This is a genomic window from Bradyrhizobium sp. MI1.7, from assembly GCF_055811795.1.
On the sequence record NZ_JBVVPO010000019.1, the window covers coordinates 1 to 57,457 of the forward strand.

Below are 57,457 nucleotides of genomic sequence, written 5' to 3' on the forward strand. Positions count from 1 at the left end.
GCGCGCGCTGCGGTCCGTCATAACGCCGGTGGCAATGCAAATGGCGGCGTCAATCGCGTTGGGGCGGGGCGGTAAAGACTTGTTTCGCGGTCACGAGCGAGAAAGAAGCCGTCACCGCTTCGTCCCGGTGGCGGCTTTTTTATCGCCCCCGGCGCGGGCGCAGGCGACCGATACCGGGGGCGGCATCACGGCATGAAACACACTTGGTACGTCACTTTTGAAGTGCCGCCGGATGGCACGCTGTTAAGACGGCGACATCCGCGCTTAACCAAGACGTTTGAAACCGAAGCAGAAGCGAAGGATTTTGCGCGAACCAAATTCAACGAGGGATTGGTCGTCACCGCGGGGACCATGATCCCCCACCTGCCGAGAACGTCAATCCCGTCGCCGGAAATTCCAGCGTGGCTTGAAGCTGACGAAGTAAATGAGAGCAGCGGGCCGACCAAAAAGTAATCTTTGACGACGTTGGCACGCTGCCGGGTGCAACTGCGCCTATTTGATCTAGATCAAGCGCCGGCTCTCGACCTCAGGTGCCATGCTCTGGGGCAACAGCAACCGGGAGCCTGACGATGAGTGAACGTTCGGAGCCGAAACAGGTCTGTCGTCGCAACGCACTCACTTTCCTTGGATACGCGGCCGTGTTTGGGCTTATGGCCTCGCCCGCAATTTTGGCGGTGTCAGAGGCGGAAGCTCAGACCACCACGGCGCCCGCCACGCCCACGACGCCGCCCGCAGACGCGCCGATGTCTGGGACAGAGCGCCGTCAGGAGCGGCGAAGCGGGCGAACAGAAAGGCGCCAGGAACGCCGGACCGGACGCACAGAACGGCGTCAAGACCGGCGCACAGGACGCGACGAGCGACGGGACGCGCGCGACGGCACCCCGACCACTACAACCACCACCGAGCAGAAAAAGTAGTCCGTTCATTCGGGCCAACCACGGCAACCGGGCCGCAGCGCAGGCCCGGGAAGGCCGTACAGCGCGCGCGGATCGCAGGGCCACCGCATGGGGCGCGCCGCGATCCTCAGGCCGTTCGAGCGGCTTAAGCTTCCCGAACTCCAACTCGCGCCCAACGGCAGGATGTGAAACTAGGGCCTGATAGGGCCCGGCAGGTTCGGGCGGGCCTTTCGTTAGTGCGACTAAAACCGAAATATACCTTTAGTTTCAGGTACTTTCACCGCTTTTAACCGGCCGAAAACAGCGCTTGCGGAAAGGACCACACGGTTTTGCCGTACGCACGGCCCGCCATTTCGCCGCAGTTTTTCCAGCCCTGTCGACGGAGCCGGAAACTTACAGACGAGACGAACCTGACAGCGCCGCTCATCCGGCACGAAGTTCTGGGCTCACGGAGAGCAATCCGCCCTGCCCTTAACCTCTCGCGCCCGACGCTGTCGCGTCCACCGCAAGCCCGGCTCGCGACACATGACACGTGACGACACAAGATCGCCCCTCTTGGTGAGCCGGGATGGGCGACACATACGCCATTTCCGAATTTCGGTAAAGTGGAATATTCTTGCAAGCGCGGCTTGACACCGGCGCAGCTCGGAATGACCCGGTGTTTTGCCCGACGGCCGGGCCCGGCGGCGCGCTCGCGAATCCGGCGGCGCGCTTACGAATATCGTCCCGAACGCAACACGCTTCGGAACCTAGGTTGACGTCGCGCCGTTGTTGAGCACAGTCTGCGACAATTCGAGCATGCCTCGGACATAAAGGCGCGGCAATCTCAGGGCTTGTCGATCGCCCCGCCACTGCTTCCCCGGAGTTCCCATGCATTCTGCCGACCGGCCGGCAACGCGCCTCGCGACGCGGCTCGCCTTTCTCGTCGCGGGCTTCGGCATCGCGTGCTGGGCGCCGCTGGTGCCGTTCGCAAAGACGCGGCTCGGCGTCGATGACGGCGTTCTTGGATTGCTCCTGCTCAGCCTCGGCATCGGCTCGGTCGTCGCGATGCTTCTGACCGGAGTCATGAGCGCGCGCTACGGCAGCAAGCCGATCATCATTGCGGGCGGGCTCGGTCTGGCGCTGGTGCTGCCCCTGCTGGCGATCGCGAGCTCGCCGGCAACGCTGGCGCTGGCCCTGTTCGCCTTCGGCGCCGCGCTCGGCTCCATCGACGTCGCCATGAACATCCACGCGGTCGAGGTGGAGCGCGACGCGGGCCGCCCGCTGATGTCCGGCTTCCACGCGCTGTTCAGCATCGGCGGCTTCGCGGGATCAGCCTTGATGACTGCGCTGCTTTCGCTGCAACTCGGCGCGCTCGCCTGCACGCTGATCTGCTCCGTGCTGATGCTGGTCGCGATGCTGGCGGCCTGGCCGCGCCTGCTTCGTTCGGTGCAGGTGCTGGACGGACCGCTCTTCGTGCTGCCGCATGGCTCCGTGCTCCTGCTAGCGCTGCTCGGCGCCATCACTTTCCTCGTCGAGGGCGCGATGCTCGATTGGGGGGCGCTGCTCGTCATCGGCGCGGGCCTCGTCTCGGAGACGCAAGGCGGGATCGGCTACATCGTGTTCTCGATCGCGATGACCGCGGGGCGGCTCGGCGGCGACGCTGTCGTTGCACGCATCGGGGATCGCACGACATTGTTCTGGGGCAGCATCATTGCAATCGCGGGCTTCGTAGTCCTACTCATGGCGCCCGTAGCGGCGGTCGCCATCGGCGGCTTCCTGCTGATCGGCCTCGGTGCATCGAATCTCGTGCCGGTGCTGTTCCGCCGGGCGGCGCGGCAAACGGTGATGCCGACGGGGCTCGCCGTCGCCGCAATCACGACAGCCGGCTATGCCGGCATCCTGATCGGCCCCGCCGGCGTCGGCTTCGTCGCACGCCTTGGCGGATTGCCGACTGCATTCTGGCTTCTGGCCGCGCTGATGGGTCTCGTCACGCTGTCGGCCCGCATCGTCACGGCGGAGGGCCGGCAGACGTCGCGCGTGGAGGCCTGAGCGGCCTCACAAATTGCTCAGCCCGATCGACTTGATCACGGGCGCCAGGCTTGCCGTCGTCGCATCGACAATACGCTGGAATTTGTCCGGGCTCGAATCGCCGTCCGGCTCCATGCCCTGCGCGCGGTAGCTTGCCTGAAGCGCCGGATCGGCCATGGCGAGACGTGTCGCTTGCGCGATCTTGTCGATGACCGCATCGTCCGTGTCCTTGGGCGCGAACAGGCCGAACCATCCCCCGTAGCGGATGTCGGGCATGCCGGATTCAACGGCGGTCGGAATCTCCGGCGCCCCGCTCAGCCGCGTTTCGGTGGTGACCGCCAGCAGCCTCACTTTCCCGGTTTGAGCCAGTTGCTGCAATTGAACGGACATGACGGCAATGATCAGCGAGATCTGACCGCTGACGAGGTCGTTGGTTGCCTGCGAGATGCCCCGATACGGAACGTGGACGATATCCAGCCCGCCGGCCTGCTGCTTGAAGGATTCGCCAACCAGATGATTGCCGGTGCCGATGCCGGGTGTCCCGTAGGACAGCTTTCCCGGATTGGCCTTCGCGTAGGCGATCAGCTCACGCAGATCCGTGGCAGGCACCGACGGATGGACCGCGAAAACCAGTGCACTGCTGATCAAGCGATAGATGGCGCGAAAATCGTCGACGGAATAGCCGGGATTTTTCGAGGTCAGGGGAATGATGACCTGGGTGCTACCATTGCCGAGCAGCAGCGAATAGCCGTCGGGCTCCTCGCGCGCGACCGTCGCAGCCCCGATCGCGCCGCCCGCACCGCCGATATACTCCACGAAGGTCGGCCCAAGCAGCGACGACATCTTGTCCACCCAGGGACGCCCGATCTGGTCCCCCGCTCCGCCGGCTCCGTACGGAAGCACCAGGCGAATGGGACGAGACGGATAATCAGCGGCTTGTCCGCTGCGCGGGATCGCCGCCAGCGCCGCTGCGCCCGATAGCGCATGGACGAATCGTCGCCGCGAGAAGGAAGCCATGTTCGAATTCCGGAAGTCGATGTCGAGGCGGGACCGGCTCCCGAACCATCCAGTCTCAGCAATCTGCTACCGCCGTCAATGCGCCATCCGGGTGAGGGCACCGGTGTCATCGCCCTGTCATGTCACCATAACCCTTTACTTCTTAAGGGTTATTTCGGCGGACCGACCGATCGAAGCCATGCGCGCAGGGCTACCAGCTCTGCCCACTGCTTTCGGCCAGTTTACTGTACGCCTCGTTCTGATAGACCAAAAAGTAATACATTTTGACTCCCGTTGCGGGGGCAATGGCGCGTGCCAGATCGTACCGAAGACTCGGCCATTTCCTTTGGGCCATTTCGACTATTTCCGAAGTCGCGGCTCTTGGAGAAGGAGGGCTCGCCGCTTCACGTCGGCGGCCGCGCGCTCGATATTCTGATCTTCCTCGCCGAGCGCCCCGGCGAAGTCATCGACAAGAGAGAGCTGGTCAAGCGCATCTGGGCCGACGTCAATGTCGACGAGGGCAGCCTGCGCTTCCACGTCGCGGCACTGCGCAAGGCGCTGGGCGATACCGGCAAGTCGGCCCGTTATGTCGTCAATGTGCCCGGCCGCGGCTACTGCTTTGTCGCCTCGCTCGCTCACGCGGCCCCGCCGGCCGCTCAGCCCGCCGTGAACATCGCACCTCCCCGTTCCCTTCCCTCGCCGCTCTCGAAAATGGTCGGACGGGAGGAGATCGTCGAGAAGATATCGAACGGGCTTTCGCTGCATCGCTTCATGACGGTGGTCGGCCCCGGCGGCATCGGCAAGACCGCCGTCGCCGTCACCGTCGGGCATCGCAGATCGGCGGATTTCGGCGGGCGCGTATTCTTCGTCGACTTCGGTCCGCTGAGGGACGCCAGCCATATCGCGACCACCATCGCCTCCGCACTGGGACTGACCATCAGCGCGGAGGATCCGACGCCGGCCCTGCTGACATTTCTGAAGACCGGCCCAGCCTTGCTGATCTTCGACAGCTGCGAGCATGTGCTGGATGCGTTGGCGCCGCTCGTCGAGCGCATCGTTCGCGACACACCGCAGCTTCGCGTTCTCGCAACCAGCCGCGAGTCGTTCCGGAGCGACGGCGAACGGATTTTCCGCCTGTTCCCGCTGGATTGCCCGCCGGAGCGCGAGGACCTGGGTGTCGCCGAGGTCCTCGCTTACCCCGCGGCCCAGCTCTTCGTCGAGCGCATTGCGCAGAGCTCGGGTCCGTTCCAGCTCAGTGCGGAAGAAGCGCCGCTCGTCGCGAGCATTTGCCGGCGCCTCGACGGCATTGCGCTCGCGATCGAGCTCGCGGCCGGCCGTGTCAATGCGTACGGTATTGCCGGCACGGCGTCGCTGCTCGACAGCCGCTTCTCGTTGCAGTGGCGGGGTCGGCGCACCGCCGTACCACGACATCAGACGCTCGCCGCGGCGCTCGACTGGAGCTACGATCTGCTACCTCCCGCCGAGAGTGCCACGCTGCGACGCCTGTCGGTCTTTGCCGGGCCCTTCGCGCCGGAGGCGGCTGCCGCGGTAGCCGCCGGCGACGGCCTCGGCGCGTCCGAAACGCTGGAGGCGATCGACAGCCTCGTCACCAAATCGCTGATCTCGCCATCCGGCTCGCGAACGTTGCGCTATCGCCTGCTCGACACCACACGCACCTATGCGCATGGAAAGCTGAACGAGCTCGGCGAGACCGGTCAGTTCGCGCGCCGTCATGCAGAGCATTTTCGCGACTTCTTCGAGCGCGCGGAGGCCGATACATCGACGCCGCTGCCGGAATGGCTGAGCATCTATGGCGCGGAGCTAGACAATGTGCGCGCCGCATTGAACTGGGCCTTCGGGCCCGACGGTGACGCCGCACTCGGGATCGCGCTGACGGCGGCTGCCGTCACGCTGTGGGTCCGCCTGTCCCTGTTCGCCGAATGCCGCGAGCGCGCCAAGACGGCGCTCACCGCGCTCGGCGACAGCGGCGGCGACGATCGCATTCGCATGCAACTCCTGTCGGCGCTCGGCTGGTCGCTGATGTATGGCGAGGGCCGCGCCCGCGAGGCGCGTCCGATCCTCGAGACGACCCTGGAGCTGGCTGACAGGCTCGACGACAAGGACTTCCGGCTGCGCGCGCTCTGGGGCTTGTGCATCGACCAGTTCAACAACGGACAGTTCGGCAAGGCCCGTGCGCTCGCCGACCGGTTTGCGAATGCAGCGGCGAACTCGCCGGACAGGACCGATCTCATGCTGGGCGACCGGCTGATGGCGGTGGCGCTGCATTATCTCGGCGATCAGAACGACGCACGGCTGCGCATCGACCGCGTGAACGCGTCGCTGCATGTGCTGGCGGAGAAGCCGAAGATCTTCCCGCTCGACCTCAGGATATCGACGCAATATTTCCGGGCCCGCATCCTGTGGCTTCAGGGCCTCGCCGATCAGGCTCAGGCGCTCGCCACCCGAAACATCGAGGAAGGTCGTGCCAACGGCCACGCGCTGACTTTCTGTAGCGTGCTGGGGCAAGCCGCCTGCCCGATCGCCTTCTGGTCCGGCGATTTCGAGGCCGCGGAGCGCCACGGCAGCGAGCTGCTCGAACACACCGAGCGCCACGCCATCCGGCTGTGGGGCCTGTGGGCACGGGCCTTCAACGCGGCGGTCATCGTAAGGCGTGGCGACGTCGCAACCGGCCTGCCGCTGCTGCGCGAAGAGCTCAATCGCGCCGGCGATGCGCGTTTCCTGCCGCGCTTTCTTCCGCTGCTCGGCGAACTCGCCGCGTGCTCCGGCGAGGCCCACCAGGTCGACCGTGGCCTCGACGTGATCGAGGACGTCCTGACCCGCTGCAACGACCGGCAGGAGCTGTGGTATCTGCCGGAACTGATCCGCATCAAGGGCGAATTGTTGCTCAACAGCCCGCGGCATGCGGGGGGCGCCGAGGCGCGCTTTCGCGAGGCCATGGACATTGCCAACCAGCAGGGCGCGCGATTCTGGGAGCTGCGCGGGGCGATCAGCCTCGCGCGGTTCATGATCGGAGCCGGCCAGAATGCAGAAGCCCTGGTAATTCTCGAACGTGCATGCGGGCCGTTCAGCGAGGGCGCCGGCATCGCCGATATCCGCAGCGCGCGCGATTTGATCGCGCAACTCCGGACTTGACGAGGCCGGCCGAAGGCCTTCGGCCTTCGTACCACACCGCTCGCTCATCCTGCCCGCGGAATGAATCCGGGCACGCCGGTCTCGACCACTGTGTTGAAGCGGACATTCGTCGTGATGTGGTCCCGCATCTCCCGCATGGCGTCTTCAGGCAGCGTCGAAATATCGAAGTTTTCCTCGATCCGCCGAGGATTGGTTGAGGTCGTCAGGAAAGCCGTGCCGCGCTGGACGGCCCAGGCCAGGGCGACTTGAGCCGACGTCTTGTGCAGGCGTTCCGCGATGGCGGTGATCACGGGGTCAGCGAGGAGGTTCGGCTTCATGGCGTGTCCCAGCGCGGCAAACGCCTGCAGCACAATTCCATGCTCCCGACAGAAGTCGAGCAGGTCCCATTCGGGCAGGTACGGATGCGATTCGACCTGCACCATGGCAGGCCTGATCCGCGCGACCTCGACGATCTCGCGCAGCTTCGCCAAGGTGATGTCCGACAGCCCGATCGACTTGCAGTGCCCCTCGTCGACGAGGCGCTCTAGCGCCCCCCATGTCTCCGCCAACGTCACGCCTGAATCATAGATCACATGGCCACTCGCGTCCCTCGGGTCCTGCTCGTCACCGGGTTGAAAGGCGAAGGGGGTATGGATGATGTAGCAATCGATCTCGTCGAGTTGCAGCCGTCTGCGACTGGCGTCGAAGGCAGGCCTGACCCGCTCCGGCCGATGATTGGTGTTCCATAGCTTCGTCGTAACGAACAGGTCCTGGCGCCGAAGCGTGCCCGCCTTGAACGCATCCTGCATCGCCTCGCCGACGGCCGCTTCGTTGCGATAGCGCTCGGCACAATCGAGATGTCGAAATCCGGCCTCCAATGCAGCCCTGGTGGCCTGCCGGGTCACGTGCGGATCGGGAATGAGCGTGCCAAATCCGACTGCGGGAATCGTCACGGCCTCATGCGTGGGAATTCTCGTGTAACGAAGTGAATCGGAGGTCGTCATGGTGATACTCCTTGTTGACTGCTGGCCGCGCGATGCGGACCAAGCGATCGAGGTTGCGGACACTTTTTCACGACTCTCCGGCGTTAGCCGACGGGACGCGGCCTACGAAGAAAGAACACCAGCGGGATCACGACGAGCATGGCGAACATCAGGATCTCGAACTGATCGATGACCGCGACCGTGGCCGCCTGGCGCGTGACCATGCCGTTGAGGGCGGCAAGGCCTGGCTTCCCGATCGGGCCCGTGACATTCGCCGCGACACGATAAGGCGTGAGATGCTTGGCGAGCGCGATATGCACGGCCTGAGTGTTGGCATAGAAGAACAGCTGGACCACCGCGATGCCGATGGTGCTGCCGTAAAGGCGCGACAGGTTGATCAGCGCACTGCCTTCAGGGCGAAGCTTCGGATCGAGCGTTCCGAACGCGGCCCTCACCAGCGCCGGCAACAACATGCCGAGACCTGCGCCCTGGAGGAAACCTGCTTCGACGACCGGCCGCCAATCCATCGCCGGCGAATAGCCGAGCATCAGCCAGTTGGCATAGACCACCAGCGCCATTCCACCCATGAGGAACGGCCGGTAGTCGACCTGTCCCGGAACCAGGCTCGTCAGCACGAGCGCTCCCACCAGCGCCACGCCGCGTGGCATACTCATGTAGCCGGTGGTATCGACAGGGTAGTTGAGCAACTCCTCCAGCATCGGGGACGTCAATGCCAATGTCGGCAGCAGGACGAAGCCGAGCGCAAAGGAGATCACCGTCGAGAGGACGAGATTGCGATCCCTGAACAGCGCCGTGCGGAGAAAATGTTCCTTCTTCGTCAGAACGTGCACGATGAAGAGATAGAATCCCAGGACCGAGGCGATCGCTTCAACCCAGATCTCCGTCGAGGCGAACCATTCGAGGCGCTCGCCGCGATCCAGCAGCATCTGCAGCCCGATCATGCCGGCGGAGAAGGTCGTCAGGCCGAAGACGTCGAAGGGCTGGCTCCGCTCTGCCCGCTTCTCGCCCAGCAACAGCGCCATCGTCAAGGCGATGAAGGCCGTCATGGGCAGGCTGACATAGAAGATCGACGGCCAGCCGTAATATTCGCTGAGCCAGCCACCAAGAGCGGGGCCGGTGCTGATGCCGAGCAGCGAGCAGACCGTCAATGCCAGGCCCATGCGCGCTTGTCGCGCCGCCGGCGTCGCCTCTAGCAGAATCGCCAATGAGAGCGGCGCAAGTGGTCCGCTGGCCGCGCCCTGAAGAATCCGCGCCAGCACGAACTGGATCGACGTCGTCGCCAGCGTGTCGAGGACAAGACCAAGCGTGAAGACGGCAAGGGCTGCTTGATAGACCGCCTTGCGGCCATAGCGTCCCGCGAGCCATTGGGTGATCGACATGGTCACGGCGCTTGCAGCGATATACGAGGAGAACACCCAGCCGACCTCGTCATTGGCCATCGAGAGCGTGGCCTGGATGTGCGGCAGCGCGGCGTTCGGGATCGAAATGTTGACGGCCTGCATGTAGGTCGCCATCAGGGCGGCCGCCGAGATTGCATGATGACCGCCGGTCGCGGTCGATGGGAGGGTCGTACTCATTTGACCTCCGTCGCAAGCGCAGGCTGGAGCAGATGCAGCCAGTTGCGACGATGGCCGGTGTCGACCCGCGCCGTCACGCTGATGCCGGAGAACAGCGGCCGGGTCGGATCGGAATCGTCGAGCTCGAGGCGCACCGGCAGCCGCTGCACGACCTTGACCCAATTCCCGGTCGCATTCTCCGGCGGCAGGATCGAGAAGTCCGACCCGGTGCCGGGACTCATGCTGACGATATGCGCCTTGAATTTTCCATCCGGATAGGCGTCGACGTCGATCCTCGCCTCCTGGCCCGGCCGCATGTGGGTCAGGCCCGTCTCACGAAAATTCGCCTCGATCCAGACGTCCCGGCTCGACATCAGTGAGAACGTGGGCGCGCCCGCGTTGACGAAACCGCCGATCTGCAGATCGTCGACCTTGGTCACGATACCGTCGTCGGGCGCCTTCACCGTGGCGTAGGAGAGGTCGAGCCGCGCGCGATCGAGCTGCGCCCTGGCCGCGCGGACCGTCGGGTGGCGGTCGACATCGATGTCGGGGTCACCGTTGAGCGCGACGACCGTATTGGCGATCTGCTGTTCGATCGATGCCACCCGATGGCGCGCGACCTTGAGATCGGTCTCGGCCCGCTCGTAGACCGCGCGCGGCGTGAAGTCGGAGGCGACCAGCATCCTCTTGCGGTCGAACTCGCGCTCGTCGAAAGAGGCCGAGTCCTTCGCCGATTGCAGCTCCGCCTGCTGTTGGCGGTAGGTCGCCTTGAGGGAGTCGATCTGGAGCCGCGCGCTGCCGAGCCGGGCTTCGGCTTGATCGACGGCGATCTGGTAGGGCTCCGGGTCAATTCGAAACAGCACCTGGCCCTGCCGGACGCGCTCGTTGTCGCGCACGGCGATCTCGACCGCCTGGCCGGACACCCGCGCGTTGATGGTGACTTTCGCGGCGCGCACGAACGCATCGTCGGTCGAGACAAATTGTTCCTGCGCCAGATACATGAAGGCGCCGAACACGGCAGCCGCGGCGGGCACCACGAGCATCAGGGGCCGGCGCAGCCGCCTGGCAAGATCCGCTCCGAACCACAGCGCGGCGGCCTCGCTCCCGCGGAAGCTGCGATCGCCCAGCCAGCCGGCGATTGGCGCAAAGTTCAAACCCATCGTCCTCGTCCCTATCTCATTTACTAACGTTCGTTACAAATATTGTACCCCGATGCAGCGATCAAGCCGCGCGGCCATTGATTTTTATAACGATCCATACAAATATACGTGTGGAACATGGCAACCAGGTTCGAACGACATGGCACGGAAAAAGAGCGAGACGGGCCCGGCGCGCCGGGGACGGCCACCCGCCTACGACACTGAGACGGCCCTCAAGCGGGCGACAGAAACGTTCTGGAGGACGGGCTATTCCGGCACGTCCCTGGACAAGGTCGCGGCCGCGACCGGCATGAGCCCACCGAGCCTCTACGCGGTGTTCGGCAACAAGCACGCGCTCTATCTCGAGGCGTTGGCGCGCTATTGGGAGATCAGCCTCGCCGCAACGCGCGAGGCTCTCGCAGGGGACCATCCCTTGGACGAAGCGCTGATGCTGGCCTATGACGCGGCGCTGTCGATCTACTTTTCCGGCAAGGGATCAGCGCGTGGCTGCTTCGTGGTCGGTACCGCGGTGACCGAAGTCGCCGAGGATGCGGCGATCCGGAGCAGCGTTGCGACGGGACTACGCGCGATCGATGCCGATTTCGAGGCCCGCTTCCGCCTGGCGCAGGACAAGGGCGAGCTGGATCGCGAGGCCGATCCGGCTGCACTCGCGATCCTTGCCGCCGCCACGATGCAGACGATCGCCATCCGCGCCCGCGCCGGCGCACGCCGCGCCGATCTGAGGGAGGTCGCCCGCAAGGCGGTGACAGTGATCTGCCGACGCCGGTCGGAGGCGCATTGAGCCCCGAGGAATTCTCGTGATCGTACGATGAGGGGAGTTCGCACATTTGCACTCCTCGTCAAAGGCCCTCGGCGCCCTTACGCGACAATCCGCTTAGCCTCCCACGGCGGCCGCGCGCCTTGGCAGCTTCCAGTCGGGCCGGATGAAGTGGCAGGTGTAGCCATCGGGATAGCGCTCGAGATAATCCTGATGCTCGGGCTCGGCTTCCCAGAACTCCGCTGCGGGCGCGACCTCGGTCACCACTTTGCCGGGCCAGAGGCCTGACGCCTCGACATCGGCGATGGTGTCTTCGGCGACTCTCTTCTGCTCGTCACTCGTATAGAGGATTGCCGAGCGGTAGCTCGTGCCCAGATCATTGCCCTGGCGGTTGAGCGTGGTGGGATCGTGGATCTGGAAGAAAAACTCCAGCATGGTCCGGAAGCTCGTCTTCGCGGGATTGAAGATGATCTCGATCCCCTCGGCGTGGCCCTCGTGATTGCGATAGGTGGCGTTCTTCACATGCCCGCCAGTGTAACCGACACGGGTGGAGATCACCCCCGGTTGCCTGCGGATCAGATCCTGCATGCCCCAGAAGCAGCCTCCGGCCAAAACTGCACGCTCTGTCGTCATCTGATGCTCCATTGGTTTCGTCGAGATAGTCAGCGCTTGTCCGCTGCCGGATGCAAGCGCGGGTCATCATGGTCATCGTGATATTCGAGGCCCAGCGGCCCGATGGCGGAGACCTGTGTGACGTATTCGCCGGACTTCGCCCAGTGAAAATGCCAGGTCTCGCCGGGCAGCACGATGACGCTGCCCGGCGGATAGGCTTTCACCTGGTCGCCATCAAAACGCTCGCCGAGGCCGATGTAGAACACACCCGACATGACCGTGTAGATGCGATCTTCCGGATGCTTGTGCGGCATCAGCTTCGTGCCCCCGGGCACCTTCACCCGGACCACGTAAGGTCCGGGTTCATTGGGATGGCCGACCATCACCGCCAGCCGCGCGCCCGGCGGGAACGCAGGGAACGGTTGCCAAGCGATGTCCTCGGGCAAAATCGCCCGGAACCTGTCTTCATCCGGCTGATGCTGGCGAGGCAGATCTTGACGAGGCGGATCTTGGCGAGAGAGATCTTGGCGAGGCATGGCACCGCTCCCTGTGTTGGATCAGGTCAATTTGGCGTCGAGCGTGATCGCGGCGTTGAGCACCTTCGACACCGGACAGTTCTTCTCGGCCTCGCCGGCGATCTTGGCGAAACCTGCGTCGTCAAGGTTCGGCACCTTGGCGCGAAGCGTCAGTGCCGACTTGCTGATCTTGAAGCCTTTGCCTTCCGGCTCGAGCGTGATGGCGGCTTCCGTCGACAGCTCGTCCGGCGTGAAGCCGGCGAGCTGAAGGCCGAAGGCCAGTGCCATGGTAAAGCAACCGGCATGGGCCGCGGCGATCAACTCCTCGGGATTGGTGCCCTTCTCGTTCTCGAAGCGGGTCTTGAACGAATAGGGTGTCCCGGCGAGCACGCCGGATTCGCTCGACAGATGGCCGGTGCCGTCGCGACCGGTGCCCTTCCAGACTGCTGTTGCCTTGCGGATCATCTCAATTCTCCTTGTTGGTTTTTAAGTTGGTCTTTGGCACCGGCGCTCGGTAGCGGAGGAAAGCGACATTGGCACGACCGCCTGTCACTCCTCCAACCGGCCGAACGCCACAGCGGTTCCGTTAGCCGCTGATTTGACCCACATGGAAGCCCAGCCGGTTCTCGACGTCGCCGGCGCGGTGGAAGCCGCGCGCCATCAGCGCCTTCATGCGGGTCTGGCTGGCAGGACGGCCGAGCGCGGCCAGGAACGCGTCCCACTCCGGCTTGATCTCGTCATCCGGCGGCAGGCTCGCAACATCGACGAGACGCTTGGTCTCGGCGATAGCCTCCTTGTCGAACGACGCAATGCGCATGGCGAGCGCCTCGACGAAGCCGTCGAGCTCCGCATCCGGCAGCGAACGGTTCACGTAGCCGTAACGCTCGGCGAGATCGCCGTGGATGTCATCGGCACCGAGCAACACTTCGAGCGCGCGGCCTCGGCCCATCAGCCGCGGCAACCGGGCCATCGGTCCGCCGCCGGGCACGAGTCCCGCGCCGACCTCCCATTGCGACAGGATCGCCTTCTCGCGGCTGGCAAAGCGCATGTCGCTCGCCAGCGCGAGCTCGCTGCCGACCCCGGTCGCACGGCCCCGGATCGAGGCAATGGAGACGACCGGCGCGCGGCTGAGGCGCACCAGCATGTCGGGCAGCGCCTGCAGGCCGGTCGGCCCGGGTGGAACGCGAAGCGAGTCCTCAAGCGGCGCCAGGAAGTCGTAATGCGTGATGAAGAAGCCTTCGACGGCGCTGTCGAATACGACCACCTTCACGTCCGGATCGGTCTCAATCGCGGTGATGATGTCGTTGAGCAGCGGAAGGTGCTTTGGACCGAAGATGTTCACCGGCGGCATGTCGAAGGTGACACGCCAGTATGTCGGCAGGCGGCGCTCCAGGCGAATGTCCTCGGTGGTGAAGATCTGTACGGGGCGGTTCATTGTTGGCACTCCTGACATGTATGTTCGAAAATGGAACGCACGGCAGCGCGCGTCCCCTGCTCGGTTCAGATCGACTGGCGCAGCGGGCGGAACGCGGTGCGCATTTCCACAGAGAACAGCGCGGGCTGCTCCCAGGCCGCGAAGTGGCCGCCCTTGTCGAGGCGGTTGTAGTGCATCAGCTTCGGATAGGCCTTCTCGGCCCAGCTGCGCGGCGCGGCATAGATCTCGTCAGGGAACACGCTGACGGCGACCGGGATATTGATGTGCTTGGGCGCGAAGAACACCAGCTTGTTCTCCCAGTAGAGCCGCGCCGACGACACCGCGGTGTTGGTGAGCCAGTAGAGCGTGATGTTGTCGATCACGTCGTCCCGCGACAGGCCTTCGGTCTTGCCGTCGAACACCCGCGCGATCATCGCAGCACTGCGTGCGTCGTGATCGAGCATCCAGGATGCAAGACCGGCCGGCGAGTCGACGAGGCCATAGAGCGTCTGCGGCCGGTTCGACATCTCGAAGGCGTAGCCGAGGCCGTGCTTGTAGAAATCGTCGAGCTGGTCGTAGGCAATGCGCTCGTCGGCCGAGAGGTTTGACGGCCGCGTCCCGCCGGGCTGAAGCGCCTTGGCGATGTCGTCGGGAACGGTGGCGGGCATGTTGGTGTGAATGCCGAGCAGCTCCGGCGGTGCGATCACCGCCATCTGCTCCGTGACGGCATTGCCCCAATCGCCGCCCTGCGCCACGTAGCGGTTGTAGCCGAGGCGCTTCATCAGCACGATCCAGGCGCGCGCGATGCGCTGGGGATCCCAGCCGAGCTCCGTCGGCTTGCCGGAGAAGCCGTGGCCGGGAAGCGAGGGGATCACCAGGTCGAATGCATCCGCAGCCTTCGCGCCATGCGCGGTGGGATCGGTGAGCGGGCCGACAATCTTCATCTGTTCGATGATCGAGCCCGGCCACCCATGCGTGACGACCATCGGCAGCGCGTTCTCGTGGCGGGAGCGGATGTGAATGAAGTGGATGTCGACGCCGTCGATCTCGGTGACGAATTGCGGCAAGGCGTTCAGCCGCGCCTCCATCTTGCGCCAGTCGTATTCGTTCTGCCAGTACCGCACGAGCTGCTGAAGCGTCGTGAGCTGCACGCCCTGCGATTCGTCGGCGACGATCTCGCGATCCGGCCAGCGTGTCGCTGTGAGGCGGCGGCGGAGGTCAAGCAGATCTTCCTCGGGTACGCTGACGCGGAACGGCCGGATGGCGCCGCTTGGAGCGGCCTTTGCCGGACGCAGCGGCAGCAGGCTCGCCACGCTGGCGGCAACCGCGGTCATTGCGGCCTGGCTCAGCAATTGACGGCGGTCGGGATTGAGTATGTCGGCTCGTGCTTGCGTTGTCATGTCGGATCTCCCTGGCTTTGGTCGGTGACGCCAACCGAATTCGAAATCGACGCGTCGGTTCGTCGTGAGGAGAGATTGGCGCAGGTCCTGGCAATTAGCTCGTTATCGGTTGTTAGGCCGCGTTAGCCGTTGCGAGTCCGGGGGATGCAGGAAAGCGAGCGACGATGACGATACGCGCGATGCAGAAGCAACTCGGCGCGCGACGAGTTCAATCGGCGCGCGCCCTGTCTGTGAATTCAGGCGATGTGTTCATTACAACTCAGGAGGGCAGCGGTTGACCGGCCTGCTCGCGGACGATGTAGTCGGCGTACCAATCCGCCCAGTTCTCGTCGTGTCCGCCGATGCGCTTCTCGTGCTCACCATGCGCGACAGCGGCACGTCGCAGGGTTGCGGCCAGATCGGCCGTTGAGGCAAACGTCGTGCCGTCACCAGCGATGCGTCCAGGCAGTCGCGTCGTGACCTCCTGGAACAGCCAGCCATTACCGTCGGGATCGCTGAACGAGGCAAACGAGCTGTAGCTGCCGCGCTTCGGGTCAGCACCGCTGACCCGGACGCTGCCGAACAGATACGGCTCGTCCGGACCGGCGTGAACGTCGCCCGCACCATGGAATGGTGCGCTCACCGCGATGCCACGGTCGAGCAGATCCTGTCGCGCCGCCGCCAGATCGGAGACGATCAGGTACAGCCCGCGCGCCGAACCGGGCGCTGCCGGTGTGACGTTCTTGCCGAAGATCACCGAACAGGCCGAACCCGGCGGCGTGAACTGGATCACGCGCCATTCGTCACCTGAGGCAAAATCGGCGTCCAATCGCCAGCCGAGGCGCGTGTAGAACGCCTTGGCGCGGTCGACATCCGACACGGGGATGACGACGATCTCGAGCTTCAGATCAACGCCACGCGATGTCGAAGACGTGTTCGGAGACCTCGCCGCGGCGTCGCGGTCGATTTCGGTGCCGGCCATGTCGAACTCCCTGAGTTGAAATTGAAGCGAGCTTCAAGCGGCAGTGGGCATCACGATCGTCACGCGTGTGCCGCCCTGGTTCGCCTCGCCCTGCAACCGCGCGTCGATACTGCGTGCGAGCCCTTCAAGGATGCGGCTGCCGGTGCCCTGAAGCGGACCGGTCGCGCCGATGCCGTTGTCAGCCACCGTGCAGAGCCAGGCGCCGTCGCGGTTGGCCATTTCGATCCGGATCAGCGCATCGTTCCTGTTCGGGAAGGCATGTTTGGCGGCATTCGTGACCAGCTCCGTCAGCATCAACGCCAGCCGATGACACTGCGATGCCGGCAGCGCCCCGCTCTCGATCGCTGCCTCGCAGCGGATGCCGGCCGGTTCCAGCACTGCCTCGGAGAGCGCCTCGCACAGGTTTTCGAAGAAGGCCTCGACGGAGACGGCGGTCAGACTGTCGCTGTCGGACAAAAGCTGATAGAGCCTGCCGAACGCGACGATGCGCTGCTCGAACCGGTCCACCGCGCCCGACATATCCCTGGTACCCGGCCGCGAGAAGTCGCGGCGGACTGACGCACCCAGCAGCGTCAGCGTGTTCTTCATCCGATGGTGGGATTCCCGCAGCACCAGTTCCCAGTCACGCGACTGATCATCAAGGCTGGCAATGTGCTGAGAACGAACGAAATGGTCGCTCGTCTCCAAGCCGATAGCGGACATGATAGCCTCCCCGTTGGATCTAGGACCTAATTCGAAGCGTATACTGGATGCACCGCGCGCGTTTTGCTCGTTAGACGTTGCAAGATTTTGTTATGATCGGCGGCACAAGTTGGCGGCCAGACCGTCCTCTCGACGGTCAAGCACGCTGACGGGTCGTCCCGATCGCTTCCCAAGCCGCTCGCGTTTAAGCGAAATTTGTCACGCATCATCCCGGTGCGGCCGAATGACTTGCCGCGCGATTTCGCCACTTTCGACCAGTTTACTCATAACCTCGTTCTGCTAGATCAGGATGCGGACAACAGCCCCTTCACTGGATTCATTGGCGCGTGGTGGACACTAACGACCAGGATGCGGCGATTTCCTTCGGGCCATTCCGGCTGTACGCAAGGTCGCGCCTGCTCGAGAAGGACGGCGCTCCGCTTCACCTCGGCGGCCGCGCACTCGACATCCTCATTTTTCTCGTCGAGCGCGCCGGCGAGGTCATCGACAAGCGTGAGTTGATCAAGCGCGTCTGGGCCGACGTGACGGTCGATGAAGGCAGCCTGCGCTTCCACATCACGACGCTACGCAAGGCCTTGGGGGATGCCGGTGAAGGCTCCCGCTATGTCGTCAATGTGCCCGGCCGTGGCTATTGCTTCGCGGGCCCGCTGGTCCGGTCCGAATCGCCGGAGATGCGGACAAGCCCGGCCGTCCCGTCGCCTCACATACTCCCGCCGCCGCTTGCCAGGATGATCGGACGAGACGACGCGGTCGAGCGGATTTCCACCGAGCTTGCGCAGCATCGCTTCGTGACAATTGTCGGCCCCGGCGGGATTGGCAAGACTTCCGTCGCGCTCGCCGTCGCGCATCGCGAACTCCAGGCCTTCGACGGTCAGGTCAACTTCGTTGATTTCGGCGCGCTGACGGATGCCAGGCTCGTTCCAAGCACCATCGCCGCCACGCTCGGCCTGACCGTCAATTCCGAGGACCCGATGCCGGGCCTGCTGACGGTGCTGCGCAACCGTCGGATGCTGCTGATCTTCGACAGCTGTGAGCACATCATCGACGAGCTCGCGCCCTTGGCCGAGCACATCGTCCAGGAGGCGCCCGAGCTGCACATTCTCGCCACCAGCCGCGAATCCTTTCGCACCGAAGGCGAACGCGTCCACCGGTTGTTTCCGCTGGACTGCCCGCCCCAGCGCGACGGGCTCGGCATCGCCGAGATCCTTGCCTATCCCGCAAGCCAGCTCTTCGTGGAACGCATTGCCGAGAGCCTGGGCGAATTCGAACTGAGCGAGGAGGATGCACCGCTTGTCGCCGAGATCTGCCGGCGACTGGACGGCATCGCGCTCGCGATCGAGCTCGCCGCCGGACGCGTGAACGCCTATGGCATTGCCGGAACCGCCTCGCTGCTCGACAGCCGCTTCGCGCTGCTGTGGCGGGGACGCCGTACCGCGATCCCGCGGCACCAGACCCTGAGCGCGGCGCTCGCCTGGAGCTATGATCTGTTGCCGGCGGCCGAAAGCGCGACGCTGCGCGGTTTGTCGGTGTTCGTCGGGCCATTCACGATGGAGGCCGCGCTCGCCGTTGCGTCCAGCCAGGGCATCAGCGAGCCCGAGGCGGTCGAGGCGATCTCGAACCTGCTCTCCAAATCGCTGATCGCAACCTCACCTGCGGAGCGGCGGCTGCGCTATCGTCTGCTCGACACCACCCGCGCCTTCGCCGGCGCGAAGCTCGTCGAGAACGGCGAAGCGCCCCGTGTCGCGCGCGCTCACGCCGAATATTTCCGCGACTTCCTGCGCGACATCGCGCTCAAATCCACGGGCATGCAGACCGCGGGCGGCTTCCTTCCCTATGCCGACCATTTGCCCAATGTCAGGGCCGCGCTGGCCTGGAGCTTTTCGGATAACGCCGACCGGACGATCGGCGTGGATCTGGCGGCTTCGGCGGCCCAGTTTTTCCTCGAACTGACATTGCTGACGGAGTGCTATCGCTGGACGAAGCAGGCGCTTGTCTCTCTCGATACGAATTCGATCGACCGCCGCCAGGAGATGACGTTGCAGGCCGCGCTCGGCGTCTCCGTGATGTTCACGCAGGGCAATACCGAAGCGGTCCGGTCGGCGTTCACACGAAGTCTTCAGCTTGCGCGGGATCTCGAGGATCTGCACTGGCAGCTCTGGCTGCTGCGCGGATTGCACATCTACCTGACCAGGGTCGGGGATTTTCACGGCGCGCTCGGCACCGGCGAGCAGGGCGAGAGCGTTGCGCGCAAGCTGAATGATCCGGCCGCCGCGCTGAACGTGGAATGGATGCTGGGCGTCGCGCACCATCTGATCGGCAATCAGGACAAGGCCGTGCAGTTCTGCGAGAGCGCGATGGTGCACAATCCCGGCTCGCAGCGGCTGAACATCGGGCACCTCGGTTATGACGACCGCATCGTCGCGCTGGTCGCGCTGGCGCGCGGGCTCTGGCTCACCGGCCGGCCCGATCGCGCGATCGAGGCGGCGAGATACACCGTTCGCGAGGCGGAACTGCTCGAACAACCCCTCACCCTCGGCATCTCCCTGATCTGGACGATCTACGTGTTCCTCTGGGTCGGCGACTGGGCCAATGCCGAAATCCTGATCGAGCGGCTGATCGACCATTCGGCGCGGCACTTCCTTGGTCCCTATCACGCCGTCGGCATCGGCCAGAAGGGCGAGCTCATGCTTCGCCGCGGCGACATCGCCGGCGGGATCGAGCATCTTCGCCGCAGCCAGGCCACGCTGTACGCGACGCGGCACCGGATCATGACGACGGTGTTTGCGACGGCGCTGGCGGAGGGCCTCGTCGCGGAGAACCAGCCGGACGAGGCCTTGCGCACGATCAATGAGGCCATTGCGCAGATTCCAGATCATGGCGAATCCTTCGACATGCCGGAGATGCTCCGGGTCAAGGGCGACATCCTCGTCCGGTCGGGAAACACCGCCGAGGCCGAGAGTTGCCTCCGGAAATCGCTCGATCTGTCGCGCCGGCAGTGCGCGCTCGGCTGGGAGCTGCGGGGGGCGATCAGCCTCGGCCGGGTCTGGCGCCAGGCCGGACAGGCGGGCGAAGCACGCGCTCTGCTCGCCCCGCTCGTCGCGCGATACCAGGAAGGCCTCCAGACCCGCGATCTCGTGGCCGCCAGGGAGCTCCTGAGCGCGCTGAATTGACAGTATCTTCAACAGGATACCGTCCAAGCACCTGCTCGCAAGTCCTAACAACTTCTAACACGCCAAGCCGCATCCGCCCCGCCATGGTGGTGGCACTTCACGGTGGATATGGCGGGATATGGCGCTTCTTGACGATGTAATTGATGCCAGCGGCGGTATGGCCCGCTGGAATAGCTTGACCCGATTCACGCTCCACCTTTCCGTCGGCGGCTCGTTGTTCTCCAGCGCCGGACATGCCAGCGAATTCAAGGACGTGACGGCGGAGGGCTCGACCCGCGCCCAGTCGGTCCGCTTCACCGGCATCACCGGGGGTGAACACTCCGGCTGCTTTCAGCCCGACGCAATCACGATCGAGAGCCTCGAGGGTGAGGTCCTGCGCACGTGGGATAACCCGAGCCCTGCATTTCCCGAGACCGGCTCTCCTGGGCTCGCGGACGAACTGCACCTCGTCTTCTTCTGCGGCGTAGCGATCTGGAATTATCTGACCAACCCATTTCTGCTCGCCCATCCCGACGTCGTCACGGAGGAGCTTCCGCCGTGGCGCGAAAACGCTGACACGTGGCGGCGGCTGCGCGCGCAGTTCCCGCCGAACCTGATCACGCTCGCGCCCGAGCAGATCTTCTACTTCGACGAGAACGCCCTGCAACGGCGGACGGATCACGATCTGTTCGGAAACAAGGTCGCACATTATTCCTGGGCCCATGACAGCTTCGGCGGCATCGTCGTGCCGACATTGCGGCGTGTGCAGACGCTGCGGCCTGATGGAAGCGTGATCGCCAGGCCCGTGCTGATGGACGTCGAGATCTTCGACGCCGTGTTCGAATAGCGGTGGCGACGCGCGAGAGCGGGAACCGTTCACTGCTCTCAACGCCTAACAATACATAACGAGCTAACACGCGGCCTTGGGTGCAACATTGGGCTCACGAGCAACGAACAAGTGTTGTGCTCGAACGAGACCGAGGCCGGCGCACCTCCACCACGAGGGAATGCGTCATTGCAGCGAACGCACTCAAGGAGATCGTCATGAAGATTCTTATGGTTATCACCTCCCACGACCAGCTCGGCAACACCGGACGCAAGACCGGGTTCTGGCTCGAGGAGCTCGCCGCCCCCTACTACGTTTTCAAGGATTCCGGCGCGGAGATCACGCTGGCTTCGCCCAAGGGCGGTCGGCCGCCACTCGATCCCAAGAGCAACGAGCCCGAGTTCCGCACTGACCTGACGCTGCGCTTCGAGGCGGACGCTGCCGCTGAAGCCCAGCTCGACAAGACGGTGCGCCTCGACAGCGTCAAGCAGGAAGACTTCGACACGCTGTTCTATCCCGGCGGTCACGGCCCGATGTGGGACCTCGCCGAAGACAAGGACTCGGTCAAGCTGATCGAATCCTTCCTCGCCGCCGGCAAGACCATCGCGGTGGTGTGTCACTCGACCGGTGCGCTGCGCCACGTCAAGACCCCCGATGGCAAGCCTTTGGTCGAGGGCAAGGAAGTGACCGGCTTCACCAACGGCGAGGAAGATGACGTGGGCCTGACCAATGTCGTGCCGTTCCTCGTGGAGGACGAGATGTTGAAGCTCGGCGCGGTCTTCTCGAAAACGGCGAACTGGGGCGTACACGTCGTCAGCGCGGGCCAGCTCATCACGGGACAGAATCCGCACTCCTCCGGCCCGGCCGCGCAGACGCTGCTCGCCGCCCTGGCCAAGAAGGCGAAGTCGGCCGCGTAAGTCAGGCTCGCATCGGAGCGGTGCTCATCAATGAGCACCGCCCCGGCACTGACCGGACACATCGAGGACGATGACGAAAGCTTTACGCCGGAGCTTACGAATGTGATCCGGCGATCGGAAGCTGCTGCGCACAACAGCGATCAAGGTGGGAGCGTGCCGCTCAATCCCGTCAGAGCGGTTGCCGGCGCATGACGCGCCGGCACGTCTCGACGTGACACGCCCACATCGGAGCGATGACATGAATATTCCAGCCACCCTCGCCCTCGCAGCCGCCCTCGCCTGCACCACCGTGCAGGCCTCGGCACAGGATCTGCGGTCGAGCCGACGCTCGATCAGCTATCACACGATCGATATCGGGGGTCTCAATATCTTCTACCGCGAGGCCGGGTCCGCCGACGCGCCGACCGTGCTGCTGCTCCATGGTTTCCCATCCTCGTCGCGGATGTGGGAGCCTCTGCTGCCGCTGCTCGCCGACAAATATCACCTGATCGCGCCTGATTATCCCGGCTTCGGCAACAGCAGCGCGCCGCCACCGTCCGACTTCACCTACACTTTTGACAACATCGCCGGCGTGATGGGCGAGCTGACGAACAAGCTCGGCCTGACCAACTACGTGCTGTTCATGCAGGACTATGGCGGTCCGGTCGGCTTCCGCATGGCGCTGGCGCATCCCGAGCGCGTTCGCGCCATCATGATCCAGAATGCCGTTTCGCATGAACAAGGACTGAGCCCGCTCTGGGAAGCGCGTCGCAAATACTGGGCTGATCCGGCGCATGAGCTCGAGGCGCTCAAGGCCAACTTCACATCCTTGGCCGCGACGCGCCAGCGGCACCTCGGCTCCAGCCCGCACCCCGAGCGCTACGACCCCGATAGCTGGACCGACGAATACGCGTTCCTGACGCGTCCCGGCGCGGCCGAGATCCAGACTACGCTGTTCCTGGATTACCGGACCAACGTCGCCTCCTATCCGAAATGGCAGGCGTGGCTGCGCAAGACGCGGCCGCCGACGCTGGTGGTCTGGGGCAAATACGATCCCTCCTTCACCGTCGCCGGCGCGTCGGCCTATCGCGACGATGTGCCGGATGCGGCGGTCCACATTCTCGAAGCCGGCCATTTCGCGCTCGACGAGGCGACCGACGAGATCGCCACGCTGATCCGCGACTTCCTTGCGCGTCTGGACGGGCACAAGGGCTGACGGCGACTTGCACAATGCACCGACCACAGGAGGCACACATGCCCGACAACATCAACCACGAACGACGTCGTTTCGTCGGCAGGGCTGCGATGGCGCTCGCCGCGACCCAGCTTGCGCTGAGCACGACGGCTACGGCGAAGCCGGCGAAGTCCGCCACCATCGTCAAGCCCGGCGCCAACACCGCGTTCGCGTCCCTGAAACAGATCGACGCCGGCCTCCTCAATGTCGGCTATGCCGAGGCGGGTCTCGCGGATGGCCCGCCCGTGATCCTGCTGCATGGCTGGCCCTATGACATCTACGCCTTCGTCGATGTCGCACCGCTGCTCGCCGCGGCCGGCCGCCGCGTGATCGTGCCTTACCTGCGCGGCTACGGCAGCACGCGTTTCCTCTCCGACTCGACGATGCGGAACGGGCAGCCGGCGGCGATCGCGGCCGACATCGTCGCCCTGATGGACGCGCTCGGAATCGACAAGGCGACGATTGCCGGCTTCGACTGGGGTGCGCGCACCGCCAACATCATCGCTGCGCTCTGGCCAGAGCGGGTCAAGGCGATGGTCTCGGTGAGCGGCTACCTGATCGGGAGCCAGCAGGCCGGCAAGATGCCGCTGCCGCCGAAGGCCGAGCTGCAATGGTGGTACCAGTTCTATTTCGCGACCGAGCGCGGCCGCGAGGGCTACGACAAGTACCGCCACGACTTCTCGAAGCTGATCTGGCAGCTCGCTTCGCCCCAATGGCATTTCGACGATTCCACTTTCGACCGTAGCGCGAAGGCGTTCGACAATCCGGACCATGTGGCGATCGTAATCCACAATTATCGCTGGCGACTGGGCCTCGCCGAAGGCGAAGCGAAATACGCCGACGACGAGGCGAAATTGGCGCAGGCGCCCGTGATCGCAGTGCCTACGATCACCTTGGAGGGTGACGCCAACGGCGCGCCGCATCCGGAGCCGTCCGCATACGCGAAGAAATTCTCCGGGCGCTATTCGCACCGGACCATCAAGGGCGGTATCGGCCATAATCTGCCGCAAGAAGCGCCGAAGGCCTTTGCCGACGCGGTGCTGGACGTCATGGCCGAAGCCTAGGCGCCGGACCTGCCAACGGCACTTAACAACGCTTAACGGGCGATCGTCTGCGCACGGAGGTATCTCTATTGGGGCGACACCACCGATGCGAGAGGAAACGGCCGGATGATTCCGCTGCTGGCGAATGCGATCGAGGCCCATGGCGGGCTCGATCGATGGAATGCCCACGAGCGACTCACCGCCACGATCGTGACGGGCGGCGACCTCTGGATATTGAAGGGCGTCGATCAGGACCAGGCGCCGCGCACGATGCGGATCGAGCTGCGTCGTGAGCGGGCTTCCATGGAGCCGTTCGGCAAGCCCGGCCAGCGCACCGACTTCAGCCCGGAGCGGATCGCCATCGTGGCTGCGGACGGCCGCATCGTCGCGGAGCGCAACAATCCGCGCGCCGCCTTCGCGCGGCACGATATGCGCACGCATTGGGATCCGCTGCATCGCGCCTATTTCAACGGCTATGCGCTCTGGACTTACATGACTGCGCCGTTCCTGCTGGCGGCGGACGGGTTCGAGGTCCGGGAGATCGCGCCGTGGCGCGAGGGCGCGGAGGTCTGGCGCGGATTGCGGGCGACCTTCCCGGCCGTGATCGCAAGCCACAGCGCCGAGCAGGATTTCTATTTTGGCCCCGACATGCTCATCCGCCGGCATGATTACCGGGTCGAGATCGCCGGCAATTTTCCGGCAGCTCAGTACGTGTCCGATCCCGTCACCGTCGACGGATTCAAGCTCCCGACCCGCCGGCGCATCTATCTGCGCGGCGACGATCTGATGCCGCTGCGTGATGAGCTGATGGTGTCGATCGATCTCGCGAATTTCCGGTTCGACTGAGCCTTGTCAGGCAGATGCCTCGTCCAGCACGAGCCGCGCTGCCTTCAAATCCGCCGTCTCGAATCCTTCCGAGAACCGCGCATAGGTCGCGGCGAGATCGTCGAGCGGATTCTTGACGCCCTGCCGAAGCCGAAGCGCCGCAAGCGACATCTCCGTCCGCAATCGCCAGGACAGCGCGCCCTGCTGCTCCGCCAGCGCGAGCGATGCGGCGAAGCCCGCTTCGGCGGCACCGAGATCACCGGTCCGCGCCTCGAGGTCGCCGCGCCGGCGCAGGAGCTCGGGCATGTCAAAACCTCCGCCGCCCTGCTCGACGCGAGCGATCGTCTCCTGCAGGACCTGCAGCCCTTCCGTCAACCGTCCCAGCGCCGCCAGTCCTTGCGACAGATCCGCGGCGAACGCGGATGCGTAGAGCTCGTAGCGATCCGCATGCAGGCGCAGCAGCGCGCTCCGCAGCAGATCGACACCGCCGGCCAGCTCGCCGCGGGCGATCATGGTCTGCGCGCGAAAGCCGGTCGCGACGGCTTCGTACGGCGCGAGCCCGTGCAAATTCGCATGGGTCGCGAGGCGTCCCGTCATCGTCTCGACGGCGGCCCAGTCACCGACCCAGCCGAACACCGAGGATGACCAGCACAGCGCGATGCAATGCATCAGCACATCGCGCGGCGCGGCGGCGCCGACGAGCGGGCGGACGCAATCGAGTGCGCGGTCGGGAAAGCCGCGCAGCCACAGCACCCGCGCGAGCGGAATCTGCGGCGTGCGCGAATAGGCGAAATGCCCGGGCTCCGTCCCGCGCAGCGCGGCGTCGTCGCGCACGCCTTCGTCGAGATGGGCCTGCGCCTCGGCCTGGTCGCCGGCGAGATGATACGACACGCCGAGAAGCGCCTTGCTGCCTGCGATCCCCGCGGTATCGCCGATCTGGCGGGCGATGCGCTCGGCCTGGAGTGCGGTCGGCACGAGGTGCCTGTAGTCGCCCGTGCGGCGATAGAACATGTTCAGCCGCGACAGCAGCCTGAACGCATTGGCGTGATCGTCGAGCGCTTCCGCGATCTCCAGCCCGCGCACGAGTGCGGCCTCGGCCTGCTCGCTGTTGCGCTCCGTGAACATGAAGGCGTGGCCAAGCGTCGACTGCAGCTCGAGCTCCCATTTGCCGCCCTGGTTGGCATCGTCGAGCATCGCGAGCGCGCGGCCCGACCAGATGCGCGCCTCGTTCAGCAGGTTGAGCTCGACGAACAGCCTTGCGGCGCTGCCGGCGAGCGGCACGCGCAAGGCGGCACCGTCGTGGTTGGCAAAACTCCATTCCAACGCCGCACGGGCATCTGCGAGCAGGCTCGCGCGCGCCTGCAGGCGCGAAGCCGGGTCGCCGCCCTGCTCCGCCATGCCGGCTTCGAGCGTGCGCTGAACATAGGCCGTGTGACGGCGCGCGATCGCCGCCGCTTCGCCCGCGTCGACCAGCTTCTGCATGGCATAGGCGCGCGTGGCATCCAGCAGGCGATAGCGCCGCGATGCGCCATCGGGCTGCGCCGACACCAGCGACTTGGCCACGAGCTGCTCCAGCGCATCGACGACGCGATCGGCCGCGGCACCCTCATCCGCGGCGACTGCGATCGCCCCCTTGAGCGTGAAGGGGCCGGCGAAGATGGCGAGTCGCTGAAGCACTGTGCGTTCGCTCTCGCCGATCAGGCCAAAGCTCCAGTCGAGCGTCGCGCCGAGCGTCTGCTGCCGTGGCGGCGCCGTTCGCCGTCCGCGCCATTCGAGCTTGAGCCTGGAGTCGAGCAGCGCGGCCATCTCCCGCAATCCGTAGACGCCGACGCGCACGGCGGCGAGTTCGATCGCGAGCGCGATGCCGTCGAGCTTGCCGCAGATCTCGGCCAGGACCTCGGCATCCTCGTCCGTGATATCGCCGCGATGGCCTGCGGCCGCGGCACGATCGATGAACAGCTGCGCGGCCGGATAATCCAGCACTTCGCCGGCGCTGAGGCGCGCCCCTTGCGGCGGGCCGGCCAGCGGAACGAGCTCGAAGATCTGCTCGCCTTCCACCAGCAGCGACTCGCGGCTGGTGGCGAGAATGGCGATGCCCGGCGCCTCGCGATAGATGTTTTCGGCCAGACACGCGACCTCGTCGATGACGTGCTCGCAACTGTCGAGGATGAGAAGCTGCCGCCGTCCGCGCAGAAAATTGACGATGCTGCCTGAGGGATCATCATGATGAACGACGAGACCCAGAGCGGCGGCAACCGTGCTCGCGACCAGCGTGGCGTCCTTCAGTGGGCCGAATTCGAGGAAATGAACGTGCCCCTCGAACGCCTGCCACATGTCATGCGCGAGCGCGGTCGCAACCGTGGTCTTGCCGATGCCGCCCGGTCCTCGCAGCGTGACGAAGCGGTCGCTCAGCAGACGCGCCGACAACTCGGGCAGCACGTCGTCCCGACCGATCATCCGGTCCAGCCGGTGTGGCAAGGCTGCAGGCGGCGCCGTTCTTTCAGGTGCACGCGGCGCGAGTGCCGGAGCGGCGTTGCGCTCGCCACGTTGCACGGGCGCGACGAAGCAATAGCCGCGGCTCGGGACGTTGGTGATGTAGCGGGCCCCGTCCTTGCCGTCGCCAAGCACCTTGCGCAGCTCCGCGACATGGACGCGCAGGCTGATTTCCTCGACCGCGAGGCCGGACCACGCGTAGCTCAGAATCTCGTTCTTCGGCACCACTTCGCCGGCACGGCTGAGGAGCAGACGCAGAATGTCCATCGCGCGGCTGCCGAGCTTGACCGGCGCTCCGTCCCTCTCGAGCAACCGCGACCGCAGCGAAAACGGTCCGAACGAGACTGCGTCGAAATCAAGGCTCGCCCCGGCGCCATTGCCGGGCGAGCCATGTCCTGCCGGGGGTTCGGTCACTTCTGACTCATCTTGACGGCCATTTCATTCAAATGCGCGGCGACTATACCCGCCGTCGATGCGCGGTCCAGCAAGGCGCCGAGCCGGCCTCATACCGGCACATCGATCGCAGCGCGATGTTCTGCAATGTCCTCACACCGCACCGATCTGCGCAAATAATTGAAAAGCTGGACAAAATCAAACGTCCTGCGGCGGGCTGTCACACTTCATGTGCTCGCACAAAATCTAACACCTCCTAATCATCACTAACGGGCTTCTTGCCTGGCTCACGCCTATCCTCTGATCGTGGAAAGCACTGAGAGTTGGCTGATCGCTGCAAGCGGCGACGAGGCCAGGAGAGGACGAGCGATGTTCAATGACTTGCAAGCAGCGCATGCCTGGATCGAATTTCCCGCCAGCCGGTGTGATCGCGAGGCTTCGCACGGGATGCGTGCAATCGCGCAGGAAAGCGGATGGCGCAAGATCGATCGCGGCCTGGACGCGGACATCACGATTTCGCGATGGGAAGACTCGCGGGCCATCTCGTCGCACGAAGCGACGACGCCGGCGGACCGCTATTTCGTCGCCATCGCGCTGAAGACCGCTCGGGTAAAGCTGACGCGGGACCGTCAGATCATCTTCGACGGCACCATGCCCGCGGGCACGCTGTACGTCAGTGCGCCATCGAAGCTTCTCGGCGTGCAATTCCATTCGCCCTGCGCTTTCCTGCACTTCCACATCTCCACCGATCATTTTTCGGCGGCGCGGCCGGCGACCGAGGGCCTCAACGACCTCGTCCTGCTGCGCGACCCGCTCGCAGCCGAGCTCGCCAAGGCACTGACCGAGCATGGCGATACCGCGGACCAGCAATTCGCGCGCTGCATCGGCGAGACCCTTGCGATGCATCTGACCCGGCTCGAGCTGCCACGCTCAAAAGTCAATGCCTTGCCGAAATGGCGGCTACGGCGCGTCGAGCAATATATCGCCGATCACTTTGATCGCTGCATCAGTCTGTCTGAGCTCGCCAATGTCGCGGGCCTCTCGAGGATGCATTTCGCGGCACAGTTCCGCGCCGCGACCGGCTACCGTCCGCGCGAATATCTGCTCAATCATCGCGTCGAGCATGCGAAGACCTTGCTCACGACGACCGAGCGGCCGCTGGCGGAGATCGCGCTTGCCGTCGGCTTCAGCACCCAGGCGCATTTTTCGACCGTGTTCAAGCGCATCAGCGGCGAGTCACCGGCACGCTGGCGTCTGGCCAGCAGGGCTGTGCTGCCTGCTACGGAGGCGCTTCCGCGGCGGCGCCCTGCCGCGGACATGGACTGGATGGTCGGCGCAGCCGCGTAGTTCGTGCGGCGGCAGGCGAATTGGAATCGAGGTATCTGAAATCAAGGGACTTGGAATCAAGCGACTTGAGATCAAGGCACTTGGCATCACGCCATCTGCAGTTCGACCGGTTTGCGATTTCTTTGGCGTGAGTGCCCTGCCACTCACGCCGGCTCGAGCCCTTTTCCTCCCGGGCCTGCGAGCCACTCGGGGCCGTCCCTCCGCCCACACAGGACGGCCCCTTTTCTTTCTGCCTCTCGTGTCCTGGACGCGCTACGGCACGGGCACGAGAGCGCAGTATGACTCACACTCCCTCCACGTCGTCGTTGCGAGCGCATTTCGCGTAGACCGGATAGAGCGCAGCGTAGTCCGGCGCCTTCGCACTACGGCCGCAGCAATCCCGGCGACGCGCCTATACCGGATCGAACGCGCGGATCGGCGGCAGATTGCCGGTGAACTTCTCCACCTCGACCGTCGTGAGCTGGCCGGTGCAGCCCTGCGCGAAGGACGAGGTGCCGATGTCGCGGGTGAGCACGTTGGGATTGCCGTGAACGCAGAGCGGCGCTTCGTCCTCGGGGTCCATCGGGTCGTACCACGCGCCGGTCGGAAGCTGCACGACGCCGGCCGCGATGCCGTCGGTGACGTGGACGGCGGCGAGACAGGCGCCGCGCTCGTTGAACAGCCGGATGATGTCGCCGTCCTTGATTCCGCGTGCATCGGCATCGCGTGGATTCATGCGCGCCACCTCGCGGCCGCGATGCTTCGCGCCCAGCGAATGGCCGCCGAAGTCGAGCTGGCTGTGCAGGCGCGTCACCGGCTGGTTGGCGACGAGGAAGCACGGCGCGCCGGGTTTCGGCATGTCGGTCTTGTCGAGCCAGACCGGATGGCCGGGACAATCGGCATCGCCGTGCGCGGCGATCTTGGCTGAATAGATCTCGATGCGCCCGCTCGGCGTCGGCAGAGGATGTTTGGCCGGATCCTCGCGAAAGCTGCGCAGCCGGCCGCCGTCGTCGGGCTGTTGCGGCACGACCAGGCTGCCGCGCCGCCAGAATTCGTCGAAATCAGGCGCCTCGAGGCCACGAGCTTGAAGCGAGGCGCGAGTCGGCTCGTACAGATGTTCGAGCCACTGCCGCGACGTGCGCCCTTCGGTGAAAGGTTCGCGCGCACCCAGGCGCTCGGCGAGATCGGCAAAGATGTCGTAATCGTCACGCGCAAGGCCGAAGGGCTCGGCGATCTGGTGCATCGCGACCATCAGGGGATCGTTGGTCGAATAACCGATGTCCTCGCGCTCCAGCGTCATGGTCGAGGGCAGCACGATGTCCGCGTGCCGCGCCGTCGCGGTCCAGGCGAGCTCGTGCACGACGAACGTATCGAGCTGCGCAAAAGCCTTGCGCAAGCGGTTGATGTCCTGATGGTGATGGAAGGGATTGCCGCCGGCCCAGTAGACGAGGCGGATGTCCGGATAGGTACGCGTCTCGCCATTGTAGCGATAGGTCGTGCCGGGACTGAGCAGCATGTCGGCGATGCGCGCGACCGGAATGAAATCGCGCACGCCGTTGCGGCCCTGCCCCAGCGTCGGTCCCGGCACGTCGTTGACGCGGCGGCCATAATAGCCGATCGCGCCGAGCGAATAAGCATAACCGCCACCGGGCAGGCCGATCTGGCCGAGCGCTGCAGCGAGCACCATGCCCATCCACACCGGCTGCTCGCCATGCTCGGCGCGCTGGAGCGAATGCGAAACGGTGATCAGTGCACGCTTTCCGGCGGCGCGGCGCGCGAGCTCGCGTATCGCGTCCGCATCGACGCCGCAAATCGCGGCGGCCCATTCGGCATGCTTGGCCTGCCCGTCGCTCTCGCCATTGAGATAGCGCAGGAACACGGGCCAGCCTTCGGTGTAGCGATCGAGGAAGGCCTGGTCGTGCAGACCTTCGCTCACAAGTGTGTGGACGATGCCGAGCATCAGGGCGGTGTCGGTGCCGGGCAGGCACGTCATCCATTCGGCGCCGGCCTCGACGGGAAGATCGTCGCGCAGCGGGCTGACCAGGATGAACGCGCAGCCGCGCCGGCGCGCGGCTTCCATGGCGCCGCGCTCGACATGCTTGCTGATCGAGCCGCCGGCCACCATGGAGTTCTTCAGCGCCATGCCGCCGAACGCCAGCACGATGTCGGTGTTCTCGGCAATCTGCTCCCAGGTGACGTTGCGCTTGGTGATGTCCTCGTAGCCGGCAAGGATCTGCGGCAGCAGCACCGAGGATGCGCCCGAAGAGTAAGTGTTCACCGAGCGCACATAGCCGCCCATTGCGATGTTGAGGAAGCGATGCACCTGGCTCTGGGCGTGATGGAAGCGGCCCGCGCTCGACCAGCCGTAGGAGCCGCCGAACACGGCGCCCGGGCCGCGCGTATCGCGGATGCGGCCGAGTTCGTCGCCGAGCAGATCGAGCGCCTTCTCCCAACTGACGGAGACGAACTCATCGCGGCCGCGGCGATCGTCCGGGCCAGGTCCGCGCTCGAGCCAGCCGCGGCGGATCGCCGGCTGGGCGATGCGCGCCTGATGCCGCAGCGCGCCGGGGAAATTGCCGATGATGCCGTTCGGATCGGGGTCGCCCGCATAGGCCCTGACCTCGAGCCCGGCTTCGCTCTGACGCGCGGAAAACACGCCCCAATGCGAGGTGTGGGGCTTGAAGCCGTCAGACAGGTCGAGGCCGGGGTCGGGAAAGCCAATCGTATCGTCCATCGTCTGATCCTTGTTCCGGTACGGCACGGACCCAGCCGCTGCCGCGTCGATTCCGGTGGCAGTATACCGATCCGCATCATGATGTCGTCGGGATCAGGGCCGTCGGAAACGCCGGGCTCCCGCGCGCAAGTGCAGCTGGGTGACCGTCCGACCGCACGACAAGCGGCGATTCTTAAGCCAATTTATTCTTTATTTTCAATATCTTGTTGGACGACCTTCGAGACGCCCCGGTCGCGAAATCTCTTCAAACGACATCGACATGGAAATGTGCGATATGCCGCCCATCCCCACAGCAGCATCGGTTCATCATGATCCAGCGCGTCTTGCCCTACGAAGAACTCCTCCACGAAGTGGTCGAGCATAATGGCGTGCTCTACATCGGCGGGATCGTCCCCGAGGACACCAGCCTCGATATGTCGGGCCAGGCCAACGACGTCCTCGGGCAGCTGGCGCGCCTGTTGACGACGCTCGGCTCCGATCTCGCCAACGTCTTGCAGGTGACCATCTTCATGACCAACCTGAAGGAGAAGGCGGAGTTCAATGCGGCCTGGAAGGCGCACTTTGCGGAAGCTCACCTGCCGGCGCGCGCTGCGATCGGCGTGGCCGATCTCGGTCCAGGCGTCAAACTCGAGATGACGGCCATCGCGGCCCGGTAACCCCAGGCTCGAGGCGCTCACTTCCAGGCGATCGTGATCGCGCTGATGTTGGAGGCGAGCTCAAGTCCGGCCTTCGGGCCTTGCAGCACGATCGTCACGCCCTTTTCGTTGCGCAGATGGGCGCCGTTGACGCCGCCGACGAGTGCGAAGCCGCCGCCGACGGAGCTATAGGTGCCGACGAAGTCGCCGACATCGCGGATGCCTGATGCCCGGCCATCAAATCTGCCGACGGTCGCACCGGCCGTGATGCCGACGCTCAAGCCGGAGACCTTGAAGGGATAATTCCGACCGCGGTAGTTCAGCACGCCACTGCCGGTGCCGCCTCCGACCAGCAGGCCAGCCTTGACGAACCTCACCTGGACATGGCCGCTCGCTTGCGCGAACGACGGCGTGGCCGGCATCGCGAGCAGGAGGAGCGCGAGCGCGGCAAGGCCGATTGCGGTCGCGCGCCGCATGCGTTCCGGTTTATGGCTTCGCGGCATCGACCTTCTTCCAGGTCTGGTCGGGATCGAACAGCGTGGTGCGCTCGGCGATGACAGCCGTGCGGTTGCCGAGATCCTTCTGGTAGACGGTGCCGGCATGATTGACGAGAAACGTCATCACGCCGGAATTGCCGTATTCGGCGGGCCAAGCGATCAGTCCGAAGCCCCCGATCATCTTGCCCTTGACGACGTAGTTGAGCGCGCCACCGGCCGCGTCGGAACCCTGGCCTTTCAGTATTCGGAAGTAGTAGCCGTGATAAGGCGCGGGTGCCTCGCCTGTGCCTTGCTTGTAGCCTTCGGCCGAGGCCTCCGCGACCAGCGCGCCGAGCGGGCTCGGATCACTGTCGTCACGCCAGAACAGGCCGTCCTTCTTGCCGGGCGTGGAAAGGAAGCGTTGCGCGTAGACACCAGCGCCCTCGCCGCGATCCGTGTCGGCGTATTCATTCTGGGCATCGACATAGGCAAGCGCGGTCTGGATCGCGTCGAGCTCGTTGCGGCCGATGCGGCGGCGAAGCACCTCGATCCGCCCCTCGTCGGTGTCGAACGCCCAGCCTGTCTTGGTGTTGAGCAGCGGAATCGGAAACGGGAAATCGTCCGGCCCCAGTATCAAGGTCGCGGTCTTGTTGCCCTCCGCCTTGATGCCGTGCTTGGCGTCGTACATCGACGTGAAGCGCTGACGGATGTCGTTGTCGGCGACCTCGTCACCGGACGAGACGATATCCTCGGCGGCCCTGCCGAGCACCTTCAAAATGTCGCCCGGCCCGCTTTTGACTGCGGCCGCGAGCGCGGCGGCCGCATCCTCCGGTGTCTTGTAGGATTGCTGCGCCTGTGCCGCCGAGCCAAGCATGGCGAGCGCCACCACGCCCGGCAGGATCGCGCGATGGAGCGATTTCAGGCCGATCATGGCGTCACCTCCGCAGGGATCTTCGCGCCGTCGGCGAGCCAATCGCGGTAGGTGCGGAATGTCAGGCCAAGCTTGTCATAATAGACGCGCAGATAACCATCGCTGCCGCGCGTCACGGCGTCAGGCATCACCTTCTCCACCTCCTGCGCCATCACGCCGACATAGGCCTTGTCGCTGCCGATGTAGCTGAAGCGATAATAGCCGAGGCCGTTAGAGAGATGGCCGAGCAGGACGATGTCATGCTTCAGCGCGATGTCGGAGCGCCGCCCACCGCCGCCACCGCCGCGGCCTCCTCCTCCGCCTCCACCACCACGGAAGCCACCACCACCACCACCACCATGCATGGCCATTCCGCCACCGCCGCCGCGCCCGGCAAAGCTTCCGCCGCCACCGCCGCGCGGCATGCTCGCCATGCTGGAGCGTCCGCGCGCCGATGCTGCGGCCGCCGCCCGGCCCGACGAGACGTTCATCGCACCGCCGCGATTGCCGCCACCGCCTCGATTGGCGGCAGCGCCGCCGCCGGCTCGATTCGCAGCCTTTGCACGATCGCCGCCGCCCTTACCCACATTCTTGCCTGCATTCTTGGCGCGATCTCCACCACCCTTGGCACGATCTCCCGCGCCAGCACGATCGCCGCCGCCGGGCCGGTCGCCGCGATTGCCGGCACGATCACCGCGATCACCAGCACGATCTCCTGCACGGTCACCCGGACCGCCACGATCACCGGCACGGTCGCCGGCGCGATCTCCAGCCCGGTCTCCCGCACCTTGGCTCGGGCGCAGCACCTGGTTGCCGTCCCGGCCGCGGAAATCCATCCGGTCCGACGCGCCCGCCCTCACATTGTTGTTGCCGAAACGCTGCTGGACGTTGGTGTTGTTATAGCGCACGCCGCCGCGATGCGCCGGATTGTGCTGCCAGCCGTTGGCGATGTTGGTGGTGCGATGATTGACGTAGACGTTGCGGTTGCCCCAGTTGCAGCCGCCGCCCCAGTAACTGCCCCAGCGCCCGATCGCCCAGGCCGTGCCAAAGGCAATGCCGGCCGCAACCACGCCGGCGCCGATATAGGACGGATATCCCCAGTAATACGGCGGATACTCCGCATAGGGCCAGGTGCCGTAGACCGTCGCCGGATCGTAATAGGGCACGTACATCTCGGCGGGATCGGCCTGCTGGATGACGACAACCTGCTTGCCTTCCTGGCTCTGAACGCTGACCTTCTGCTGTTTGGTCGTGACCAGCTTCTTGTTGTCATAGGCCTTGTTGCGCAGGCGCTGGATCGCGTCCATCACGTCGGGCTGCTGGGCGAGAAAGGCATCGCCGAGTTTCTGGGTCCATTCGAGCTTGTCGCTCATCATCGACAACACATCGGGGGTGCTGGCGAGCGCCTTGACGCTGTCGTCCCAGGCCTGCTTGTCGACCTCGGCCTTCAGCGCCTCGCCCTTCAGCGTCTTGCGCTCCTTCAGCCAGCGATCGGCCTGCACCACTTCCAGCGGATAGGTCGATGCCGCCAGGACATTGGCCAGCAGCTCGTCGGGATAGAGCGCGATCGGCGCCACCAGCGCCTCGAGCTGCTCGGGTTTCAGGAGTTCGGCGCTCGGCGGAGGCGGACTTGCGGGCTGTGCCTGCGTGCTCGGCGCCGCCGGCTTGTCAGCCGTCTGCGCGGTTGCGGTGATCGGCATCGTCAGCATCAACGCAAGCGCCATCAGGATCTTGCCGCAGCGAAACATGCCATCCTCCATCGAACTTTCCGGCCACCAAGATCGGGCCGCGGCATGGGCGTTTATTGATCAAGATCAACGAAGGCCTGCTTGGCCGCCTTGTTGAGGCGCGAGAGCAATGCCGCGCCGCCGGATCGCTAAACGTCTGCGCTAGTGGATGATCGGGAGCCTGATCGTGAACAGCGCGCCGCCCGACGGCTGGTTCTCGGCGGCTATGGTGCCGTGATGGGCCTCGACGATGGTCTTGACGATTGCGAGCCCCATACCCATGCCCTGAGGCTTGGTCGTGAAGAATGGATTGAAGATGTTCGCGAGGTCGCCGACCGCAATGCCCGAACCGGTGTCGGCGATCCGGATCTCGGCGTGGCCCCCGGCGCGCCCGGTCGATACGCCGACCTCGCGCTTCTTCATGTCCGCGTCGGAGACCGCATCCAACGCATTGATGATCAGGTTGAGAACGACCTGCTGCAGCTGCACGGGGTCGCCCTTGACGTGCAGCTCCGCAGCGGCTGGCGCGTAAGCCAGCGTGATCCGGCGCCCGTCGGCGAGCGCCGTCACCAGGCCGATTGCTTCCCGTACCGTGTCGTTCAGTTCGGTGTCCTTGATTTCAAACGGCCGCTTCCTCAGGACGCTTCGAAGCCTGCGGATGACCTCGGACGCCCGCTGATCGTCGCGCCTGATGTCGGCCAGAATCTGGCGGATCTCGTTGATGTCGGGTGAAGTGGCTTTGAGCATAAGCTCCGCCGTCTCGGCATTGGTCAGAATGGAGCCGAGCGGCTGGTTCAGCTCGTGGGCAATCGACGTCGTCAACTCGCCGACGGCCGAGTACCGATTGGCGTGGGCGAGTTCGGTCAGGCGTTGTCGCGACTCGATCTCGGCCAACTGGCGGCGATGGCGCTCGCTCAGAAGTCCGCCGATGAAGCCGGCCTGTATCAAAATCACGGCCGCGATCAGCAGCATCTGCCAATGATAGCGATCCCAGAGGGCCGGCTCACGAAACAGGATTTCGCTGCCCGGCGGCAGACTGCTCTCGCCGATCCCCCAGCGCTGCAACTCCCGCCAATCATATTTCGGCGGCCCGAATCCGATCGGCTCGTATTTGATGCGGGCCGGCTTCTCGCCGCCGAGGATCCGGATCGCGGCACTGACGGTCTTCGAACTGGTTTCGGCGATGGAGTGCATGGGCCCGCCGACGCTGGCGTCGCCGAAGAAAGGTTCCTGATACGAGAAGATCGGCGCGTTCGCGACAGCATGCAGCCTGTGCAGGGCGATATCGCCCTCGTGGACAATGCCGCCGGCATCGACCAACATCAGCCCCCAGAACAGCGCGGAATGAGGCGGAAGCACCGATGCGCGCTTCAGGATCTCCTCAAACGGCAGGTCGGAGTACCAGACGAGGTCGAGCCGGCCTTCCAGCGGTTTCAACTCCCGCTTCACCTCGTCGATCCAGAATTTCTCGAGGGGCGAGGCACCGACCACAACGGCGACCGTTTTGATATCGGGCAAGAGCTTGAGAATGTTCTCGAAGGCCGCCACGAAATCATTGCGGACGGACACGACCACGTCATTGTCGGTGAGGTCCAGGCGGTTCACCAGCCGTTGTTCGACCACGGTCAGCACCGTCGGCGTTTCCGGGAAGAGCTTCGCACGGTATCTCTGCACGAACCGCGCCGCAGGTGCGCCGATGCTCAGCACGATATCGGGCGGCCTGCCCTGGTAGAGCGAACCGAGATAATCGACGAAAGGCGCTTCGGGGCCTGGACTGTTGAAACGGGCGGTGAGCAGCGTGTGCTCCTGGACGTCGAGCGGCCAGGGCGATTGCCGCTCGAGCTCGGCCTTGATGCTCCGCGCATATTCACTCCAGGGGCGAAACTCGCGGCCGAAGGAATGCAGGATCAGCACGCGCTTTGGCTCGCTGCGCGCAGCCGAGCCGGGCTCAGCGGCTCGCGCGGGCCCAGACAGCATGCACGCGGCGAGCAACAGGCCTAGACCCAACAGCGTGGTCGCAACCAGCCACTGCTTGACCGACGCCCTGATCATGCGCCCGCTCCCCTCCGCCTCGGCCGCGCTCCGGCGCCTCCGGACCACAATTCTAGCGAGAACTGGGCCGCTTCGACAGTGCCGAGGACGCAGTCAAGCTGCACGCAGGACGGTCCATTCGCGAAACAATCCGACCTGGGACCTCAGTGCCCGCTCAGCACCAGCGTCTTGATCGGCAGCAGCAGCGCCTGGATGCGCAGCAGCAGCGCATGCACCAGCCCGACGCCGTCGACGACATGCAAGACAATGGCCCGGCCGGTGCTGGTCTCCTTCGCCGAGATCTCCTCGTGATTGCTGGTGTAGGCGTTGACGATGCAGCTGCTGCCCGGCGTCACGCCGTCAAGGCCGCCTTTGTAGAGCGGCTCCATGAATGCCAGGATCGTACCGGGCCGCACGACATTCTGCGCCTCAACGAGTAGCTCTCCGCTGCGGAACTGTCCGGCCGCGATGTAGTCTTGCACATTGGTGATGACCATCGGAATGATAACCCACGGCCTCGATATGCAGGTTGCTTCCGCCACCATGCCGACCTGCAAGACCTGAGCCTCGATCTGGCCAAAGCCCGCCTGCAGACTCTGCCGGCCGGCGCCCGCCGGAACCAGCACACCCGCCGGCCGCAACAGCTGATTGACCACGTCGCCGGCGCGGACCAGGAATTGCTCCACACGCCCGTCAACGCCGGCGCGGACAAAAGTCTTGTCCAGATCCACCTGCGCCTCGGCTAGCGTCGCTTCGGCGCTGGCCTTTTCGGCCGGCAAGAGCGTTGAAACGCGCAAGGCTGCCGACTGCCTCGAAGCCGTGGCGGAGTCGACCCCAGCCTGCCGCTGATCGACGAGCACCTGCAGCTTTTCGATGTCGCGCTGCGGCACGATGCCGGGATTGCGACGCTGCAACTCGGATTTGACGTCCAGTTCATCCTTGGCCTGCTGAAGGTTGGCCTTGGCTTCCTGGATCTGCGCTTCGGCCTTGACCACGTCGGATTCCGCGCTCGTCAGCGACGCATCGACTTCAGCGATCTTGCGTTTGGCGGTTTCCAGAGCCGCGCGTTGCTTCGAACTATCCAGCGTGAACAGTACGTCGCCCTTCTTCACCGCCTGGCTGTAGCCGACATTGACTTCCGCGACCCGGCCGGAGCCCTCGGGCAGGATCGGCACCGTACGGTAATACAGCGTCGCCGAGGTCGTTGACGGGTGAAAGTAGAAGATCATGGTGATGAGCGACACCGTGAGCATCAGGCAGCCGGTGATGCCCCATCGCAGCTCGTACCAGATGGAAAAGAACGTGATCTCCTTGCCGAAGCGCTTGCCCTGCGCATAGCGGCGGTAGAGATAGTCGGGCAGGATGGTCAGAAGGGAGCAGAACATGAGCTCAAACATGGCTGCGCTCCTTCTCCTTGGGGACTGACTTCTCTGCCGGTGGGGGGCTCGGTTGCTCGGGTTCGCGCCCGTCGCCCGGAGCGGCGTCAGCGATCCTCTCGACGGAGCCGGCAATGCTGCGCAGCGGCGTGCCGAAATCGGGCAGGTCGATCATCGCGAGCAGCAGGCCGGCCACCCAGAAAATGTGCAAGTGCGTAAAGAGCGAGATGATGCCCAGCACCGCCACGATCTCGAATTGCAGCTTCTGCGACTTGTGCGCCATGCGCTCAGGCAGGCTGTGCAGCTTCCAATAGAGCGTGCCCACCCAGAGCACGGTGCCGATCAGGAAGATCCCCATCACCACCATCAGCGGGTCCACCCCGCTTCCCGGCGCGAGATAGAACGGCAGATGATGCGGGGCCATCGGATGAAGTTGCTCGCTCAACGTTCTCTCCTCGACAGGCGCGTTTCCACTTGAATGCGTCGAATGCAGTGTCGGTATCGGGTGGCGCAATTGCTTGATTTGGATCAACGGGCCTGGAACGGCCCCACCTAGCCTCGCCTGAAAGTTGACGTGCAACAACAGGAGCCGCCTGCCATGCCCGGCATCGATGATCTCATCCCCAGTGCCACGCAGATCCGCAAGGAAGCAGCCCTCAAGGAGGCAGCGAAGGCCGACGAATATGCGCGCCTTGCCGCCGCCGCCGAAGCCGAGAAACACGCCCTCATTGAACGCCTCAGCAAGCCTTCTGGCAAGACCGAGGACGAGAAGATCAAGCTCGCCTCGACGATCATCCAGCGTGCGGTGCGGAACGGCTTGACCGAGGTTCAGGTCTATCGCTTCCCCAACACGCTGTGCACCGACAAGGGCCGCGCTATCAATCAGATGGAAGCGGGCTGGGAGAACACCCTGACCGGAATTCCGAAGGAAATCTTCCAGCTCTGGAGCGATTACCTGAAACCGCGCGGCTATCGCATCGCGTATCAGATCATCGATTTTCCAGGCGGTGTTCCCGGCGACATCGGCGTGACCATTTCCTGGGGTGATTGAGCATGGCCAATGACGCGCCCGTGGAGCGGATGAAGCGGAAGGACTATGAGAAGGAGCTCGAAAAACTCCAGGTCGAGTTGTGTCACCTTCAGGAATGGGTCAGAGCCCAGAAACTGAAGGTGATCATCATCTTCGAGGGGCGCGACGCGGCCGGCAAGGGCGGGACCATCAAGGCGCTGACCGAAAAGGTGAGCCCGCGCGTGTTCCGTGTCTGCGCCCTGCCCGCGCCCTCCGACCGGCAGAAATCCCAGCTGTTCCTGCAGCGCTATATCGAGCAATTCCCGGCCGGCGGTGAGATCGTGATTTTCGACCGCAGCTGGTACAACCGCGCCGGCGTTGAATACGTCATGGGCTTCTGCTCGCCGACCGAACACAAGCGCTTCCTGGAATTGTGTCCGCTGGTCGAGAAATTCGCCGTGGACGCCGGCATCGTCCTGATCAAGCTCTGGCTCGAGGTCGGGATGGAGGAGCAGGAGCTCCGCTTCAAGGCGCGTATCGAGGATCCGCTGCGGCAGTGGAAGCTGAGCCCGATGGACACCGAGTCGTTCGGGCGCTGGTACGATTACTCGCGCGCGCGTGACATGATGTTCGAGGCGACCGACACGAAGCATGCACCGTGGCGACTGATCCGCTCCGACGACAAGCGGCGAGCGCGGCTCAACGTTATCTCGCACATCCTGAGAACTATCCCTTACAAGGAAGTCAAGCGGGAGAAGGTCAAGCTTCCGCCACGGTCCCACAAGGGACGTTACAACGACCAGGCAAGCCTGCGCGGCCTGAAGTTCGTCGAGGAACGCTACTGAAACGCGAAACGGGCTGCGATGACGCAGCCCGTTTAGCTTGAGCGCCCTCCCGGGCCTATTTCAGCCGGATCGTGACGCCGCCAACCGCAGCCGATACTTCCGCGCCGACCTTCGGCCCGCTGAGCTGGAGGATGACGCCATTGCCGTTCTGCAACTGAACGGCTCCGGCGCCCGCGGCAACCGCGCCGCCCGCGCCGCCCGCCGCGTAGGAGCCTTCGATCGACTCCGGCCCCCTCAGATTGAGTGCGCGCCCGACGAGCTTGGTGGTCGAGGCGCCGATCGTGAAACCGACGCTCATGCCTGAGACGGTGAAGGGATATTTCTTGCCCCGGTACAGCAGAACGCCCTCGCCGCCACCGACGCCGACGATGAACCCGCCCTTGGTGAAGACCACGGCAACCTGGCCGGTGTCGGCACGCGATGACGTACTGAAACCGGCGACGCCCGCGAGCGAGACGGCCAAGGCGGCATAGATGGCGACTTTTCTCATGTCTCACGTTCTCCTCTTGTTATGACGTCGAGCTATTAGGCCAGGATCATCGCAAAGTAACCGAACACGGTGAGCAGGATGCCCGACACCGCGTAGCCGACCGGAAATCCGATCCAGGGCACGGAGCTCTGGATCTCCACCGCGGCCTCGCGGCACGGGCCGGAGTGCGACCGCGCACCGGCAACGCCGCCCATCAGCACGGCCGGGTTGATCTTGAAGACGTGATAGCCGATCGCCCAGACGATGAACGGCGGGATCGTGCAGGCGATGAAGCCGGCGACGAAGATCTTCAAGGCAACGGCACCGGTAAGCTGCGCCAGCAATCCGGCACCGGCATTGACACCGACGATGGCGACGAAGACCACGAGACCGAGGTCCTCCAGCACGTTGCGCGCCGCGTTCGGCGTATTGCCGAAGAAGCGCAGCCGCGAGACCAGCGACGACACGATCACGCCCGACAGCAACAGACCGCCGGCATTGCCGAGACCGATCTTGGCACCGAAGGCCGGAAATTCGATCATGCCAATCAAGAAACCGAGGATCATGCCCGCGGCCAGCGTCAGCAGGTCGGTCGACGTATTGGTCCGCGCGATGCGTCCCCACATCTCGCCGAGTTCGTTGACGGCCGACTTGAGGCCGACTACCGAGACGATGTCCATCCGCTGCAGCTCGGTCTTGAGACCGGCGGCAAGTGGTACACCACCACGCTCGACCTTGGTGACCTGCAACTGGCCGGCGATCGCCGTGTCGCGGAAGGATTCAAAGGTGCGTCCGACCATCTCCTTGTTGGTGACGAGGATGTCGGCCTGATCCATGGGAATGCCCAGCGCCGTGGTGTCGGCAACCTCGGGGCCGATCAGGCCCATCTTGTCGGTGAGATGCTCCGTCGAGCCGCCGAGCGCGACGACGTCGCCCTTCTGCAGCACGAACGCAGGATCGGCTCCCTGCGGCTCGCCGCCGCGCGCCACGTTGACGATCCGGTACTCCGGATGGATCGAGCGGAATTTGGCGATGCTCATGCCGACCTGCGTCGGATTTTCCAGCCGATAGGCACGCAGACCGAACTGCCGATAACCGGTCAGGCCGCCGCCCTCGAGATCCTTGACGCCAAACTCCTTCTCGTACTGCCTGGCCGCCGCCTTGGCATCGACGCCCCACCACCGCGGCAGGTACTTGCAGATCAGGATGATGCCGACGGTACCCCAGATGTAGGTGATGCCGTAGGACAGCGCGATCATGCCCGACGCATCCTCGGGCTTCATGCCTTCAGGAAGCTTGACGACGCCCGAGGTGATCGCCTGCTCGGCCGAGCCGATTGCGGCCGACATGGTCTGCGACCCCGCCAGCATGCCGCCAGCCGCGCCGATCGGAAGCGCGAAGAGTCTTGAACAGATGACGACGAGCGCCAGACCAAGGACGCTGGACACCAGCGCCAAGATGCAGAACTTGAGGCCATCGCCCTTCAGGCTGTTGATGAAGGACGGCCCCACGCGCAGGCCGACGCCGTACATGAAGAGGTAATAGAACAAGCTCTTTGCAAAGTTGTTGAGCTCGAGCTTCACGCCGTAGGTCGAGGCCCACACCGCCAGCCCGGCGCCGACCACGATGGCGCCGGCGACCATGCCGAGGCCGTAGCCCTTGATGCTGGCCCGGCCGATCCAGACGGCGAGGCCAACGACGAAGAACAGCAGCAGAAACGGGTTCTGCTGCAAGAACGTGAAAAAGCCTTGCATGACCGTCCCCTGTTATGATGCGGCCTTCAGCTTCGGCGTGGCGCCCGGCTTGGGCCGGCCGATCTTCGCCAAGGCTTCGGTGCGTACGAGCTTCAAGCCTTCCTTGGCGTCGTAGCCGTGGATTTCCTTCACATCGAGCTTGCGCATGAAGTCGATGGTTTCCTGGGTGATGACCTGGCCCGGCACCATGATCGGGAAGCCCGGCGGATACGGGATCACGAAACTGGCCGAGACGAGATCGGGGCCGGCCTTCAGGCGGCGGTCGATCTCGGGATCGCCGAGCCGGATATATTCGCATCCGGCTGCGTCATAGGCCGAGTAGAAGCCGCTGCGGATATCGCCCTCGTTGGTCTTGGTGCCGGCATCGCCGCGGAAACTATCGTGGAAATGCGAGAAGTTCGGCAGGTCGGGCACGTCGGTCATCAGGCTCTTGACCCGCGCCTCGAATGTCTTCTTCGCATTGGCGCCACCCTGGACAAGTCCGCGGTCGACCTCGCCCGCGATCTCGGCCAGCACCCTCACCAGATGCGCGACGTCGCTGCGGGTGTTGTTGATGTTGGACTGGAACAACACCGAGTTGCGCGAGGTCTTGTTGATCTGGATGTTGTACTCGTTCGCCAGGATGCCCTTGAACTGCGTGCCGTCGTAACCGGCGGTGCCGCACACCAGCGTCATCCGGGTCGGATCGAGGCAGAACTCGTCGTCGTCCAGACTCTTCAGGATGTTCGCCCAGTTCGTGCCGGCCGCGAGATAGTCGGTGAAGCCGCTCTGGCGGTATTGCGCGGGTACCATCGCGTCCGCACCAAGGATGCGGAAATATTTCGAGATCAGGGGATTGTTGTTGACCGCATTACGGATAGCGAACGCGATCTCCATCGCATTGGCCACGAGACCATAGCCCTCGAGCTCCATCTGGCGCCGCGACACGTCGAGGCTCGCGATGAGCTGCTGGTTCGGGCTGGTCGATGCGTGCGTGAACACCGCCTCCTTGAACTGCTGCTCGACCGTATGGAATTCGACGTCCTTGACCGACAGCATCGAGCCCTGCCGGATCGCCGACATCGACTTGTGGGTCGAGTTGGTCTGGTAGACGCGCAGGCGGATCTGACGCGGATCGGGAATCAGCCGGGCGTTGAGCAGCACCTCGTTCGACGGGTTCTTGCCGAGCTCGGCCTGCTGCTTCTCGTAGGCCGTGACCGATTTCGGGTCGTGCATCCAGGCCTCGATCTCATTGGCGGCGCCCATCGCGGTGCGCCGCCGCAGGTAAGGCGAGAAGCGCGCAAAGCCGAACCAGGCTTCGTCCCAGAGGAAGATCAGGTCGGGCTTGATCGCGAGGCATTCCTCCATCACCCGGCGGGTGTTGTAGATGTGACCGTCGAAAGTGCAGTTGGTCAGGTCGAGCATCTTGACGCGGTCGAGCCGGCCATCCGCCTTCGCATTCAGCAGGGCCTGCTTGACGGTCTTCAGCGGCACCGCGCCATACATCGAATATGCCGTCATCGGGAACGCTTCGACATAGATCGGCTGGGCGCCGGCCAGCACCATGCCGTAATGGTGCGACTTGTGGCAGTTGCGATCGACGATCGCGATGTCGCCGGGCGCGAGCAGCGCCTGCACCGCCATCTTGTTCGAGGTCGAGGTACCGTTGGTCACGAAGAACACGCGATCCGCGCCAAGCGCGCGCGCCGCCTTGTCCTGCGCTCTCTTGATGGTTCCGGTCGGCTCCAGCAGGCTGTCGAGGCCGCCGGTGGTCGCGCTGCTCTCGGCCAGGAACAGGTTCAAGCCGTAGAATTCGCCCATGTCGCGAATCCAGTCCGACTTGAAAACCGATTTGCCGCGCGCGATCGGCAGCGCATGGAACGTCCCGATCGGACGCTGCGCATATTTCTTGAGATTGTCGAAGAACGGCGTGTCGAAGCGGTCCTGGATGCCTTCGAGGATCGAGAGATGCAGCTCGAGCAGATCTTCGATGGAATAGAAGATGCGGCGAACGACGTTTGCTTCCGGATTTCCGGCCATCTCCTCCACGTCGCGGTTGGACATGAGATAAAGGTCGAGCTCGGGACGGACCCGCTTGACGATTTGGGCCAGCCGGAGCGCTGACGCGTCGGACTCGTCATTCAGTCCCGCCGATGCCGTCAACGTGCGGAGCACCGGGGCATCGTGCCGCGAGCGCAGGGTGAAGCCTTCGTTGATGACGACGGCTGCGATGTTGGGGTTCAGCATCGTGGCGCAGAAGGCGTCTTCGAGGCTGCCGACGATGACCGGCTCATAGACGAACTGATCGACCGGACGCCGCAGCTTGCGCCATTCGTTGGCGAGCGCGAGCCATTTGGCGGACGAGAGGCCGGTGACGATCAGGGTTTCGAAGTAGGGGCGACGCGCGGTGTGCTGCCCGAACATCTGCGGCACCAGATCGGAGGCGTCGCCATTGTCCTCATCATTCACATTCCAGTCGCCGGTATGCTGGCGGAAGGACCTCGTCGTCAGGGCCTGTGTCAGCCGCGTCGCGAGGGCGAGCGACGTTGCCGCATCGCCAGTGGCGGCTGCTTCCCGCAGGGCCCCCATCAGTTGCAGACCGGGATAGCCGTGAAACTCTTCCGTCACAGACAGATCGGCCAGCGCGGCATCGTATTTTGCACGATCGCCGCCGCGGGCCCACACCTTTGCCGCTTCCACCAGATCGCGCCAGTCGTCCGCCCGTCCACCGGGGCCAGACAGGAACTGATCGATGCGCTTCTGCGCGGGCTTGGCGTCTTTGGACATGTTTCACTCCCGATCCATATCAAGCCGTAGGGCATGAGTGATGCCGGATCGTGAGTGCAGCGCCGCTTGCTCTATTGATCCAAGTCAACGGTCGCGCGATATGCCGGGGCGGGGAGCACGGCCGTGACGCCTCTTCGCAACGCAATAGGCCGTCGCCGACCGATTGGAGGGCAGCGGAGAGATCAGACCGTTCCTCGGGCATCGTTGGGCTGGGCATCGCCAAGAACGCTGTCCAGCGACCGCAGCCAGTCGCCGCTGTCAGTCTTCTCCGCCAGTCCCTCCGCCCGCAACAGATCGCGCAGCTGCGCATGCGCACCGACGATGCAGAAGGCGACATGCCGGGAGGCGAGCTCATCGTAAAGGTCGCGCAACATGCCCGCGCCGGCCAGATCGATGTAAGGCGATGCGGAGAGGTCGCAAATCACCAGCCTGATATCGACCGATCTCAGCAAGGCATCCAGCACCGACTCCAGGATCGTTTCGGCGTTGATGTAAAGCAACGAAGCTTCGGGTCGAAAGGCGATGACGCCGACGAGCGGCTCGACACCCTCGTGCCTCGCGTTGTCGGAGTAGCGGCCGGTCCCGGGCAGCCGTCCGAGGAACGCGACATTCGGACGTGAGGCGCGTGCCAGCAGCAGGACGATCGACGCGATGGCCGCGAGCAGGACGCCTTGCAGGATCCCAAGGAGCAGCACGGACACGAGCGCAATCGCCGCCGCATAGAAATCGAACCGGCTGACGCGCCACATCCGCAACAGCGCGCGGATGTCCACCAGCCTGTAGACGGCCGCAAAAACGATAGCCGCCAGCACGGCCTTGGGCAGATTCGTCAACAACCCCGTGAAGAACAGCAGGCACAGTGCGAGCGTCGCCGAGCAGATCACCAGCGCCAGGGGGGTGCGCGCGCCCGCATTGTCGTTGACGGCGGATTGCGACAGGCCGCCGGCGACGGGATAGCCGTGGCCGAATGCGGCGACGAGATTCGCTGCCCCCAGGCCCAAAAACTCCTGCCGGACATCAAGGGCATAGCCATGCTTGGCGGCAAAGCTGCGGGCCGCAGACACACCTTCAATATAGGCCAGCAGCACGCATCCCGCGGCCAGCGGAAAGAGTTCGTCGGGCTCAAGCAGACCAAACCTGGGTATTCCGATCGCCGGCAACCCTTCGGGGATCGTCCCGGTGACCGGCACCCCGAGGGACGCAAGGCCAAGCAGCGTCGCAAACACGATCGACAGCGCCATGATCGTGAGTCCGACCGGCTTTCCCGGCAGACGCCGTTCTCCGAGCAGCAGGAGCACCAGCGCGATCGCCCCGATCGCCAGAACGAGCGGCTTCGTGTCGCCGAGCTGACCACTGAGCTTGATGGCGCGATCGAAGAAATTGTGACCGCCTCCGGCGACGCCGAACAGGCTCGGCAATTGGCTCATGATGATGGTGAGCCCGGCGCCGGCCTTGAAACCGACCAATATGCTGTCGCTGACCAGGCGAACGAGAATGCTGAGCTTGAACAGCCAGGAGATCAGGCACAACAGCGCCACCGCGCAGGCGGCAAGGCTCGCGATCTCGGCATATTTCGCCGCGTCTCCGCCGGCCAGCGCCCCGACTGTGGCCGCAATCATCAGCGAGATCGCGGAGGTCGGACCGACCGCAAGCTGGCGCGACGACCCGAGCAGCGCGTAGCCGATCCCACCAAGCATATAGCCATAGATGCCGATCTGCGGCGGCAATCCGGCCAGCGTCGCGTAGGCGAGCGACACCGGAATGGCGTAGGCCGCGAGCGTGATGCCGGCGATGGCATCCGGACGCAGCCAGGCGCTGCGATAGTCCGCAAGCCAGGTCGCGGGCGGAAAGAATCGCGATATCGGCCCGAACGTGTTCATGTGCGGGCCTCGGCGCGGTTTGCTTCGCAGCCCAGCAGCACGATCAGGAGAGCGATCACGGGGACACCAAGCGCCAGATTTGGAATCTGCTTGGTCGCGAAGGCGCCGACGGCGGCTCCAAAGCCGAAAGTGCCGCATAGTGCGGCAAAAATGCCGGGGCGCCGAAACGAACCGCCTCCTGAGACTGCGGCGAACACGCTCTCAATCGCGTGCCGCATGTTGCCGGTAATCATCACCGAGCTGTAGGCCACACCTTCGACCTTGGTGAAGACCGCGGTCTGCATGGCGGCGACGAACGAGATGCCCAGCGTGCCGGCGAGGTCCGGCAGGCGATTGTGCAAGATGCCGATGGCAATCAGCAGCAGTATTTCGATCAACGTGCTGATGGCGCTGGCACGGTCTCCGGTCGCCCGGCGAAGCCACGCTGCGACCACGATACCGACCGCGAATGCGAGGATCGGCGGGACAAAATGCAGCGCTTCCGGCCAGTTGCCGATCGAACCATAGACCCAAAGCAGAACCAGATTGGCCGTCTGCGCGTTGGCCATCACGCCGTGGATGATCCAGGTGTAGGCATCGAGATAGCCGCCGGCGAAGGCGAGCAACAACGCAATTTGCACCGTCTCGTCGCGGCGTATCGACGAAGCAGCGGCGATATCCATCGTGCTCATGTCCGAAACATCGGCTCTCCTAACTCCTGCATGGGTCCATAGGCGACAGCTTGCCTTGGGGAGGATTGATCTGGATCAAGCGTCGCCTGGTTCCACGAACCAGATTCGGCGGAAATTGCTGGAGGGCATGCGCCATGGGCACCGTTAGGTGGATCATCTCCACGGCTCCGGAGATCTTCCTGCTGCTCGCCATTGCGATTGGTACGGTGCTTGGTCGCGTCAAGATTCGCGGCTTCTCGATCGGAACGACGGCCTGTATCCTGGTCGTCGCCGTGCTCATCGGCCAGCTCGGGACCTTTACGTTCCCCTCGCTGCTGCGCGTGATTCTGTTCAGTCTGTTCGTGTTCACGATCGGCTACCGGTCCGGCCCAGAGTTCTTCGCGTCCCTCAGCATCCGCACTCTGGCGCAGGTCGTCATGGCGCTCGTGCTCGGCGGCACGGGTCTGATCCTCGTCCTGATATTCGCCTTCACGTTCAAGCTCGATCCGGGCACGGCCTCGGGACTTGCCGCCGGTGGGCTGACACAATCCTCCATCATCGGCACCGCCTCTGGCGCGCTGGCGCAACTCGGCCTGCCCAACGACGCCTTTAAGCAGCAGGAGGCGAACATCGCCGCCGGCTACGCCGTCACTTACGTCCTCGGCTACATCCTCACACTCCTGTACGTGCCGTTTGTCGCGCCGAAGCTGATGGGGGTCGATTTGAAGGAGGAGGCGGCGAAACTGGAGGCGGAGCTTTCCGGCGGCAATCCGCCACAGAACGAAAATCTCCATTATCGGAAATTCCAAGCGCGCGCCTATCGGGTCTCGACCGCCGCGGGACGCACGGTCAAATATATCGAAGAGGAAATCGGCAGCCGCACTGTCGTCGAGCGAATAGTGCGGGATGGAGCCGACGTTGAGCCGCGCCTCGACACCATTCTCGAATCGGGCGACGACATCGTCATTGCCGGGCGAACGGCGTCCCTCGTCGCTGCAAAGCCGGTCATCGGCAAGGAGATCGATGCCGACGAGATTCTGAAGGCTATTCCGGGCAACGTGATCAACGTCCTCGTCGACAGCCGCGATCTCCATGGCCGGTCGATCAAGGAGATCGCCGAACGCGTCGGCAACGACGCACGCGGCGTCTATCTCCGCACGCTGACCCGGATGAGCCGCGAGGTCCCCCTGGGCCCGGATACCCGCGTCTATGTGGGCGACGTCATGACGCTCGTCGGCAGCACCCGCAACATCGAGCGCGCCGCCACGAAAGTCGGACAGATCTTGCGCTCCGGCGACCGCGCCGACATCGCTTTTCTCGCAACCGGTATCGCGGCGGGCCTGCTCGCAGGCCTCATCAGCTTCAAGGTCGGCGGTATTCCGCTGACCCTGGGCGGCGGCGGCGGCGCGCTGATCACGGGCCTCGTCTGCGGCTGGCTACGGTCGCGCCGGCCGACTATCGGCGCTTTGCCGCCCGCCGCGCAGCAGACGCTGAGCGATCTCGGGCTCGGCGGCTTCATCGCCGCCATCGGTCTCGGCAACGGAGCCGCGGCCTGGACTGCGATCCAGGCCCACGGGGTGTTGCTGGTCGGAATGGGCCTGGTCGTCACGCTGGTGCCGCTGATCGTCGCGACGCTGTTTGCGCGCTATGTGGTGCACATGAATCCGGTCATCACCTGCGGTGCGCTGGCGGGCGCCATGACCGTCGATGCTGCGGTGACCGGAGCCTGCGACGTCGCCGAGAGCCAGACGCCGGTGCTCGGCGTCGCCGTGCCCTACGCCGTCGGCAATGTCGTCCTGACCGTACTCGGCCCGATTATCGTGGCCCTCACCTACACCGGCTGACGGAGGCGACGATGCGCAGGCAATTGGCCGCAATCATCCGACCGTTCGTGATGGCTCTACTTACCCTCGCCGCCTTCGTCCTGCCGGTGCGCGCCGAGGACAATGTCCGCATCCAGGAGGAGATCTGTGCGCTGCCGCTGCCGCTTCCGATGTTCGCCTATGTGGTGCGGCCCGTCGGCGACGGCCCCTTCCCGCTCGCGATCATGAACCACGGCGTGTCGCTCAAGCCGGTCGATCGCGGCTTCTTTCCGCTGGTGGAATTCCGCGATGCAGCGAAGTGGTTCGCCAAACGCGGCTATTTCGTCGTGGCGCCGGTCGGCACCGGATATGGCGCAGCCGCCATCGACATTCCCGAGCGCGGTCTCTACGGGCCGTTCTTCGCCAAGGTCGGCAAATGCACCAACCCGAACTTCCGTGACGCCGGACGTGCGTTGGCGCTGGCCGATCTCTGGATCATCGACTACATGATCGCCGAGAAACGCGTTCTGCCAAAGGACGTCGTCGTCATCGGACAGTCCGCCGGCGGCTGGGCTTCCATTGCGCTCTCGAGCGTGAACCCGCCGCAGGTCAAGGCGATCATCACCTTTGCGGCAGGTCGCGGCGGACGCGTCGACGGCAAGCCCAACAACAACTGCGCGCCGGACAGACTGGTCGAAGCGACCGCGGATTTTGGCCGGACCTCGCGGGTGCCGATGCTGTGGTTCTATATCGAAAACGATACGTTCTTCGGGCCGGCCCTGTCGAAGCGCATGCATGAGGCCTTCACCGCGGCCGGCGGCAGGGCCGAGTATCATCTGATGCCGCCCTTCGGCAACGAGGGCCATTTCTTCATCGGCTCTCCGGACGCGATCCCGCTGTGGTCGCCGCTGGTGGCGAAGTTCCTCGACCCGCAGAAATAGAGTTCAGGTTCGGAGGCACATCATGCCAAGTCCCCGCAATTGTTTCTCTGGCCTGTTGGTCGTCGCGGTCGCCGGAAGCGCGACATGTGCCGGCATCGCCGCGCCTAAATCCGCGCAGTCCGATAAACCCGCCGAGGTCGCGACGCGCGGCCAGCGCGAGGCAAAGGACATCGTCTACGGAGACTGGCAGAAGCTCTGCTTCAAGGCAGGCGGTGCGCCGACGCTGTGCCGGACCTCAATCACCGGCAAGTTTCCAACCGGCCAGACGGCCGTGCGCGTGGACCTGATCGAGCGCGAAGGCACTCCCTCGGCACGGCTGCAGCTCTTCGTGCCCGTCGGCATGTACCTGCAACAGCCGCCGAAGCTGACCGTCGACCAGGGCAGACCCCTCCGCATCCCCTACAGCTGGTGCCTGACCAACGCCTGCATTGCGGCCGACATCGCGCCTCCCGCGATCATCAAGGAAATGGAGTCAGGGAAGACACTTGCCCTTGAGGTCGTCGATTCAAACCTTCTGGCATTGACGACCTCGGTGCCGCTGGCGCAGTTCGCGTCCGTCCACAAGGGCGCACCGGCCAGGACGCTGGAGCAATATGTCGACGAATGAGTGGCCATGCTGCGTTACGCAGCCGACGCACGCGCCAAAGACTCGATCAGGGACTGCGCCGTGAATGGCTTGACCAGATAGGCAATGCATCCGGACGCGACCGCCGCCGCGCGGTTCGCCGAGCTGTCATTTCCGGTGATGTAGATCACCGGTGCGGTGACACCCTCCTCGGCCAGTTGCCGGCGCAGGTCGATGCCGGACCTTCCGTTCAGGTCGATATCGAGAACGATGCAAATCGCCTTGTCGAAGCTGCCGTGATGGAGCAAGGCTCCAGCAGAGTCGAAGAGCGTCGCGGCAAAGCCATGCTCGCGGAGCAGCCTGTTCACGCTGGTCCGGATGGAGGGATCGTCATCGACGACAAAAACAGAGTCACGCTCTGGCAAGGAAGTGCCCCTTCGAGACGAATGACTGATCACGGCGGCGCCGGCGCCATATTCGCCTGGTCTACTTGCGTGTCAGGCAAAGCGCCGCATTCGCCGCCGTGCATGGCAGCACCGCACCAACGAATTTCATATTGTCTCTTGGGGAAGTCACACCGCGGGAACTGTGCCGTGACGACAAATCAGCTAATCGTCGCTCGTATCGAGCATTCCAAGCCGTTCGGCGATCGAAACGAGCTCCGCCAGCGAACGAACCTGCATCTTCTCCATCACCTGGTGGCGGTGCGCCTTCACGGTGCGCTCGGTGGTTCCAAGCTCATGCGCGATCTGCTTGTTGATCCTGCCGCGGACGATGAGATCGAACACCTGACGCTCGCGATGCGTCAATGCGGCGAGGTGAATGCGGAAGGTCTCGAGCCTGCCGCGATGCGCCTGCGCGGTGTGCTGGCGCACCATCGCGCGCTCAATCGCAGCGATCAACTGCTCGGAGGATACCGGCTTGGTCAGGAAATCCTCCGCGCCGGCCTTGATGGCCTGCACCGTGGTTGGCGTGTCGGCGTGTCCGGTCAGGAATATGATTGGCAGCGTCGAGCCCGACGCGACCAAGCGGGTCTGCAAGTCGGGGCCGCTCAGCCCCGGTATCCACACGTCGAGCAGGATGCATCCCGGCTGCGCGTCGTTAGGCGCCGCATCCAGCAAATCCTGCGCCGATGCGTAGGTCGCAACGTCGTAGCCAGCGAGCTTCAGCCGGCGCGCGATCGCCGTCCGGAAGGAATCGTCGTCGTCCACCACGTGAACAAGTCCGGGCACGCGTCACCTCTTGCTGAATTCGCCCACCACCACCGGCAACTTCTCAATCCGCGCAGCAACCTCCCAACAGGCGTCCACGCTGTCCCTTGGTACAATGAACCTTGGGACAATGGATGAGAATGCCGCCTTAGTCGTAAATCAACTTCGGCGGGAGTGGGACGGCGTGGCGCATTCCCAGCGGCGAGAGTTTTCGTCCGACAGACCAATTCGGCGATGAGCTGAGGAGTTGGCCCATGTTCGTTCGCATCGCAGCGGATTCGACGCCGCGTCCCAACTCCCTTCGTGACCTCGGCATGACCAGCGATTCAAATGCGCTCGTCAGTTTAAGCCAATTTACCTATAAAAAGGGCAGCGAAATCTACGGGGAGAGAGAGCCCGCCGAATATGTCTATCAGGTGACGTCCGGTGCGGTGCGAAGCTACAAGCTGCTGTCGGACGGCCGCAGGCAGATTGGCGCCTTTCACCTCGCCGGCGACATTTTTGGCCTGGAGAACGGCAACGAGCACCGCTTCACCACGGAAGCGATCGTCGACACCACGGTGCGCCTGGTCAGACGGCAAAGCCTCGAAATGGTGGCCGAAAGCGATGCGATGGTCGCCAGAAACCTGCTCAGCATGACCACGAACAACCTCCAGCATGCGGAGGACCACATGCTGTTGCTGGGACGCAAGACCTCGCTGGAGCGGGTCGCAGCGTTCCTGCTCGAGATGGACGGGCGGTTGACGGCGTCCGGCGTCATGGCGCTGCCGATGTCGCGGCGCGATATCGCCGATTACCTCGGCCTGACGCTGGAGACGGTATCCCGCGCGCTGTCACGGCTCCATGAGCTCGGCGCCCTCGGCTTCGTCGGCAACACCCAGCGTCAGATCGTGCTGCTGGATCGGCACCAGCTTGCAAGCCTCGACCTGCAGCCTTGAGCGGGCCGACACCGGCGAATGGCACAAACTGCACATCACACCGGTACCGTCCGATGCTAGCCTCTTCCGATGTGGAACGAGACCGCATTTCGGATCGCAGTCGTTTTGTTCGGGACGCTGCCGGTGGCGTTCACGGCCATGATCCTTTTCCTGGGGTGAGCTCGGCTCTGGCCGAGGCCTCCATCGGTATCAGGATCATTTAAGGCCAGGCGCCTGGGTTACGCCGAGGTGCTCGAGAGTCTTGCGCAAGACCTCGAACAGGATGGCGGCCGACCAGCCGAACAGCAGGACACCATTCATAGCCGTCAACGGGCCGATGAGGCGCCATTCGCGCACCGGCGTGATATCGCCGTAGCCGAGCGTGGTGTAGTTGACGAAGGCGAAATAGAGCGCATCACTGCCCGGTGCGGCGGCCTGAACGACTTCATACATCAGAGCCCACACCAGAACCTCCAGCGTATGCGCGACCTGCAACACCACGGCTGTCGCGACCATGACACCCATCAGATGCGCTCTTGGTCTCCTGGTTTGCCGCAAGCCCGCGCCGCGGGCGATCCCGACGGCGACGATGGTCACCAGCGCATGGATTCCGATATTGATCACGCTGACCAGCGTACCGACGAGGAATTGAAGAAGCATCGAGCGCCGCCAATCCTTTTCAGCTTTCCGGGAAGCTGCCTCAACGTGGCGACGGCCCGTTCAACAAGAGCGCCAACGTGTGCCGCGCGATGGTCAATTCATCGTCGGACGGGAGCACGTAGAGAGGGATACGACTATCGCGGCGCGAGATCAGCCGTGCGTTATGGGCGTTGGCCTTAACATCCAGTATAGCACCGAGCCAGCTCAGCCTTTCGGCGATGCGCGCGCGGATCGCGGTCGAGCCTTGGCCGATCGCGCCGGTGAAAACAAAGGCGTCAAGCCCCTCCAGCGCGGCCGCGAGCAGGCCGGCGTTGAGGCCGGCGCAGTAGGCGAGGTGCTCGACGGCCTGTTCTGCTCGCAGAAAACGAGCCGCCGCACCGTCGTCACCCGGATTGGTGAACAGAAATGCGTCGCCGGGATCGATTTCACCTGCGGAATGGTCCGACGGCGATGCGCCAAAGGCATAGAATCCATTCGTGCTTTCGACGCTGCGGCCTTCCTTCAGCGCGCACATCGAGCTGGTGTCATCGAGGCACGCAACGATCACGCGGCGCGCGGCAATCTCGGGGGCCTCAAGCGTCAGAGCTCGTGCGATCGACTCGTAGCAAAGACCGTGAGCCCCGTAACGCCTTACGTCACCTGCGCAGAGTTGATGCGCAATAGGATAGCTGCCGTTCTCCACGACCTTGCCAAGATGGAATGCAGTATCGAAGCAGGCGACTTGCGGTAGCGCCGGATGATTGGCCTGCATGATACGGATTGGCGCAAGATTATACGGTTGAAGCAGCGGCGCGAGTGCAATCAGCCGCTCCAGACGCGCCATCACGACATCATCGATCAGGGCCGGTCGGGCGTCATCCGGTCCTCCCTGAGCGACGCGATGTCCCACAGCCAGCGGCTGGATTCCCAATTCGTCCCGCAGCCAGCTATCGACAACCGCGCATGCCGCCGGGATGTCATCGACGTCGTCGTTCTGATAGGTGCGGTGCGCCAACGGATCGCCGTTCGCTCTGCTCGCCCTGAGGCGCGGATGGCGGCCGAGCCCGTCAAGCCGTCCCTTGATTTGCCGTTCCAGCCTCCCCTCGCCTCGTACGGAGAAGAGCTGGAAGTTCACGCTTCCTGCATTCGCATCGATGGCAAGGATCGCATCCATGGCGGTCAGTCGACAGCCGTCATCGCCGGGGACGTTTGCCCGAATGCGCAATCCCGCTGCGACGTTTGATGGGCCATCGACATGCCTGAGGTCAGATCTGCCTACGCCCAATCAGGGCGCATCGGGAGTCGAGAGGATTGACTTAGGTCAAAGGTGATGCGTGCGGAGATTCAGGTCTCTTCCGGCCTTTTCGGCGCAGCGGCGCGGTCGTTCCGGATCCAGGCCGCCGCGAGTTCCCAGGCGACCGACAGGATGATCGGCCCGATGAAGAGGCCGATGATTCCGTGCGCGAGCGTTCCGCCGATCACCCCGATCAGGATCACGATCGTCGGCGTGGTCAGGCCGCGCCCCATGACGATGGGTTTCAGGATGTTGTCGAGGATGCCGACGGCGCCGAGGAAGACGGTCAGGAGCACCGCGGTGGTCACGTCCTTGTCCATCCAGATCCAGACGACCACGGGGAAGAGAACGAGGAAGGGGCCGATCTGCACGATCGACAGCAACAGGACGAGGAATGCCAGCAGGCCGGCACTCGGGGCGCCTGCGAGCTTGAAGCCGATGCCGGCCAACAGCGACTGCACGATTGCGACACCGATGATGCCCTGCGACACCGCGCGGATGGTCGCGCCGGCGAGCTCCAGAAAATGCTCGCTCTGCTCCGGTACGACCCGGAACAGGAAGCCGCGCACCGCGTCGACGAGCTGCGGACCGTAGGGAAAGAGGAAGCCGGCGACGAATACCGACAGCAGGAACTGGAGCGTGCCGACACCGGCATCACCGGCGAGCGACAGCATGATCCCGGCAAGCGGTTTCAGATACGGCATCACCTCGCTCAGCGCCGCGCGAATATTGCTGTTGGCCTGGGTCCAGAGATCGTAGAGCTGGGTGCCGATCAGCGGCCAGCTCTTGATCTGTTCGGGCGCCTCCGTAAGCGTGAGATCGCCGCTGCTGATCTGGCCCGCGAGATCCTTGATCCCGTCGACTGCGCTCATGCCGAGCCAGGCCGCAGGACCAATGACGATGCCCAGCGTAACCAGCGTGAGAATGGACGCGGCGGTGCGCGGGCGGCCCCCGAGGCGCTTGGCAAGCCAGCCGAAGACTGGATAGAACGCCACCGCGAGCACCGCACTCCAGGCCAGGATTGGCACGAAGGGGCGGATGATGAGGAAAGTCCACAGGATCAGCAGCGCCAGCAATCCGAGCCGGATCACGAGCTGGATGACTCCGTCGATAGACCGATGCTGGCGAAGAGTGTTCAAGGCCTGTGTCCGGGCAGCGCTCCTGCTGGAAGCCTAGCGGCCCCTATCCCGCGGCGGGCTTGATACAGATCAATGGCGCGCCCAATGCTCGCGCCAATACACGCTAGTCTACGACGAGCACGTCATCGACCTGTGTCATCGGATCTGCGCGCTGCAGCGCTCGGACAAGACAGGCTTTGGTCTGCCGCCTGAAATCAAACAGCCCTAGGCCACGCCGCGGAGTCCCTCAGCGGAACAGGCTCGCCTTCCACCTAGTGCCTGGGATTGAGGGCATCATTCAGGCCGTCACCCATCAGGTTGAAGCCGATGACGAGCGCAATGATCGCGAGCCCCGGCCAGAAGGCCATCCATGGCGCCTCGCCGAGAAATTGCCTGGCAACGTCAAGC

At 64.5% G+C, this 57,457-nt stretch carries 49 protein-coding genes (1 of these 49 cut by a window edge); 19 read left to right on the plus strand and 30 right to left on the minus strand.

Annotation, left to right across the window (positions count from 1 at the left end; translation table 11 throughout):
• The 3 genes from AC0L3X_RS18940 to AC0L3X_RS18950 form a co-directional block, all read left to right on the plus strand.
• Positions 1-196, plus strand: a 196-nt coding sequence (locus AC0L3X_RS18940; protein ID WP_473316688.1) for a hypothetical protein, incomplete at its 5' end; no start/stop codon positions are given.
• Positions 193-453 (plus strand): hypothetical protein, encoded by a 261-nt coding sequence (locus tag AC0L3X_RS18945; RefSeq protein ID WP_084795022.1) that lies wholly within the window; start codon positions 193-195, stop codon positions 451-453. The genes AC0L3X_RS18940 and AC0L3X_RS18945, both read left to right, overlap by 4 nt.
• A 1,313-nt stretch (positions 454-1,766) precedes the next feature.
• Positions 1,767-2,927, plus strand: coding sequence for an MFS transporter (locus AC0L3X_RS18950; protein WP_063981886.1), 1,161 nt, complete (start codon positions 1,767-1,769; stop codon positions 2,925-2,927).
• A 6-nt stretch (positions 2,928-2,933) separates the two neighbouring features.
• Here AC0L3X_RS18950 and AC0L3X_RS18955 read toward each other — a convergent pair whose 3' ends face one another.
• The gene (locus tag AC0L3X_RS18955; RefSeq protein WP_063981885.1) at positions 2,934-3,923 is read right to left on the minus strand and encodes a Bug family tripartite tricarboxylate transporter substrate binding protein; all 990 of its coding nucleotides are present in this window, start codon (positions 3,921-3,923) and stop codon (positions 2,934-2,936) included.
• A 291-nt stretch (positions 3,924-4,214) separates the two neighbouring features.
• Here AC0L3X_RS18955 and AC0L3X_RS18960 point away from each other — a divergent pair, with 291 nt between their 5' ends.
• Positions 4,215-7,055: an ATP-binding protein gene (locus AC0L3X_RS18960; RefSeq protein ID WP_063981884.1), complete on the plus strand. Its 2,841-nt coding sequence runs from the start codon at positions 4,215-4,217 to the stop codon at positions 7,053-7,055.
• Between the two features lie 44 nt (positions 7,056-7,099).
• Here AC0L3X_RS18960 and AC0L3X_RS18965 read toward each other — a convergent pair whose 3' ends face one another.
• From AC0L3X_RS18965 to AC0L3X_RS18975, 3 genes are all read right to left on the minus strand, one after another.
• Positions 7,100-8,038 carry an aldo/keto reductase gene (locus tag AC0L3X_RS18965; protein WP_231142786.1) on the minus strand — a complete coding sequence of 313 codons (939 nt, stop codon included), beginning with the start codon at positions 8,036-8,038 and terminating at the stop codon, positions 7,100-7,102.
• A gap of 83 nt (positions 8,039-8,121) precedes the next feature.
• Positions 8,122-9,615 carry an MDR family MFS transporter gene (locus AC0L3X_RS18970; protein ID WP_135216461.1) on the minus strand — a complete coding sequence of 498 codons (1,494 nt, stop codon included), beginning with the start codon at positions 9,613-9,615 and terminating at the stop codon, positions 8,122-8,124.
• On the minus strand, positions 9,612-10,754 hold the full coding sequence (locus tag AC0L3X_RS18975) for an HlyD family secretion protein (RefSeq protein WP_135216462.1): 1,143 nt from the start codon (positions 10,752-10,754) through the stop codon (positions 9,612-9,614). The genes AC0L3X_RS18970 and AC0L3X_RS18975 overlap by 4 nt, the downstream gene beginning before the upstream one ends.
• Before the next feature lie 139 nt (positions 10,755-10,893).
• Between AC0L3X_RS18975 and AC0L3X_RS18980 the strand changes: the two genes are divergently transcribed.
• Positions 10,894-11,535: a TetR/AcrR family transcriptional regulator gene (locus tag AC0L3X_RS18980; RefSeq protein ID WP_063981882.1), complete on the plus strand. Its 642-nt coding sequence runs from the start codon at positions 10,894-10,896 to the stop codon at positions 11,533-11,535.
• Positions 11,536-11,628: 93 nt separating this feature from the next.
• On the opposite strand, the gene msrA is transcribed toward AC0L3X_RS18980, so the two are convergent.
• The 7 genes from msrA to AC0L3X_RS19015 form a co-directional block, all read right to left on the minus strand.
• Positions 11,629-12,144 (minus strand): peptide-methionine (S)-S-oxide reductase MsrA, encoded by a 516-nt coding sequence (gene msrA / locus AC0L3X_RS18985; protein WP_063986191.1) that lies wholly within the window; start codon positions 12,142-12,144, stop codon positions 11,629-11,631.
• A gap of 29 nt (positions 12,145-12,173) precedes the next feature.
• Entirely contained in the window at positions 12,174-12,659 is a 486-nt protein-coding gene (locus tag AC0L3X_RS18990; protein ID WP_224580839.1) for a cupin domain-containing protein, read from the minus strand.
• A gap of 21 nt (positions 12,660-12,680) precedes the next feature.
• Positions 12,681-13,103 carry an OsmC family protein gene (locus tag AC0L3X_RS18995; RefSeq protein ID WP_014493564.1) on the minus strand — a complete coding sequence of 141 codons (423 nt, stop codon included), beginning with the start codon at positions 13,101-13,103 and terminating at the stop codon, positions 12,681-12,683.
• 121 nt (positions 13,104-13,224) lie between these two features.
• Entirely contained in the window at positions 13,225-14,073 is an 849-nt protein-coding gene (locus AC0L3X_RS19000; RefSeq protein ID WP_063981880.1) for an enoyl-CoA hydratase/isomerase family protein, read from the minus strand.
• Positions 14,074-14,138: 65 nt separating this feature from the next.
• On the minus strand, positions 14,139-15,452 hold the full coding sequence (locus AC0L3X_RS19005) for an epoxide hydrolase family protein (protein WP_063981879.1): 1,314 nt from the start codon (positions 15,450-15,452) through the stop codon (positions 14,139-14,141).
• Between the two features lie 259 nt (positions 15,453-15,711).
• Positions 15,712-16,413: a VOC family protein gene (locus AC0L3X_RS19010; RefSeq protein WP_063981878.1), complete on the minus strand. Its 702-nt coding sequence runs from the start codon at positions 16,411-16,413 to the stop codon at positions 15,712-15,714.
• A gap of 33 nt (positions 16,414-16,446) precedes the next feature.
• Positions 16,447-17,115 (minus strand): sensor histidine kinase, encoded by a 669-nt coding sequence (locus AC0L3X_RS19015; RefSeq protein ID WP_063981877.1) that lies wholly within the window; start codon positions 17,113-17,115, stop codon positions 16,447-16,449.
• A gap of 326 nt (positions 17,116-17,441) precedes the next feature.
• On the opposite strand from AC0L3X_RS19015, the gene AC0L3X_RS19020 reads away from it, so the two are divergent.
• From AC0L3X_RS19020 to AC0L3X_RS19045, 6 genes are all read left to right on the plus strand, one after another.
• Positions 17,442-20,285, plus strand: a complete 2,844-nt coding sequence (locus AC0L3X_RS19020) for an ATP-binding protein (protein ID WP_473316689.1) — start codon at positions 17,442-17,444, stop codon at positions 20,283-20,285.
• Between the two features lie 118 nt (positions 20,286-20,403).
• The gene (locus AC0L3X_RS19025) at positions 20,404-21,111 is read left to right on the plus strand and encodes a hypothetical protein (protein WP_063981875.1); all 708 of its coding nucleotides are present in this window, start codon (positions 20,404-20,406) and stop codon (positions 21,109-21,111) included.
• Between the two features lie 197 nt (positions 21,112-21,308).
• The gene (locus tag AC0L3X_RS19030) at positions 21,309-22,007 is read left to right on the plus strand and encodes a type 1 glutamine amidotransferase domain-containing protein (RefSeq protein ID WP_063981874.1); all 699 of its coding nucleotides are present in this window, start codon (positions 21,309-21,311) and stop codon (positions 22,005-22,007) included.
• 238 nt (positions 22,008-22,245) lie between these two features.
• Positions 22,246-23,202, plus strand: coding sequence for an alpha/beta fold hydrolase (locus tag AC0L3X_RS19035; RefSeq protein ID WP_063981873.1), 957 nt, complete (start codon positions 22,246-22,248; stop codon positions 23,200-23,202).
• A 38-nt stretch (positions 23,203-23,240) separates the two neighbouring features.
• Positions 23,241-24,284 carry an alpha/beta fold hydrolase gene (locus AC0L3X_RS19040; protein ID WP_063981872.1) on the plus strand — a complete coding sequence of 348 codons (1,044 nt, stop codon included), beginning with the start codon at positions 23,241-23,243 and terminating at the stop codon, positions 24,282-24,284.
• A 105-nt stretch (positions 24,285-24,389) separates the two neighbouring features.
• Positions 24,390-25,109 carry a hypothetical protein gene (locus AC0L3X_RS19045; RefSeq protein ID WP_063981871.1) on the plus strand — a complete coding sequence of 240 codons (720 nt, stop codon included), beginning with the start codon at positions 24,390-24,392 and terminating at the stop codon, positions 25,107-25,109.
• A gap of 6 nt (positions 25,110-25,115) precedes the next feature.
• Here AC0L3X_RS19045 and AC0L3X_RS19050 read toward each other — a convergent pair whose 3' ends face one another.
• Positions 25,116-27,995, minus strand: coding sequence for an ATP-binding protein (locus AC0L3X_RS19050; RefSeq protein WP_166100626.1), 2,880 nt, complete (start codon positions 27,993-27,995; stop codon positions 25,116-25,118).
• Positions 27,996-28,343: 348 nt separating this feature from the next.
• Between AC0L3X_RS19050 and AC0L3X_RS19055 the strand changes: the two genes are divergently transcribed.
• On the plus strand, positions 28,344-29,321 hold the full coding sequence (locus AC0L3X_RS19055) for an AraC family transcriptional regulator (RefSeq protein WP_063981869.1): 978 nt from the start codon (positions 28,344-28,346) through the stop codon (positions 29,319-29,321).
• Positions 29,322-29,712: 391 nt separating this feature from the next.
• Here the strand turns inward: AC0L3X_RS19055 and AC0L3X_RS19060 are convergent, their stop codons facing one another.
• Positions 29,713-32,034 (minus strand): molybdopterin guanine dinucleotide-containing S/N-oxide reductase, encoded by a 2,322-nt coding sequence (locus AC0L3X_RS19060; RefSeq protein WP_063986190.1) that lies wholly within the window; start codon positions 32,032-32,034, stop codon positions 29,713-29,715.
• A 308-nt stretch (positions 32,035-32,342) separates the two neighbouring features.
• Here AC0L3X_RS19060 and AC0L3X_RS19065 point away from each other — a divergent pair, with 308 nt between their 5' ends.
• Complete coding sequence (locus AC0L3X_RS19065) at positions 32,343-32,690, plus strand: RidA family protein (RefSeq protein WP_473316690.1); 348 nt, start codon at positions 32,343-32,345, stop codon at positions 32,688-32,690.
• 17 nt (positions 32,691-32,707) lie between these two features.
• Here AC0L3X_RS19065 and AC0L3X_RS19070 read toward each other — a convergent pair whose 3' ends face one another.
• The 6 genes from AC0L3X_RS19070 to AC0L3X_RS19095 form a co-directional block, all read right to left on the minus strand.
• Positions 32,708-33,172, minus strand: coding sequence for a lipid-binding SYLF domain-containing protein (locus AC0L3X_RS19070; protein ID WP_063981868.1), 465 nt, complete (start codon positions 33,170-33,172; stop codon positions 32,708-32,710).
• On the minus strand, positions 33,156-34,076 hold the full coding sequence (locus AC0L3X_RS19075) for a DUF2950 domain-containing protein (RefSeq protein WP_063981867.1): 921 nt from the start codon (positions 34,074-34,076) through the stop codon (positions 33,156-33,158). The genes AC0L3X_RS19070 and AC0L3X_RS19075 overlap by 17 nt, the downstream gene beginning before the upstream one ends.
• A complete protein-coding gene (locus tag AC0L3X_RS19080) occupies positions 34,073-35,803 on the minus strand; it encodes a DUF3300 domain-containing protein (protein ID WP_063986189.1) in 1,731 nt (576 codons plus the stop codon). Before AC0L3X_RS19080 ends, AC0L3X_RS19075 begins: the two co-directional genes overlap by 4 nt.
• Before the next feature lie 141 nt (positions 35,804-35,944).
• Entirely contained in the window at positions 35,945-37,834 is a 1,890-nt protein-coding gene (locus AC0L3X_RS19085) for a sensor histidine kinase (RefSeq protein WP_085402453.1), read from the minus strand.
• A 143-nt stretch (positions 37,835-37,977) separates the two neighbouring features.
• Complete coding sequence (locus AC0L3X_RS19090) at positions 37,978-39,210, minus strand: HlyD family secretion protein (RefSeq protein ID WP_063981865.1); 1,233 nt, start codon at positions 39,208-39,210, stop codon at positions 37,978-37,980.
• The gene (locus AC0L3X_RS19095) at positions 39,203-39,613 is read right to left on the minus strand and encodes a hypothetical protein (RefSeq protein WP_063981864.1); all 411 of its coding nucleotides are present in this window, start codon (positions 39,611-39,613) and stop codon (positions 39,203-39,205) included. Before AC0L3X_RS19095 ends, AC0L3X_RS19090 begins: the two co-directional genes overlap by 8 nt.
• Before the next feature lie 174 nt (positions 39,614-39,787).
• Between AC0L3X_RS19095 and AC0L3X_RS19100 the strand changes: the two genes are divergently transcribed.
• Both AC0L3X_RS19100 and ppk2 read left to right on the plus strand, forming a co-directional pair.
• The gene (locus AC0L3X_RS19100; protein WP_028149181.1) at positions 39,788-40,240 is read left to right on the plus strand and encodes a hypothetical protein; all 453 of its coding nucleotides are present in this window, start codon (positions 39,788-39,790) and stop codon (positions 40,238-40,240) included.
• Between the two features lie 2 nt (positions 40,241-40,242).
• Positions 40,243-41,043, plus strand: a complete 801-nt coding sequence (ppk2, locus tag AC0L3X_RS19105; protein WP_085402452.1) for a polyphosphate kinase 2 — start codon at positions 40,243-40,245, stop codon at positions 41,041-41,043.
• 55 nt (positions 41,044-41,098) lie between these two features.
• Here the strand turns inward: ppk2 and AC0L3X_RS19110 are convergent, their stop codons facing one another.
• The 5 genes from AC0L3X_RS19110 to AC0L3X_RS19130 form a co-directional block, all read right to left on the minus strand.
• Positions 41,099-41,533 carry a hypothetical protein gene (locus tag AC0L3X_RS19110; RefSeq protein WP_063981862.1) on the minus strand — a complete coding sequence of 145 codons (435 nt, stop codon included), beginning with the start codon at positions 41,531-41,533 and terminating at the stop codon, positions 41,099-41,101.
• A gap of 35 nt (positions 41,534-41,568) precedes the next feature.
• Positions 41,569-43,266, minus strand: a complete 1,698-nt coding sequence (locus tag AC0L3X_RS19115) for an aspartate:alanine exchanger family transporter (RefSeq protein ID WP_063981861.1) — start codon at positions 43,264-43,266, stop codon at positions 41,569-41,571.
• A gap of 12 nt (positions 43,267-43,278) precedes the next feature.
• A complete protein-coding gene (locus AC0L3X_RS19120; protein ID WP_063981860.1) occupies positions 43,279-46,032 on the minus strand; it encodes a beta-eliminating lyase-related protein in 2,754 nt (917 codons plus the stop codon).
• 182 nt (positions 46,033-46,214) lie between these two features.
• Positions 46,215-47,912: a SulP family inorganic anion transporter gene (locus AC0L3X_RS19125; RefSeq protein ID WP_063981859.1), complete on the minus strand. Its 1,698-nt coding sequence runs from the start codon at positions 47,910-47,912 to the stop codon at positions 46,215-46,217.
• Positions 47,909-48,583, minus strand: a complete 675-nt coding sequence (locus AC0L3X_RS19130) for a YoaK family protein (protein ID WP_063981858.1) — start codon at positions 48,581-48,583, stop codon at positions 47,909-47,911. The genes AC0L3X_RS19125 and AC0L3X_RS19130 overlap by 4 nt, the downstream gene beginning before the upstream one ends.
• A gap of 134 nt (positions 48,584-48,717) precedes the next feature.
• On the opposite strand from AC0L3X_RS19130, the gene AC0L3X_RS19135 reads away from it, so the two are divergent.
• From AC0L3X_RS19135 to AC0L3X_RS19145, 3 genes are read left to right on the plus strand one after another with little or no spacing between them, the layout of a single operon-like run.
• Positions 48,718-50,406, plus strand: a complete 1,689-nt coding sequence (locus tag AC0L3X_RS19135) for an aspartate:alanine exchanger family transporter (protein ID WP_063981857.1) — start codon at positions 48,718-48,720, stop codon at positions 50,404-50,406.
• 11 nt (positions 50,407-50,417) lie between these two features.
• Positions 50,418-51,305, plus strand: coding sequence for an alpha/beta hydrolase family protein (locus AC0L3X_RS19140; protein WP_473316694.1), 888 nt, complete (start codon positions 50,418-50,420; stop codon positions 51,303-51,305).
• A gap of 22 nt (positions 51,306-51,327) precedes the next feature.
• Positions 51,328-51,912, plus strand: coding sequence for an invasion associated locus B family protein (locus AC0L3X_RS19145; protein ID WP_135216473.1), 585 nt, complete (start codon positions 51,328-51,330; stop codon positions 51,910-51,912).
• 14 nt (positions 51,913-51,926) lie between these two features.
• Here the strand turns inward: AC0L3X_RS19145 and AC0L3X_RS19150 are convergent, their stop codons facing one another.
• Positions 51,927-52,295, minus strand: a complete 369-nt coding sequence (locus tag AC0L3X_RS19150; protein WP_473316695.1) for a response regulator transcription factor — start codon at positions 52,293-52,295, stop codon at positions 51,927-51,929.
• A 183-nt stretch (positions 52,296-52,478) separates the two neighbouring features.
• Positions 52,479-53,102, minus strand: a complete 624-nt coding sequence (locus AC0L3X_RS19155) for a response regulator transcription factor (protein WP_473316696.1) — start codon at positions 53,100-53,102, stop codon at positions 52,479-52,481.
• 233 nt (positions 53,103-53,335) lie between these two features.
• On the opposite strand from AC0L3X_RS19155, the gene AC0L3X_RS19160 reads away from it, so the two are divergent.
• Positions 53,336-54,019 (plus strand): helix-turn-helix domain-containing protein, encoded by a 684-nt coding sequence (locus tag AC0L3X_RS19160; protein ID WP_063981852.1) that lies wholly within the window; start codon positions 53,336-53,338, stop codon positions 54,017-54,019.
• 195 nt (positions 54,020-54,214) lie between these two features.
• Here AC0L3X_RS19160 and AC0L3X_RS19165 read toward each other — a convergent pair whose 3' ends face one another.
• The 4 genes from AC0L3X_RS19165 to AC0L3X_RS19180 all read right to left on the minus strand — a co-directional run.
• Positions 54,215-54,658 (minus strand): potassium channel family protein, encoded by a 444-nt coding sequence (locus AC0L3X_RS19165; protein ID WP_063981851.1) that lies wholly within the window; start codon positions 54,656-54,658, stop codon positions 54,215-54,217.
• Positions 54,659-54,698: 40 nt separating this feature from the next.
• Positions 54,699-55,811 carry an acetate kinase gene (locus AC0L3X_RS19170; protein WP_354102852.1) on the minus strand — a complete coding sequence of 371 codons (1,113 nt, stop codon included), beginning with the start codon at positions 55,809-55,811 and terminating at the stop codon, positions 54,699-54,701.
• A 170-nt stretch (positions 55,812-55,981) separates the two neighbouring features.
• On the minus strand, positions 55,982-57,070 hold the full coding sequence (locus tag AC0L3X_RS19175; RefSeq protein WP_063981849.1) for an AI-2E family transporter: 1,089 nt from the start codon (positions 57,068-57,070) through the stop codon (positions 55,982-55,984).
• Positions 57,071-57,321: 251 nt separating this feature from the next.
• Positions 57,322-57,457 carry the end of an ABC transporter permease gene (locus AC0L3X_RS19180; RefSeq protein ID WP_063981848.1) on the minus strand. The gene runs 737 nt beyond the window's last position, so the window shows 136 of its 873 coding nt (coding positions 738-873); its start codon lies off the right edge, out of view; the stop codon is at positions 57,322-57,324.

Excerpts from the sequence above, each read along its gene's own strand:
- AC0L3X_RS18995 (WP_014493564.1), bottom strand. The coding sequence starts at position 13,103 with ATGATCCGCAAGGCAACAGCAGTCTGGAAGGGCACCGGTCGCGACGGC.
- AC0L3X_RS19075 (WP_063981867.1), bottom strand. The coding sequence starts at position 34,076 with ATGATCGGCCTGAAATCGCTCCATCGCGCGATCCTGCCGGGCGTGGTG.
- AC0L3X_RS19030 (WP_063981874.1), top strand. The coding sequence starts at position 21,309 with ATGAAGATTCTTATGGTTATCACCTCCCACGACCAGCTCGGCAACACC.
- AC0L3X_RS19095 (WP_063981864.1), bottom strand. The coding sequence starts at position 39,613 with ATGGCCCCGCATCATCTGCCGTTCTATCTCGCGCCGGGAAGCGGGGTG.
- AC0L3X_RS18990 (WP_224580839.1), bottom strand. The coding sequence starts at position 12,659 with ATGCCTCGCCAAGATCTCTCTCGCCAAGATCCGCCTCGTCAAGATCTG.
- AC0L3X_RS19140 (WP_473316694.1), top strand. The coding sequence starts at position 50,418 with ATGCGCAGGCAATTGGCCGCAATCATCCGACCGTTCGTGATGGCTCTA.
- AC0L3X_RS19080 (WP_063986189.1), bottom strand. The coding sequence starts at position 35,803 with ATGTTTCGCTGCGGCAAGATCCTGATGGCGCTTGCGTTGATGCTGACG.
- AC0L3X_RS19170 (WP_354102852.1), bottom strand. The coding sequence starts at position 55,811 with ATGGATGCGATCCTTGCCATCGATGCGAATGCAGGAAGCGTGAACTTC.
- ppk2 (WP_085402452.1), top strand. The coding sequence starts at position 40,243 with ATGGCCAATGACGCGCCCGTGGAGCGGATGAAGCGGAAGGACTATGAG.
- AC0L3X_RS18955 (WP_063981885.1), bottom strand. The coding sequence starts at position 3,923 with ATGGCTTCCTTCTCGCGGCGACGATTCGTCCATGCGCTATCGGGCGCA.
- AC0L3X_RS19010 (WP_063981878.1), bottom strand. The coding sequence starts at position 16,413 with ATGGCCGGCACCGAAATCGACCGCGACGCCGCGGCGAGGTCTCCGAAC.
- AC0L3X_RS19115 (WP_063981861.1), bottom strand. The coding sequence starts at position 43,266 with ATGCAAGGCTTTTTCACGTTCTTGCAGCAGAACCCGTTTCTGCTGCTG.
- AC0L3X_RS19135 (WP_063981857.1), top strand. The coding sequence starts at position 48,718 with ATGGGCACCGTTAGGTGGATCATCTCCACGGCTCCGGAGATCTTCCTG.
- AC0L3X_RS19160 (WP_063981852.1), top strand. The coding sequence starts at position 53,336 with ATGTTCGTTCGCATCGCAGCGGATTCGACGCCGCGTCCCAACTCCCTT.
- AC0L3X_RS19015 (WP_063981877.1), bottom strand. The coding sequence starts at position 17,115 with ATGTCCGCTATCGGCTTGGAGACGAGCGACCATTTCGTTCGTTCTCAG.
- AC0L3X_RS18975 (WP_135216462.1), bottom strand. The coding sequence starts at position 10,754 with ATGGGTTTGAACTTTGCGCCAATCGCCGGCTGGCTGGGCGATCGCAGC.
- AC0L3X_RS19120 (WP_063981860.1), bottom strand. The coding sequence starts at position 46,032 with ATGTCCAAAGACGCCAAGCCCGCGCAGAAGCGCATCGATCAGTTCCTG.
- AC0L3X_RS19025 (WP_063981875.1), top strand. The coding sequence starts at position 20,404 with ATGGCGCTTCTTGACGATGTAATTGATGCCAGCGGCGGTATGGCCCGC.
- AC0L3X_RS18950 (WP_063981886.1), top strand. The coding sequence starts at position 1,767 with ATGCATTCTGCCGACCGGCCGGCAACGCGCCTCGCGACGCGGCTCGCC.
- AC0L3X_RS18965 (WP_231142786.1), bottom strand. The coding sequence starts at position 8,038 with ATGACGACCTCCGATTCACTTCGTTACACGAGAATTCCCACGCATGAG.
- AC0L3X_RS18945 (WP_084795022.1), top strand. The coding sequence starts at position 193 with ATGAAACACACTTGGTACGTCACTTTTGAAGTGCCGCCGGATGGCACG.
- AC0L3X_RS19090 (WP_063981865.1), bottom strand. The coding sequence starts at position 39,210 with ATGTTTGAGCTCATGTTCTGCTCCCTTCTGACCATCCTGCCCGACTAT.
- AC0L3X_RS19065 (WP_473316690.1), top strand. The coding sequence starts at position 32,343 with ATGATCCAGCGCGTCTTGCCCTACGAAGAACTCCTCCACGAAGTGGTC.
- AC0L3X_RS19055 (WP_063981869.1), top strand. The coding sequence starts at position 28,344 with ATGTTCAATGACTTGCAAGCAGCGCATGCCTGGATCGAATTTCCCGCC.
- AC0L3X_RS18970 (WP_135216461.1), bottom strand. The coding sequence starts at position 9,615 with ATGAGTACGACCCTCCCATCGACCGCGACCGGCGGTCATCATGCAATC.
- AC0L3X_RS19110 (WP_063981862.1), bottom strand. The coding sequence starts at position 41,533 with ATGAGAAAAGTCGCCATCTATGCCGCCTTGGCCGTCTCGCTCGCGGGC.
- AC0L3X_RS19085 (WP_085402453.1), bottom strand. The coding sequence starts at position 37,834 with ATGATCAGGGCGTCGGTCAAGCAGTGGCTGGTTGCGACCACGCTGTTG.
- AC0L3X_RS19040 (WP_063981872.1), top strand. The coding sequence starts at position 23,241 with ATGCCCGACAACATCAACCACGAACGACGTCGTTTCGTCGGCAGGGCT.
- AC0L3X_RS19165 (WP_063981851.1), bottom strand. The coding sequence starts at position 54,658 with ATGCTTCTTCAATTCCTCGTCGGTACGCTGGTCAGCGTGATCAATATC.
- msrA (WP_063986191.1), bottom strand. The coding sequence starts at position 12,144 with ATGACGACAGAGCGTGCAGTTTTGGCCGGAGGCTGCTTCTGGGGCATG.
- AC0L3X_RS19035 (WP_063981873.1), top strand. The coding sequence starts at position 22,246 with ATGAATATTCCAGCCACCCTCGCCCTCGCAGCCGCCCTCGCCTGCACC.
- AC0L3X_RS18980 (WP_063981882.1), top strand. The coding sequence starts at position 10,894 with ATGGCACGGAAAAAGAGCGAGACGGGCCCGGCGCGCCGGGGACGGCCA.
- AC0L3X_RS19060 (WP_063986190.1), bottom strand. The coding sequence starts at position 32,034 with ATGGACGATACGATTGGCTTTCCCGACCCCGGCCTCGACCTGTCTGAC.
- AC0L3X_RS19145 (WP_135216473.1), top strand. The coding sequence starts at position 51,328 with ATGCCAAGTCCCCGCAATTGTTTCTCTGGCCTGTTGGTCGTCGCGGTC.
- AC0L3X_RS19125 (WP_063981859.1), bottom strand. The coding sequence starts at position 47,912 with ATGAACACGTTCGGGCCGATATCGCGATTCTTTCCGCCCGCGACCTGG.
- AC0L3X_RS19005 (WP_063981879.1), bottom strand. The coding sequence starts at position 15,452 with ATGACAACGCAAGCACGAGCCGACATACTCAATCCCGACCGCCGTCAA.
- AC0L3X_RS19100 (WP_028149181.1), top strand. The coding sequence starts at position 39,788 with ATGCCCGGCATCGATGATCTCATCCCCAGTGCCACGCAGATCCGCAAG.
- AC0L3X_RS19070 (WP_063981868.1), bottom strand. The coding sequence starts at position 33,172 with ATGCCGCGAAGCCATAAACCGGAACGCATGCGGCGCGCGACCGCAATC.
- AC0L3X_RS19130 (WP_063981858.1), bottom strand. The coding sequence starts at position 48,583 with ATGAGCACGATGGATATCGCCGCTGCTTCGTCGATACGCCGCGACGAG.
- AC0L3X_RS19000 (WP_063981880.1), bottom strand. The coding sequence starts at position 14,073 with ATGAACCGCCCCGTACAGATCTTCACCACCGAGGACATTCGCCTGGAG.
- AC0L3X_RS19045 (WP_063981871.1), top strand. The coding sequence starts at position 24,390 with ATGATTCCGCTGCTGGCGAATGCGATCGAGGCCCATGGCGGGCTCGAT.